General features: G+C 59.3%; 58 protein-coding genes and 3 pseudogenes. 36 read left to right on the top strand and 25 right to left on the bottom strand.

Going from position 1 to position 55,954, the window contains the following annotated elements:
- Positions 1-4: 4 nt before the first annotated feature.
- The gene (locus tag CH74_RS02360; RefSeq protein ID WP_048305863.1) at positions 5-496 is read right to left on the bottom strand and encodes a hypothetical protein; all 492 of its coding nucleotides are present in this window, start codon (positions 494-496) and stop codon (positions 5-7) included.
- Positions 497-569: 73 nt separating this feature from the next.
- On the bottom strand, positions 570-971 hold the full coding sequence (locus tag CH74_RS02355; RefSeq protein WP_367379074.1) for a hypothetical protein: 402 nt from the start codon (positions 969-971) through the stop codon (positions 570-572).
- Positions 972-1,195: 224 nt separating this feature from the next.
- Here CH74_RS02355 and CH74_RS02350 point away from each other — a divergent pair, with 224 nt between their 5' ends.
- Together CH74_RS02350 and CH74_RS02345 are read left to right on the top strand one after the other, a co-directional pair.
- On the top strand, positions 1,196-1,474 hold the full coding sequence (locus tag CH74_RS02350) for a DUF4235 domain-containing protein (protein WP_053070598.1): 279 nt from the start codon (positions 1,196-1,198) through the stop codon (positions 1,472-1,474).
- Between the two features lie 152 nt (positions 1,475-1,626).
- Complete coding sequence (locus CH74_RS02345; RefSeq protein WP_082140256.1) at positions 1,627-2,049, top strand: YkvA family protein; 423 nt, start codon at positions 1,627-1,629, stop codon at positions 2,047-2,049.
- A gap of 33 nt (positions 2,050-2,082) precedes the next feature.
- Here CH74_RS02345 and CH74_RS02340 read toward each other — a convergent pair whose 3' ends face one another.
- The 3 genes from CH74_RS02340 to CH74_RS02330 form a co-directional block, all read right to left on the bottom strand.
- Complete coding sequence (locus CH74_RS02340; protein ID WP_048305860.1) at positions 2,083-3,249, bottom strand: phosphoglycerate kinase; 1,167 nt, start codon at positions 3,247-3,249, stop codon at positions 2,083-2,085.
- Between the two features lie 64 nt (positions 3,250-3,313).
- Positions 3,314-4,333 (bottom strand): type I glyceraldehyde-3-phosphate dehydrogenase, encoded by a 1,020-nt coding sequence (locus CH74_RS02335; protein WP_048305859.1) that lies wholly within the window; start codon positions 4,331-4,333, stop codon positions 3,314-3,316.
- A 143-nt stretch (positions 4,334-4,476) separates the two neighbouring features.
- Entirely contained in the window at positions 4,477-5,454 is a 978-nt protein-coding gene (locus CH74_RS02330) for an MDR family oxidoreductase (protein ID WP_048305858.1), read from the bottom strand.
- 146 nt (positions 5,455-5,600) lie between these two features.
- Between CH74_RS02330 and CH74_RS02325 the strand changes: the two genes are divergently transcribed.
- Complete coding sequence (locus CH74_RS02325; protein WP_048305857.1) at positions 5,601-5,972, top strand: diacylglycerol kinase; 372 nt, start codon at positions 5,601-5,603, stop codon at positions 5,970-5,972.
- Here the strand turns inward: CH74_RS02325 and CH74_RS02320 are convergent.
- The 3 genes from CH74_RS02320 to CH74_RS02310 are packed head-to-tail and all read right to left on the bottom strand — an operon-like array spanning position 5,969 to position 8,687.
- Positions 5,969-6,586: an NTP transferase domain-containing protein gene (locus CH74_RS02320; RefSeq protein ID WP_048305856.1), complete on the bottom strand. Its 618-nt coding sequence runs from the start codon at positions 6,584-6,586 to the stop codon at positions 5,969-5,971. The two genes, CH74_RS02325 and CH74_RS02320, sit on opposite strands and share 4 nt — an antisense overlap.
- Positions 6,576-7,547, bottom strand: a complete 972-nt coding sequence (locus CH74_RS02315) for an XdhC family protein (RefSeq protein ID WP_048305855.1) — start codon at positions 7,545-7,547, stop codon at positions 6,576-6,578. The genes CH74_RS02320 and CH74_RS02315 overlap by 11 nt, the downstream gene beginning before the upstream one ends.
- A 60-nt stretch (positions 7,548-7,607) precedes the next feature.
- Positions 7,608-8,687 carry an alpha/beta fold hydrolase gene (locus CH74_RS02310; RefSeq protein WP_048305854.1) on the bottom strand — a complete coding sequence of 360 codons (1,080 nt, stop codon included), beginning with the start codon at positions 8,685-8,687 and terminating at the stop codon, positions 7,608-7,610.
- 139 nt (positions 8,688-8,826) lie between these two features.
- Between CH74_RS02310 and glnE the strand changes: the two genes are divergently transcribed.
- The 11 genes and pseudogenes from glnE to CH74_RS02255 all read left to right on the top strand — a co-directional run bounded on the left by glnE (position 8,827) and on the right by CH74_RS02255 (position 20,541).
- Positions 8,827-11,835: a bifunctional [glutamate--ammonia ligase]-adenylyl-L-tyrosine phosphorylase/[glutamate--ammonia-ligase] adenylyltransferase gene (gene glnE, locus CH74_RS02305; protein WP_048305891.1), complete on the top strand. Its 3,009-nt coding sequence runs from the start codon at positions 8,827-8,829 to the stop codon at positions 11,833-11,835.
- 82 nt (positions 11,836-11,917) lie between these two features.
- Positions 11,918-12,841, top strand: coding sequence for a branched-chain amino acid transaminase (locus tag CH74_RS02300; RefSeq protein ID WP_048305853.1), 924 nt, complete (start codon positions 11,918-11,920; stop codon positions 12,839-12,841).
- A 616-nt stretch (positions 12,842-13,457) separates the two neighbouring features.
- Positions 13,458-13,796, top strand: coding sequence for an urease subunit gamma (locus CH74_RS02295; protein WP_048305852.1), 339 nt, complete (start codon positions 13,458-13,460; stop codon positions 13,794-13,796).
- A gap of 64 nt (positions 13,797-13,860) precedes the next feature.
- Positions 13,861-14,226: an urease subunit beta gene (locus CH74_RS02290; RefSeq protein ID WP_048305851.1), complete on the top strand. Its 366-nt coding sequence runs from the start codon at positions 13,861-13,863 to the stop codon at positions 14,224-14,226.
- 2 nt (positions 14,227-14,228) lie between these two features.
- A pseudogene (gene ureC, locus CH74_RS02285) lies at positions 14,229-15,937 on the top strand (urease subunit alpha).
- A 91-nt stretch (positions 15,938-16,028) separates the two neighbouring features.
- Positions 16,029-16,631: a hypothetical protein gene (locus CH74_RS02280; RefSeq protein ID WP_053070597.1), complete on the top strand. Its 603-nt coding sequence runs from the start codon at positions 16,029-16,031 to the stop codon at positions 16,629-16,631.
- Positions 16,628-17,332: an urease accessory protein UreF gene (locus CH74_RS02275; RefSeq protein ID WP_048305850.1), complete on the top strand. Its 705-nt coding sequence runs from the start codon at positions 16,628-16,630 to the stop codon at positions 17,330-17,332. Before CH74_RS02280 ends, CH74_RS02275 begins: the two co-directional genes overlap by 4 nt.
- Before the next feature lie 11 nt (positions 17,333-17,343).
- A complete protein-coding gene (gene ureG, locus CH74_RS02270) occupies positions 17,344-17,964 on the top strand; it encodes an urease accessory protein UreG (RefSeq protein WP_048305849.1) in 621 nt (206 codons plus the stop codon).
- The gene (locus CH74_RS02265) at positions 17,942-18,868 is read left to right on the top strand and encodes an urease accessory protein UreD (RefSeq protein WP_156181313.1); all 927 of its coding nucleotides are present in this window, start codon (positions 17,942-17,944) and stop codon (positions 18,866-18,868) included. Before ureG ends, CH74_RS02265 begins: the two co-directional genes overlap by 23 nt.
- Before the next feature lie 70 nt (positions 18,869-18,938).
- A complete protein-coding gene (locus CH74_RS02260) occupies positions 18,939-19,532 on the top strand; it encodes a HupE/UreJ family protein (RefSeq protein WP_048305847.1) in 594 nt (197 codons plus the stop codon).
- Positions 19,533-19,716: 184 nt separating this feature from the next.
- Positions 19,717-20,541: a hypothetical protein gene (locus tag CH74_RS02255; protein WP_253272907.1), complete on the top strand. Its 825-nt coding sequence runs from the start codon at positions 19,717-19,719 to the stop codon at positions 20,539-20,541.
- 36 nt (positions 20,542-20,577) lie between these two features.
- Here CH74_RS02255 and CH74_RS02250 read toward each other — a convergent pair whose 3' ends face one another.
- The 6 genes and pseudogenes from CH74_RS02250 to pqqA form a co-directional block, all read right to left on the bottom strand.
- On the bottom strand, positions 20,578-23,082 hold the full coding sequence (locus tag CH74_RS02250) for an insulinase family protein (RefSeq protein WP_048305846.1): 2,505 nt from the start codon (positions 23,080-23,082) through the stop codon (positions 20,578-20,580).
- Positions 23,083-23,133: 51 nt separating this feature from the next.
- Positions 23,134-24,281: pseudogene (pqqE, locus tag CH74_RS02245) on the bottom strand (pyrroloquinoline quinone biosynthesis protein PqqE).
- Positions 24,274-24,549 carry a pyrroloquinoline quinone biosynthesis peptide chaperone PqqD gene (pqqD, locus tag CH74_RS02240; RefSeq protein WP_048305845.1) on the bottom strand — a complete coding sequence of 92 codons (276 nt, stop codon included), beginning with the start codon at positions 24,547-24,549 and terminating at the stop codon, positions 24,274-24,276. The pseudogene pqqE and the gene pqqD overlap by 8 nt, the downstream one beginning before the upstream one ends.
- Positions 24,546-25,357, bottom strand: a pseudogene (pqqC, locus tag CH74_RS02235) (pyrroloquinoline-quinone synthase PqqC). Before pqqC ends, pqqD begins: the two are co-directional and overlap by 4 nt.
- Before the next feature lie 117 nt (positions 25,358-25,474).
- Positions 25,475-26,404: a pyrroloquinoline quinone biosynthesis protein PqqB gene (gene pqqB, locus CH74_RS02230; protein ID WP_048305844.1), complete on the bottom strand. Its 930-nt coding sequence runs from the start codon at positions 26,402-26,404 to the stop codon at positions 25,475-25,477.
- A gap of 65 nt (positions 26,405-26,469) precedes the next feature.
- The gene (gene pqqA / locus CH74_RS18075) at positions 26,470-26,541 is read right to left on the bottom strand and encodes a pyrroloquinoline quinone precursor peptide PqqA (RefSeq protein ID WP_082140259.1); all 72 of its coding nucleotides are present in this window, start codon (positions 26,539-26,541) and stop codon (positions 26,470-26,472) included.
- Between the two features lie 377 nt (positions 26,542-26,918).
- Here pqqA and CH74_RS02225 point away from each other — a divergent pair, with 377 nt between their 5' ends.
- From CH74_RS02225 to CH74_RS19905, 9 genes are all read left to right on the top strand, one after another.
- Positions 26,919-28,745, top strand: coding sequence for a methanol/ethanol family PQQ-dependent dehydrogenase (locus CH74_RS02225; protein ID WP_048305843.1), 1,827 nt, complete (start codon positions 26,919-26,921; stop codon positions 28,743-28,745).
- A gap of 111 nt (positions 28,746-28,856) precedes the next feature.
- Positions 28,857-29,342, top strand: coding sequence for a cytochrome c (locus CH74_RS02220; RefSeq protein WP_216594691.1), 486 nt, complete (start codon positions 28,857-28,859; stop codon positions 29,340-29,342).
- A gap of 47 nt (positions 29,343-29,389) precedes the next feature.
- On the top strand, positions 29,390-30,241 hold the full coding sequence (locus CH74_RS02215; RefSeq protein ID WP_048305842.1) for a quinoprotein dehydrogenase-associated putative ABC transporter substrate-binding protein: 852 nt from the start codon (positions 29,390-29,392) through the stop codon (positions 30,239-30,241).
- Positions 30,242-30,304: 63 nt separating this feature from the next.
- On the top strand, positions 30,305-30,922 hold the full coding sequence (locus CH74_RS02210; protein WP_048305841.1) for a hypothetical protein: 618 nt from the start codon (positions 30,305-30,307) through the stop codon (positions 30,920-30,922).
- Between the two features lie 312 nt (positions 30,923-31,234).
- On the top strand, positions 31,235-32,248 hold the full coding sequence (locus CH74_RS02205; RefSeq protein WP_156181311.1) for an ABC transporter substrate-binding protein: 1,014 nt from the start codon (positions 31,235-31,237) through the stop codon (positions 32,246-32,248).
- Positions 32,236-33,243, top strand: coding sequence for a PQQ-dependent catabolism-associated beta-propeller protein (locus CH74_RS02200; RefSeq protein WP_082140255.1), 1,008 nt, complete (start codon positions 32,236-32,238; stop codon positions 33,241-33,243). Before CH74_RS02205 ends, CH74_RS02200 begins: the two co-directional genes overlap by 13 nt.
- Complete coding sequence (locus CH74_RS02195; RefSeq protein ID WP_253272906.1) at positions 33,240-34,034, top strand: ATP-binding cassette domain-containing protein; 795 nt, start codon at positions 33,240-33,242, stop codon at positions 34,032-34,034. Before CH74_RS02200 ends, CH74_RS02195 begins: the two co-directional genes overlap by 4 nt.
- Entirely contained in the window at positions 34,031-34,471 is a 441-nt protein-coding gene (locus CH74_RS19910; RefSeq protein ID WP_253272905.1) for an ABC transporter permease, read from the top strand. Before CH74_RS02195 ends, CH74_RS19910 begins: the two co-directional genes overlap by 4 nt.
- 17 nt (positions 34,472-34,488) lie before the next feature.
- Positions 34,489-34,842 (top strand): ABC transporter permease, encoded by a 354-nt coding sequence (locus CH74_RS19905; protein WP_253272904.1) that lies wholly within the window; start codon positions 34,489-34,491, stop codon positions 34,840-34,842.
- Positions 34,843-34,861: 19 nt separating this feature from the next.
- Here CH74_RS19905 and CH74_RS02185 read toward each other — a convergent pair whose 3' ends face one another.
- Complete coding sequence (locus CH74_RS02185) at positions 34,862-35,260, bottom strand: hypothetical protein (RefSeq protein WP_048305840.1); 399 nt, start codon at positions 35,258-35,260, stop codon at positions 34,862-34,864.
- Positions 35,261-35,428: 168 nt separating this feature from the next.
- Between CH74_RS02185 and CH74_RS02180 the strand changes: the two genes are divergently transcribed.
- Positions 35,429-36,259, top strand: coding sequence for an ion transporter (locus tag CH74_RS02180; protein ID WP_048305839.1), 831 nt, complete (start codon positions 35,429-35,431; stop codon positions 36,257-36,259).
- A 30-nt stretch (positions 36,260-36,289) separates the two neighbouring features.
- On the opposite strand, the gene CH74_RS02175 is transcribed toward CH74_RS02180, so the two are convergent.
- Both CH74_RS02175 and CH74_RS02170 read right to left on the bottom strand, forming a co-directional pair.
- Positions 36,290-36,670 carry a hypothetical protein gene (locus tag CH74_RS02175; RefSeq protein WP_048305838.1) on the bottom strand — a complete coding sequence of 127 codons (381 nt, stop codon included), beginning with the start codon at positions 36,668-36,670 and terminating at the stop codon, positions 36,290-36,292.
- Positions 36,663-37,133, bottom strand: a complete 471-nt coding sequence (locus CH74_RS02170) for a PepSY domain-containing protein (protein WP_048305837.1) — start codon at positions 37,131-37,133, stop codon at positions 36,663-36,665. The genes CH74_RS02175 and CH74_RS02170 overlap by 8 nt, the downstream gene beginning before the upstream one ends.
- 137 nt (positions 37,134-37,270) lie before the next feature.
- On the opposite strand from CH74_RS02170, the gene CH74_RS02165 reads away from it, so the two are divergent.
- The 4 genes from CH74_RS02165 to tal all read left to right on the top strand — a co-directional run bounded on the left by CH74_RS02165 (position 37,271) and on the right by tal (position 40,749).
- Positions 37,271-37,603, top strand: coding sequence for a PepSY domain-containing protein (locus CH74_RS02165; protein WP_048305836.1), 333 nt, complete (start codon positions 37,271-37,273; stop codon positions 37,601-37,603).
- 25 nt (positions 37,604-37,628) lie between these two features.
- Complete coding sequence (locus CH74_RS02160) at positions 37,629-38,300, top strand: response regulator transcription factor (RefSeq protein WP_048305835.1); 672 nt, start codon at positions 37,629-37,631, stop codon at positions 38,298-38,300.
- Positions 38,300-39,715 carry a HAMP domain-containing sensor histidine kinase gene (locus CH74_RS02155; RefSeq protein WP_156181309.1) on the top strand — a complete coding sequence of 472 codons (1,416 nt, stop codon included), beginning with the start codon at positions 38,300-38,302 and terminating at the stop codon, positions 39,713-39,715. Before CH74_RS02160 ends, CH74_RS02155 begins: the two co-directional genes overlap by 1 nt.
- 80 nt (positions 39,716-39,795) lie before the next feature.
- Positions 39,796-40,749 carry a transaldolase gene (tal, locus tag CH74_RS02150; protein ID WP_048305834.1) on the top strand — a complete coding sequence of 318 codons (954 nt, stop codon included), beginning with the start codon at positions 39,796-39,798 and terminating at the stop codon, positions 40,747-40,749.
- A gap of 184 nt (positions 40,750-40,933) precedes the next feature.
- On the opposite strand, the gene CH74_RS02145 is transcribed toward tal, so the two are convergent.
- Together CH74_RS02145 and CH74_RS02140 are read right to left on the bottom strand one after the other, a co-directional pair.
- Complete coding sequence (locus CH74_RS02145) at positions 40,934-41,959, bottom strand: LLM class flavin-dependent oxidoreductase (protein ID WP_048305833.1); 1,026 nt, start codon at positions 41,957-41,959, stop codon at positions 40,934-40,936.
- Between the two features lie 92 nt (positions 41,960-42,051).
- Positions 42,052-42,660, bottom strand: a complete 609-nt coding sequence (locus CH74_RS02140; RefSeq protein ID WP_048305832.1) for a YqaA family protein — start codon at positions 42,658-42,660, stop codon at positions 42,052-42,054.
- A gap of 114 nt (positions 42,661-42,774) precedes the next feature.
- On the opposite strand from CH74_RS02140, the gene CH74_RS02135 reads away from it, so the two are divergent.
- The 4 genes from CH74_RS02135 to CH74_RS02120 all read left to right on the top strand — a co-directional run bounded on the left by CH74_RS02135 (position 42,775) and on the right by CH74_RS02120 (position 47,130).
- Positions 42,775-44,409, top strand: a complete 1,635-nt coding sequence (locus tag CH74_RS02135) for a BCCT family transporter (protein WP_048305831.1) — start codon at positions 42,775-42,777, stop codon at positions 44,407-44,409.
- 61 nt (positions 44,410-44,470) lie between these two features.
- A complete protein-coding gene (locus CH74_RS18540) occupies positions 44,471-44,644 on the top strand; it encodes a hypothetical protein (RefSeq protein WP_156181307.1) in 174 nt (57 codons plus the stop codon).
- Between the two features lie 39 nt (positions 44,645-44,683).
- On the top strand, positions 44,684-45,451 hold the full coding sequence (hdhA, locus tag CH74_RS02125) for a 7-alpha-hydroxysteroid dehydrogenase (protein WP_048305829.1): 768 nt from the start codon (positions 44,684-44,686) through the stop codon (positions 45,449-45,451).
- Complete coding sequence (locus tag CH74_RS02120) at positions 45,448-47,130, top strand: serine hydrolase (RefSeq protein ID WP_156181305.1); 1,683 nt, start codon at positions 45,448-45,450, stop codon at positions 47,128-47,130. The genes hdhA and CH74_RS02120 overlap by 4 nt, the downstream gene beginning before the upstream one ends.
- A gap of 109 nt (positions 47,131-47,239) precedes the next feature.
- On the opposite strand, the gene CH74_RS02115 is transcribed toward CH74_RS02120, so the two are convergent.
- Both CH74_RS02115 and CH74_RS18070 read right to left on the bottom strand, forming a co-directional pair.
- Positions 47,240-47,617 (bottom strand): hypothetical protein, encoded by a 378-nt coding sequence (locus tag CH74_RS02115; RefSeq protein WP_048305828.1) that lies wholly within the window; start codon positions 47,615-47,617, stop codon positions 47,240-47,242.
- Positions 47,618-47,698: 81 nt separating this feature from the next.
- The gene (locus tag CH74_RS18070) at positions 47,699-47,866 is read right to left on the bottom strand and encodes a DUF1127 domain-containing protein (protein ID WP_082140254.1); all 168 of its coding nucleotides are present in this window, start codon (positions 47,864-47,866) and stop codon (positions 47,699-47,701) included.
- 167 nt (positions 47,867-48,033) lie between these two features.
- Here CH74_RS18070 and CH74_RS02105 point away from each other — a divergent pair, with 167 nt between their 5' ends.
- Positions 48,034-49,470 (top strand): PLP-dependent aminotransferase family protein, encoded by a 1,437-nt coding sequence (locus CH74_RS02105; protein ID WP_048305826.1) that lies wholly within the window; start codon positions 48,034-48,036, stop codon positions 49,468-49,470.
- A gap of 22 nt (positions 49,471-49,492) precedes the next feature.
- Here the strand turns inward: CH74_RS02105 and CH74_RS02100 are convergent, their stop codons facing one another.
- A complete protein-coding gene (locus tag CH74_RS02100; RefSeq protein WP_048305883.1) occupies positions 49,493-50,752 on the bottom strand; it encodes an MFS transporter in 1,260 nt (419 codons plus the stop codon).
- A 150-nt stretch (positions 50,753-50,902) separates the two neighbouring features.
- Between CH74_RS02100 and CH74_RS02095 the strand changes: the two genes are divergently transcribed.
- On the top strand, positions 50,903-51,598 hold the full coding sequence (locus CH74_RS02095) for an extensin family protein (RefSeq protein ID WP_048305825.1): 696 nt from the start codon (positions 50,903-50,905) through the stop codon (positions 51,596-51,598).
- An 85-nt stretch (positions 51,599-51,683) separates the two neighbouring features.
- Here CH74_RS02095 and CH74_RS02090 read toward each other — a convergent pair whose 3' ends face one another.
- The 3 genes from CH74_RS02090 to aguA form a co-directional block, all read right to left on the bottom strand.
- A complete protein-coding gene (locus CH74_RS02090; protein WP_048305824.1) occupies positions 51,684-52,295 on the bottom strand; it encodes a superoxide dismutase in 612 nt (203 codons plus the stop codon).
- Between the two features lie 224 nt (positions 52,296-52,519).
- Entirely contained in the window at positions 52,520-53,980 is a 1,461-nt protein-coding gene (locus CH74_RS02085) for a PQQ-binding-like beta-propeller repeat protein (protein WP_053070596.1), read from the bottom strand.
- A 135-nt stretch (positions 53,981-54,115) separates the two neighbouring features.
- The gene (gene aguA, locus CH74_RS02080; RefSeq protein WP_048305823.1) at positions 54,116-55,255 is read right to left on the bottom strand and encodes an agmatine deiminase; all 1,140 of its coding nucleotides are present in this window, start codon (positions 55,253-55,255) and stop codon (positions 54,116-54,118) included.
- 175 nt (positions 55,256-55,430) lie between these two features.
- Between aguA and CH74_RS02075 the strand changes: the two genes are divergently transcribed.
- Both CH74_RS02075 and CH74_RS02070 read left to right on the top strand, forming a co-directional pair.
- Entirely contained in the window at positions 55,431-55,745 is a 315-nt protein-coding gene (locus tag CH74_RS02075; RefSeq protein WP_048305822.1) for a hypothetical protein, read from the top strand.
- Between the two features lie 55 nt (positions 55,746-55,800).
- Positions 55,801-55,954 (top strand): helix-turn-helix domain-containing protein (locus tag CH74_RS02070; RefSeq protein ID WP_367379075.1); only part of this gene is annotated, 154 nt, incomplete at its 3' end.

Genomic DNA, 55,954 nt, shown 5'->3' with positions numbered 1-55,954 from the left:
CAACTTATTGGTCATTGGCTTCCTTGGCCTGAGTGCGCTCACCATGAGGCACTTTTTTGCCCTGTGGAGACACCAGAAACCATTTTCCTCCCAGGTGTTTGACGTCTTGACCCAGCGCATCGGTAGGTTGATTGTCGCCGCTGAAATAATATAGCGGCCAGCCGTCATAGGTAACCTGCCTGCTGCCGTCTTCACGCTCAATGGTGTCGAGTTTGCTTGAATCGATACCTTCACCCAGCTGAAGGTCACCTCGAACCGTATAGGGTGGCCAGGTATTCAAGCACTCATCCACGCAGGTGCTGGCATTTCCGGGTTCGTCTTGGGAGAACAGGTATAGGCTGCGTTTTTGCCGATCGGTAAGATAGCGCCCATAGGGGGCCTGCTCGTTGATCTGGAGCAGGGAGTCTTGTTCCGCGCTATGTACAAAGCCAGGAAGCAGCGTTGCTGCTCCAGCCAGTAACGCGGTCAACAGCATGGTCTTGTTTGCTTGGCGCATGTAACGATTCCTCGGTAAGACATACATTTACCTTAGTCCTATCCATGCGCTTTGCTAGCAATAAGGCGTTATCTCAACGAGAAAGCCGGCGAGAGTTGGCGGTGGTGCGGCGATGCAGCGGCTTCATCGCGCGACGGCTGGTGACCCACCAAGGCGCATACTGACCGGAAAACATATTGAGCATGGCCTTGTTCATTACAGTGGCGACTTCCATGCTGGCATCGAGCTTCTCGCTCACCATGCGCTGATTTTCTTTCATCATCTTCGGGCTGGTGGGCATTTGGGTATACCAAAGACTATTGCGCATGGCGATGGTGGAAAGAGAGGTTGTCCACAGTTCAAACGCCATCACACCAACCTTCCACACATCGAACATGGCGGCAGGAGTAAAAGGAACAAGCGAAGTAATATCGTTGGAGCGTGTCATAAAAGAGACCTGTCGGGGGTTGGAATCAGCATAGCGGAGGTAAAGCATTCTTACCTGCTTTGTTGCAGCGCAATATAACAGCTTTGCTGGTGCCATGCGAATAACAAAAGGGGTTTTGAAAGCGCTCAGCGTGACTTCTGAGTCATAAGTTAACTCATGCTATGTAGCTGTATTAAGGATAACGAGTCTTGTCACCCCTAGGGGGTGGATTTTGCATGGGTTCAAATACAATATTGAAACGAAACACGATTATCGTCGGTAAAGGAGCGCGTATGAAAAGTGAAACGATGTGGTCGCTGGTCAGCACCGGCGTGGCGGTGGTTGCCGGGGTCGCGGCACGCAACAGTGCGCGCAAGGCTTACGAGCACAAGATCGGCAAGCCGCCGCTGGATCCTTATGATCCCGATGTGAAATGGCGCCATGCGTTGCTATGGGGTGCCACTACCGGTGTCATGGTAGGTATGGCACGAATCATAGGTCGCCGGGCCGGCAGCGAAGCCATACGTCGTGCCCGCGGCTATCGTCATGCGCGTAAGCAGCTGGAGCGCTGATGATCCATTTGATTGGCCCTGCTAACCGGCCGGCCGCGTTTTGATCCGTTAAGGGCTATCTTATGAAGGATAGGGAACTGATTCAGGAAGAATCGGTTCAAAAGGAGCTGATTCAAGTAGGGCTGTTTTTAACAGTGCAATGAGAGGAGCCCATGGAACAGAAATTACTGACGCATGATGCCAAGTCGCGCAAGCACAAGCTTCCTGTGCTCGTGGATGAAGACAACGTGCAATACGATACTCTTGAGAACAAGTCGCAGTATTCCGATGAAGCCTTTTGGAACAAGGTATCGCGCTATGCCAAAAAGGCGGGAAAGACGACTCTTGAGCCCGGTCTGAAGCTTTACTACTCCGCCCAGGACCCGGACACGCCGGTATGGGCAAAAACCACCATTTACGGCGCGCTTGGCTACTTCATCTTTCCGCTGGATACCATTCCCGATGTGACACCTTTTGTCGGTTACACGGATGATGTCTCGGTGCTGGTCGGGGCCCTGGCCGTAGTGGCTGCTCACATCAAGAAAGAGCACACAAGCAAGGCTCGCGCCGTATTGAAGCGCTGGTTTGGGGAGTGATATTTGCCGGACCGCCAGGCCCGGCATGCGCCATTACTTCTTGGCGGCTTTTTCCAGTGCGGTGACGGCGGGTAGCTGCTTGCCTTCGACATATTCCAGGAAGGCGCCCCCCCCGGTGGAAATGTAGGATACCTGATCTTCGATACCGTACTTGTCGATCGCCGCCAGGGTGTCGCCACCGCCGGCAATGGAAAAGGCGCTGCTTGCAGCGATGGCTTTGGAGAGAGTCTCGGTGCCCTGACCGAACTGGTCGATCTCGAATACGCCGACGGGGCCATTCCACAAGATCGTGCCTGCCTCCTTGAGCAAGGAAGCAAAGTGCTCGGCGGTTGCCGGGCCAATATCCAGTATCATCTCGTCATCGGCAACCTGCTGCACCCCTTTGACCGTTGCCTCCGCATTTTCGGAGAATTCCTTGGCGACCACGACGTCCGTGGGCAAAGGGATATCGACTCTTTCCATTAACGCCGACGCCTGATCGACCAGGTCCGCCTCATGCAATGACTTGCCCACCTTGTAGCCTGCAGCGGCGATAAAGGTGTTGGCGATACCGCCCCCAACGATCAGCTGATCGCATTTCTCTGAAAGCGCATTGAGTACTTCAAGCTTGGTGGAAACCTTGGAGCCGCCGACGATGGCAATCATTGGCCGCTTGGGTTTAGCCAATGCCTTTTCCAGCGCCTCGAGTTCGCGCGCCAGCAGCGGACCAGCGCAGGCCTGGGGGGCGAAACGAGCCACGCCATGGGTGGAGGCCTGGGCGCGATGGGCGGTGCCGAACGCATCCATCACGAAAACATCGCACAGCTTGGCATAGGCCTTGGACAGCGCCTCATCGTCTTTTTTCTCGCCGGTGTTGAAGCGTACATTCTCCAGCAGCACGACCTCGCCTTCGGCCACCTCGACATTGCCCTTCAGATAGTTCTTCTCCAGACGCACCGGCTTGCCCAGCAGTTCACTCAGGTGATCCGCCACCGGCGCCAGCGAAAACTCATCGGCGGGTTCGCCCTCGGTAGGTCGGCCCAGATGACTCATCAGCAGCACCTTGGCGCCTGCATCCAGGGCCGCCTGAATGGTCGGCAAACAGGCACGAATACGGGCATCGCTGGTCACGCGTCCTTGCTTGACCGGCACGTTGAGATCCTCCCGGATCAGTACTCGCTTGCCTGCAAGGTTCAGCTCGGTCATCTTGTGCACGTTCATGGGGCAGCTTCCTCCTGGTGATTGCTCGTCGTGGTGAATAAATAACGGGTGAGCCGGTACGGCTTCAGTATGACTTCAAGGCGGCGATGCGCTCGGCAATATCGAGCATGCGATTGGCAAAGCCCCATTCGTTGTCGAACCAGCTCAGCATCTTGATCAGATGACCGCCGGCTACCCGGGTCTGAGTGGCATCCACGATACCCGAGCGCGGGTCGTGGTTGAAGTCAACGGAAGCCATGGGCTCTTCGGTATAGCCCAAAAGCCCTTTCAGACGGCTCTCGCTGGCTTCACGTAGCAAGGCGTTGACCTTTGATGCCGAGGTCTCGCTGCGCACGCAGATCGCCATGTCCATGGCGGAGACGTTGATTGTCGGTACCCGCATATGCAGGCACTCGAAGCGACCGGCAAGCGCCGGCATCAGACGCTCGATACCCCGAGCCAAGCCGGTATCCACGGGCACGATCGAATGCATGGCGGAGCGGGTCAGACGCAGGCTGGTCTTGTTATAGGCATCGATCACTGGCTGATCGTTCATCGCTGAATGGATGGTAGTAGTTACCCCATGTTCGATGCCCAGGGCCTCGTCGAGCACCGTGAGAATCGGAATCAGGCAGTTGGTGGTGCAAGAAGCCGCAGAGAGGATGCGCATCTCGGGCTGAAGGTCGTTTTCATTGATGCCGCCGACCAGGGTGAGATCCATATCGGCTTCCGCAGGCTGAGAAAACAGCAGCCGCTTGGCACCGGCATCGAGATGTTGCTGTGCGGTAGCGCGATCCTTGAAGCTGCCGGAGCACTCCACGACCAGGTCGATCTCCAGTTCACGCCAGGGCAGGTGCGCGGGATCAGGTTCGGAGACGACGCTGATGGATTGGCCATTGATGATGAGTCGTCCTTCCCGGGTATCGACCTCGCCCGGGAAGCGGCCATGAGTGGTGTCGTAGCGGGTCAGATAGGCGATGGTCTCCAGATCGGACAGCTCGTTGATCGCCACGACCTGCAGGTTGGCGTTGTTGCGCTCGATAAGGGCGCGCAATACACACTGACCGATGCGACCGTAGCCGTTGATGGCGATGCGAAGGGGCATGAGCGATGGCTCGACGAATCATGAATGAGCGGGCCACCATCTTAGCGCAACCCGGAACAATGTCATAAAGCGTCGTACTACAGCGTGGCTATCAAATAAAGCTCGCAAGTAAGACCAGTAAGTAAGACCCGCAAGCGTGGCTATCACCTCTGTTGAGGATTGATCAGCACCCGGCCATAGGTCTTGCCCGCCAGCATGGCCTCTGCCTGCTCCACCACCTGATCGAAACCGATTTCCTCGGTTTGCATGCGCGTGAAGAGATCTCTGGGCAGTGATGCCAGCCGCTGCCAGGCCGCCTGGCGCTGCTCGAAGGGCGCCATGACGCTTTCCACCCCAAGCAACGACACGCCTCGCAGAATGAACGGCATTACCGTTGTCGGCAGATCCGTGCCGCCGGCCAAGCCCACCGCCGCGACCCGGCCCTGATAGTTCATGCGGGCCAGTACGCCCGCCAGCATCTGACCGCCGACGGTATCCACGGCAGCGTCCCAACGGCCTTTTTCCAAAGGGCGGGTGTCGCCATCGAGCTCACTGCGTGGCACGATCTGACTGGCGCCGAGCTCTTCCAACCAATGATGCTGCTCCGCCTTGCCGGTGACGGCTTCCACGTCGTAGCCAAGCTGGGCCAGCATCTGCACTGCCCAGCTACCCACGCCGCCGGTAGCCCCGGTCACCAACACCTTGCCGCCCGCCGCGAGACCGGCCTGCTCGAGTTGAATCACACTGAGCATGGCGGTCAGGCCTGCAGTACCGAGCAGCATGGCGTCCCGGGTTGACAGGTCGTCGGGGCAGGGCACCAGCCAGTCCGCATCGACGTTCATGGTCTCTGCAAAGCCGCCCCAGTGGCGCTCGCCCACCCCCCAACCGGTAAGAATCACCTTGTCGCCGGCAGCATAGTGATCACTGCGTGATTCCCGCACGGTGCCGGCAAAATCGATGCCCGGTACGAAAGGGTAGTCCCGCACGATCTTGCCCTTGCCGGTCACGGCGAGCGCATCCTTGTAGTTCAGGTCCGAGTAGTCGATATCGACGCTGACCGAACGCTCGGGAAGATCATTGGCGTCGATCTCCTCGATCTGACAGCGAGGTTCTTGGTCTCTTAGCATTACGACGCGGGCCATGAGGTTCTCCTGCAATAGGGAAAGTATTCTTACAGGCTAGTTCGGCAGCGCTGGTAACGACAATCCTGGGGCTGAATTATATGGCCGAATTGAATGGCCAAATTAGATAGACTAGGCGCCCACATTCAATCGCATGGATCCGCAAGATGAAATCGAGCGCGACTGGCTGGCGCCATCTGGTGAACTCGACACGCTATTCCTTCATGGGCCTCAAGGCCGCCACCCTGCACGAAGCGGCTTTCCGTCAGGAGCTGGTGCTGTGCGCCGTATTCTTGCCCTTTGCTTTTTGGGTCGGGCAAACCCCTGTTGAGTGGATACTGCTGATCAGCAGCTGCTTTCTGGTGCTGATCGTCGAGCTGCTCAACAGCGCCGTGGAAACCGCCATCGACCGCATCGGCTCGGAGCATCACGTGCTATCCGGGCGGGCCAAGGACATCGGCTCCGCGGCGGTCATGCTGTCATTGATCATGGCCGGCGTGACCTGGGGGTTGCTGCTGTGGCAGCGGCTTGCCGGTTAGTTCAGGTCCAGCGGTACATCCACGTCGCGATGTATGCCCGGGTCGTCCACCTCGACGACCCTGCAGCTTGAAGCATGCTGCTTGAGTATCTCCCGGGCACCGGTGTCGCCGCTCAAAAGACTTAGCGCTGGCCAGAAGGTGCGGCCGAACAGCACCGGATGACCGGAGCGGCCCTTGTAGCGTGGCTCTTGATGACGGGGCAGTAGGATGCGCTCGGCTTGGGCATGATTTATTAACGTCCGGCAAGTATGCGGCGACACCCAGGGCATGTCCCCTAACATTACTGCGGCGGCGTCTGCATCACGAGCACTGGCCTGGATTTGCAGCACGGAGAACGCCGCACCCAGGCTAGTGCCCAGGCCGATATCGCTGTCTGGGGCGTGTATTACGCGCACATGGGGATCGAGGCCCAGCTCCCGGGGGTTGTCTTGCTGGCGTAGAACCACCCAGGTGGCCTCGAAGTTCGCCTTTGCCAGATCCAGAGTGGCCTGCAGCAGGGATCGACTGTTTCTAAGCCGGGCTCGGCGCTTGTCCCTGCCAAAGCGACGAGACAGCCCTGCGGCCATCACCAACGCGACGACACGCGGTTTGCTGCGGCCTTCCTCACAAGGCATCGCGTGCTCGCCCACGTTGAACTCGCAGAATATCCGCCATGACTGCCAAGGCGATCTCCGCTGGAGTCTTGCTACCCAGGGCCAGGCCGATGGGCATGCGAATACGAGCAATCTCCTCGTCGTTCAGCCCACCGGAGCGTTGCAGGCGCTCGGCGCGCTGTTCTGACGTACGCTGTGATCCCATCACGCCGATATAGAACGCCGGGGTGCGCACGGCTTCGATCATGGCCAGATCGTCGATACGCGGATCATGGGTCAAGGCCACTACAGCGGTGGCGGCATGGCTGGCCCCGGAGGCGATGAACAGCGACGGCAGCACCGCTTGAACCTCTACGCCGGGCACGTTGAACGTCGCACGAGCCTCGTCTCGCGGATCACAGACGATGACCTCGAACCCCAGGGTGCGGGCAAACTCGGCGCAGGCGGCAGAAACCGGGGAAATGCCCGCAATGATCAATCGCAGCGCCGGACCGATCCGTATCCGCACGCTGTCTGTATTCCGTTCCACCTGTGGCCCCTGGGCGTCGCCCTCGGCAAAGCTGATTCGACCGTCTTTGAGATTCACTTGGCGAATCAGTGCGCGCTGACCGAGCAGTGCTGCCTGCAGCACTTCAAGATGAATCAGGGTAGGAGGGCTGGGCTGCAGGCGCTCCACCAGCACCTCGAGACTGCCGCCGCAGGGCAGCGTTACTCGAGGATGATCGATACCGCCATCGCCATAGCGAACCAGCGTTACCGGCTTGTCGAAGGCGCCTTCCTGCAAACGCGCCAGAAAGTCTTCCTCGACACAGCCCCCGGAAAGAGAGCCGACATGTTCACCCTTGGCCCGGGCGACCAGGAGCGATCCGGGTTCCCGGGGCGAGGAGCCGAAGGTCGCCAGCACGGTACACAGCCACACCGGCTCGCCGGCGTTGGCCCAACGCAGAGCGAATTCGATTACTTGCAAATCCAGATGGTGCATGTACCGCTTTCTCCTTGATTTGTTTCTCGACTTGTCCTTAGTCATGAGACGAAAGCTGGATCATTCTGCTTTTTGCCAGGCACAGTTGCCGAAGAACTCCTTGTCTTTTACAGCGGTGTTGGCCACCAGCCGGGTCTCCCCGTCGCGACAAACCACTGAGTAGTCGCCGAGCCCGGCAATATCGGCAAGAACCTGATCCCAGTGACGATACTGAACCGTATGTCCCTGGCCCGGATAGACCGTGGCCCGGGCGATGTTCGGTAGCGCCGATTTCCATTTCTCTATATTTTCGACCGGTACCGTCTCGTCCTCTTTGCCCCAGTAAAGATAGGTGGGAGCGGTGATTCGTGAAGCGTCAACGACGGCATCTTCCGAGCAAGGGAGCCTGTATTCAACCGCCAGCGCGGACGGGTCACCCATCTGACCGTTGACATAAAACGATCGCGTTGCATCACCATAGGCCTCGGTTTGCCAGCCTGGAACCACCAGCACGGGTGAGCCGCGCACACCCCACCAGTCTTTTGGATGATGGGTATATTGGATCAGCTTTACCTTCGTCTCCTCAAACGACGCGCTGCACTCCGGCTCGTCTCGGGTCGGCAGAGTGGTGGTGACAGCGGCTGTTGCGTGAAGAGACAGCACCCGTTCAGGTACCGCAGCCGCCAGATGCGCGGCATAGGCACCGCCACCTGAAATCGCGACGATGGCGAATTTTCCGACATTCAGATGATCCAGAACCGCTAGTACCTCTTTTGTGTAGTCGGCATAGCCGCGATCGACATCTAGCGGCGACTCGCCAAATCCGTTGCGCTCGATGGAGATCATTCGTAGCCCCAGTGCCTGGCGGGTCGAGCGATTGAATTCGGTCAGCTGGAAGGCCGCAAGGCTGGTTCCTTGCCCGCCGATAAAGACCACTGGACGATCTTCAGCGCGGCCTTCATCGATATAATAGGTCGGTCGGCCTTCGACGTTAATGCTGTGCACTTCGGCGCCAATATGATCAAAGCCGCTTGTCAGCTCGATCGTGGCCGGGTCCTTGACAGGGGGCGCGCCGCCGCTTTCGCTCTGGGCATATCCCGGCACTGCGGCTCCCATCAGACAGGACGCAGCGACCAGCGTCGTTTTTTCGAAGATGTTCATCAATGATCCTTTTGGTTTCGATGAAAGGCAGCGCTATAAAAATACTCGGTTCTCTTCTGCCGTGGTACGCCCTTCGCTATGCTGGGACTATTCGAACTGCCTCTCCCACATTTCCATTTGTTATAGCGACGAGACTTTCATGGCACTGCCCGACGATTTTCTACCGCTGACGAACATTCCCGGCTCGCTGCGGGAGTCGTTAGGCAAGGCGAAAGAGCGTCTGGATGAGGCGCTGACCCAGGCAGATAATCTGGCCGAGCTCAAAAAGATGGAGCGCCCAAGCGATACCTGGCAGGCCTTGTCGCAAACTCGGCGAGAGCAGCTGGTCCGGGTGCTGGCCTGCTCGACCTTTGCGGGAGATACGCTGGCGCGATACCCCGACTGGCTGGCATTCCTGGAGGCGGAAGGGGAGCTCGACGCAGCGCTGGACGAGGCGGCGCTGACTCAAGTGCTCACCGACGCGCTCGATAGCGCAGAGGACGAGGCGCAGATGCAGGCGGCGCTGCGGCGCTTTCGCCGGGCCCGCATGCTGGGCATCATCTGGCGTGATCTCAATCCGCCAAGCGGCTATGGCATGTGGGATACCGCCGCCAGCGTCTCGCGCCTGGCAGAGATATGTCTCGAAGGCGCACTTGTCTGGCTCGAGGCGCATTTCGCGCCGCGTTGGGGGGTGCCGGCGCCGCGGGAGGATGGTTCGCCCCAGCGTCTGGTCGTGCTGGGCATGGGCAAGCTGGGAGCGGGGGAGCTCAATCTCTCTTCGGATATCGATCTGATTTTTGCCTTTCCCGAAAAGGGCACGACGCAGGAGGGCAAGCGCGAATACGATCATCAGGAGTATTTCACTCGGCTGGGTCAGAAGCTGATTGCTGCCCTGGATGCGATTACCGCGGACGGCTTCGTCTTTCGGGTCGACATGCGCCTGCGCCCGCTTGGCGAGGGCGGTCCGCTGGTGGGCAGTTTCAACATGATGACCAGCTACTATCAGGATCAGGGCCGGGAGTGGGAGCGCTACGCCATGCTCAAGGCTCGGCCGGTTGCTGGCGATCTGGATGCCGGGGCGGAACTGCTGGCCCGGTTGCGACCCTTCATCTATCGCCGCTATCTGGATTTCGGCGCCATCGAATCCTTGCGCGAGATGAAGGCCTTGATCAATCGGGAGGTGCGGCGCAAGGAGATTCAAGACAATATCAAGCTGGGGCCTGGCGGTATTCGTGAAGTGGAGTTCGTGGTGCAGGTCTTTCAGTTGATTCGCGGCGGTCGCGATACCGAACTGCAGGTGCCGTCATTGAGAACGGCGCTGCAGCGCCTGCCGGAGCTGGAACTGCTGCCTCAAGTGGTGGTTGATGAGCTTGGCGAGGACTATGTCTTCTTGCGCAACCTCGAACATGCCCTGCAGGCTCAGGAGGATCGTCAGACCCAGACGCTACCCGAGGATTCACTGAACCGGGAGCGGCTGGCCCTGGCCATGAGCCACCCGGAGCAATCCTATGATGATTGGACTGCTCTGGATGCGCAGCTCAGGGAAGTGCGGGAACGCATTCGGCGGCATTTCGATGCGGTGATTGCCGACCCGGAAGAGGAAGCCGAGACACCCGTCGATGCCAGCGATAGTGACGATGAGATCCCTTTAGATGAATGGCGTGCTGCCTGGCGCGGTGAGCTTACCCAGGAAGAGAGTCATCGGTTGTTCGAAGGGACGGGGTTCGCCGCGCCGGAAGAGGCTTTGCGGCGGCTGAAGACGTTGCGCCAGTCCCGGGCCGTGCAGGGCATGCAGCGTATCGGACAGGAGCGTCTGGAGGCGCTGATGCCCTTGCTGCTGGCCGCCATCACCGACAGCGAGGCACCGGACACGGCCCTTGAGCGCACCCTGCCATTGATCGAGGCAGTATTGCGGCGCACTGCCTATCTGGCCCTGCTGCGTGAAAACCCCGATGCACTCAAGCACTTGATAGCGCTATGCACGGCGAGCCCCTGGATTGCCGAACAGCTGGCGCGTCATCCGGTGCTGCTCGATGAGCTATTGTCGCCGGATACGCTCTACTCCCCTGCGGACAAGGCGCGCCTGACCGATGAGCTGCGCCAGACCCTGGGGCGGGTGCCAGAGGAGGACGAGGAGGCGCAGCTCGAGGCGCTGCGTATCTTCAAGCATGCCCAGGTGCTGCATGTAGCCGCCTCGGACATCGCTGGCGCTCGTACGCTGATGAAGGTCAGCGACTATCTGACCTTCATTGCCGAGGTGGTGCTGGAACAGGTGCTGAGGATGGCCTGGCGCCACCTGACCCGCAAGCATGGCCTGCCGCAGCATCGGGATGGCGGTCAGCATTCTGAGCCGAATTTTCTGATCGTGGGCTACGGCAAGCTGGGGGGAATCGAGCTTGGCTATGGCTCGGATCTGGATCTGGTGTTCATTCACGACGCGGCGACCCAGGGCACCACCGACGGCAAGCGCGCCATCGACAATGGCGTGTTTTTTACTCGACTGGGGCAACGCATCATTCATCTGTTGACCGCCATCACCCCTGCCGGCGCACTCTATGACGTGGATATGCGCCTGCGCCCTTCGGGCAACTCGGGGCTCTTGGTGACCAGTCTCGAATCCTTTGCGGATTATCAGCGTAATCACGCCTGGACCTGGGAGCATCAGGCATTGGTACGCGCCCGAGTCGTTGCCGGTAGTTCTGAGCTGGCCGAGCGCTTCAGCGCGGTGCGCCGCGAAGTGTTGGGTCGCGAACGTGATCCGGAGGCGCTACGCCAGGAAGTCGTCAAGATGCGCCACAAGATGCGCGAGCATCTTGGCAGTAGCGCCAAACAGCGCGAGCAGGGCAAGTTCGATCTCAAGCACGATGCCGGTGGCATGATCGATATCGAATTCCTGAGTCAGTACGCGGTGCTCCTGCATGGATTTCAAACCCCGGATCTCTTGGCCTGGAGCGACAATGTTCGTATTCTGGAAACACTGGAATCGAGCGGCTGCATGCCGGATGAAGATGCGCGTCGGCTGCGCGAGGCATATCTGGCCTATCGTCACATTGGCCATCGTAATGCGCTGACCAAGAGCGGCACGCGGGTCGAGGCATCGGATTACCAGGAGTATCGCCAAGTGGTGGAAACACTCTGGCAGCGCTGGCTCGAGCCGGAAACGATCTGATTATTTTTACCCGGGATGTCTGCAGATGTCAGGATAACTGCAGAGCATCTTGCGACACGTTGAAAAACGAAGGATGCGTATTATGTCGATGGCTGACCGCGACGGTCTGATCTGGTTCGATGGCGAAATGGTGCCCTGGCGCGATGCCAAGGTGCATGTGCTGACCCATACCTTGCATTACGGCATGGGCTGTTTCGAGGGTGTGCGTGCTTACGACACTGAGCGAGGCACGGCGATTTTTCGCCTTAAGGAGCACACCAATCGCCTGTTCGACTCCGCCAAGATTCTGGGCATGGAGATGCCCTTCAGCAAGGAACAGATCAATGACGCCAGTCGCGCGGTGGTGCGCGAGAACGAGCTCAAGGAAGCCTATCTGCGGCCGATGGTCTTTTTTGGCTCCGAAGGCATGGGACTGCGGGCGGACAATCTCAAGACTCACGTCATCGTCGCCGCCTGGGAGTGGCCCTCCTACATGGCGCCGGAAGCACGGGAAATGGGCATCAAGGTGCAGACCTCATCCTTCACCCGCCATCACGTCAATGTCGCGGTGACCCGAGCCAAGGCCAACGGGCAATACATCAACTCCATGATGGCCCTGGCGGAGGCCCAGCGGGGCGGTTATGACGAAGCGTTATTGCTCGACCCTCAAGGCTACGTGGCCGAGGGTTCTGGCGAAAACCTGTTCGTGGTCAAGGACGGCATCATCTATACCCCGATGCTGACATCCTGTTTGAACGGCATTACCCGCAACACCGTATTGCATATGGCAGAGAAGCTGGGGTATGAGCTGCGGGAGAAGCTGATTACCCGGGACGAGGTCTACATCTGTGATGAAGCCTTCTTCACCGGCACCGCCGCGGAGGTACTGCCGATTCGTGAACTCGATGGCCGAACCATCGGCGAAGGGCGTCGCGGGCCGATCACAGAGAAGATTCAGTCGATGTACTTCGATCTGGTCAGCGGCAAACAGACGCTTGACGCAGAATGGCTGACCCCGGTGGCTTGAAGCGCTGTCTTACAGACATGAGCACCCTCTATGCAGGGTGCTTTTTCACATGAAAAACGCGCAAAAAAATGGGCTGCAGGTGCAGCCCAAGGTACGCAGGGAATTGAAGACCGGTCGATTGATCTGATCTGCCTTTCGGTATTTAACCGATTGACACATCGGATGAATCAGACCTGAACGAGACATGTCTCGCTGTCTGAAAGATATAGTGCGAATATGATGCCAGATTTTTAATTTTGTATATAAAACAGTTATTTAAAAAAACGAGTATGGTGAGGTAAGTGTTTCCGATATGGGAAAAGGCAGAAATCGTGCGCAATGTGTTGCTTTTTGGAGACTATCGCACGGTGTTTTATAATTAATTTATAGATAACAGCAACTTATAGTGTCTTAAAATAGATACAACTAGGAAAAAGTTGTACTTTTTAAGCCTCGCCGGGCTTTCCATTACGAATCGTTCATTTCGCAGCAATGCGTCAACCTCTTCATTGACGAACCTCCGATCCTCTGCTTTTTTATAAAGCGTTGATGCTGACGCTGTCGAAGTAGCGATGATTCACAGCATTGTGCCGCCGTTTACATCCCATACGACTGGAACGCTTCGAAGGAACGAACGATGAACCTGTCCCCCAGGGAAACTGAAAAACTCCAGATCTTTGTTATTGCCGATCTTGCCCGCCGACGCCGCGATCGTGGGCTGCTGTTGAACTATGTGGAAGCGGTGGCGCTCATCTCCGAAGCCATTCTCGAAGGTGCCCGTGATGGCAAGGATGTTCCCGAGGTCACGGAACTCAGCAAGCAGGTGGTCAAGCCCGAAGAGGTCATGGAGGGCGTAGCGGAAATGATCGATGTGGTGCAAACCGAGGCTACCTTCACCGATGGTACGAAGCTGGTCACGGTACATGGCCCCATCGGTGGTATCGAAGGTCAGGTAGCGCTGAAATCTTCCCACTGACGCTATTACGCTTTTTCACCTGTAGCTATTCATTGCCACTGTTTTCAAAGACAAGGAATCGGCCATGAAAACCCCGTTCATTTTCGCCAGCGACCCGGTCGAACTCAACGAAGGGCGTCCGGTCACCAAGTTGACCGTCAAGAATACCGGCGACCGCCCGGTCCAGGTAGGCTCGCACTATCACTTCTTCGAAGCCAATCGCATGCTCGATTTCGATCGCGAAAAAGCCTGGGGCCAACGTATGAACGCCCCTTCCGCGGCAACGGTGCGCTTCGAACCCGGCGACGAGAAGGACATCGAGCTGGTGCCCTATGTAGGCAAACGCATCGCCATGGGCTTCGCCGGACTGGTCAACGGTCCGCTGGATGAGGATGGTGCCAAGGAAGCAGCGCTCAAAAAGGCGCAACAACAAGGATTCAAGGGAGCCTGACGATGCAGATCAAGCGTGAAAGCTATGGCGGCATGTTCGGCCCCACGGTGGGGGACAAGATTCGCTTGGCAGATACCAACCTGGTTATCGAGATCGAAAAGGATCTGCACTACGCCGGCGGTGACGAGCTCAAATACGGCGCTGGCAAAAGCATGCGCGACGGCATGGGCCAGAGTCAGCACACCAACGCCGAAGGGGCAGTGGATCTGGTGATCAATCACACCGTGGTGCTCGATCCCAGCTACGGCGTAATCAAGGCGGATATCGGCATCAAGGACGGGCGTATCGTCTGTTTGGGCAAGGCAGGCAACCCAGACATCATGGACAACGTGGATATCATCGTCGGCGCCGGCACCGAGGTCATCGACGGCTCGGAGTTTCTGGTGACCCCGGGGATGATCGACGCCCACGTGCACTACGTGGTCCCGGAGATGATTTGGCACGGTCTGGCCAACGGTGTGACGACTCTATTCGGCGGCGGTACCGGTCATGTTACCGGCTCCCGGGGCACCACCTGCACCCCGGGGCCTTGAAACATGCAGCGCATGCTGGAGGCCACGGACCAAATGCCGGTCAACATGGGCTTTTTCGCCAAAGCCAATACCAGCCGCGAAGCGGCCATCATCGAACAGCTCAAGGCCGGAGCCTGCGGCCTCAAACTTCATGAGGACTGGGGTACCACGCCCAACGCCATCGATACCTGTCTGCGAGTCAGCGACGATTTCGATGTGCAGACCATGATCCATACCGATACCCTCAACGAATCCGGGTTCGTGCAGGACACCATCGCCGCCATCAACGGGCGCACCATTCATACGTTTCATACCGAAGGCGCCGGAGGTGGCCATGCACCGGACATGCTGGCCATGGCGGGCATGAAAAACGTCCTACCGTCTTCCACTAATCCGACTCGGCCCTACAGCCACAACACCACCGCCGAGTCCCTGGGCATGATCGTCATGGCTCACCACTTGAAGCATTCCAATCCGGAAGACATCGCCATGGCGCAAAGTCGCATTCGCGCCGAGACCATGGCGGCGGAGGATGTGCTACACGATATTGGCGCGCTCTCCATCTACAGCTCCGATGCCTTGGCCATGGGCCGCATCGGCGAAACCTTTACCCGCCTAATTCAAACCGCCCACAAGATGAAGGCAGTGCGCGGCCAGTTGCCGGAGGATGCCCCAGGTAACGACAACTTCCGCCTGATGCGCTATCTGGCCAAGATGACTTTGAACCCGGCCATCGCCCAGGGGGTAGAGCACACCGTGGGCTCGCTCAAGCCCGGACGCATGGCAGATCTGGTGCTGTGGCCGATACGCTGGTTCGGCGTCAAGCCGACTACGGTGATCAAGGGTGGACTGATGAATTTCGGCCTGCACGGTGATCCGGGCGCTCCATTCCGCCTCCGGAACCGGTCAAGATGCGGCCCATGTTCGGCGCTCATGGCCTGGCCGCCGCACGAACGTCGGCGGTGTTTCTGTCCCAGGCCGCTAAGGACGAGGGTGTGCCGGAAGCGCTAGGACTCAGCAAGATGGCCATTGCCGTGGGCGACACCCGGCGGCTGGCCAAGAAAGACATGATGCTCAACGGCGAAACCCCCAAGGTCGAAGTGGACCCGGACACCTTTGAAGTGCGGGTGGACGGCGAGGTGGCTACGGCCCCGGCAGTAAAGGAGCTACCGCTGACTCAGCGCTATTTCCTCTTCTGAGTGATAAATATTGGCGTGTCCCAATCACTGCGCTGCGTTTGAGGCGCTCAATTTATTCAGCGCTTCTTGATGGAACAAAGGACTTGCAAGCATGCAACGGATTACGGATGTAATCGGCAACATCCACACGGATGAGAAGCTGGCGCAAAGCTTTCGTCAGTGGGGCACCGCCGGTCAGGTCGAGCGGGTACGCCTGGACATGTGGACGGCGCAGAAAAGCCGCCTGCGTGCGATAACGGATCAGGACACGACGCTGGGTATCACGCTTGCGCGAGATCAGGCGTTGGCAGATGGTGACGTGCTGCTGCTGGACGACACGGCCCGACGCATGATCCTCGTCGAGGTGGAGGGGCGTCAGGTCATGGTATGCGATATCAACAATCAGGAAGACGCCACCAGCACCATTGAGCTGGCGCTGGAGCTGGGGCATGCCCTGGGCAACCAGCACTGGCCGATCAAGGCCCATGGCCAGCGGGTCTATGTACCGGTGATCGCGGATATCAGCATCATGGAGGCCATGATGCGCGCGCGTAACCTGCCCGGGGTGCAGTGGCATTTCACCGAGGCCACGCCGGAAATGGGGCTGCCCGCCACGGCGCCAAGTCATGAGCATGTGGAAACCGAACAGGGCCATGAGCACACGCATGATCATGGCCATGCTCACCATCATCATGGCGCGGCGGGGACGGCGTGAGCGATCTCGAGCTGCCGGCCGCCGCCTATCTCGCCACCCTGCGCCTGGCGGATTCAGCGTTTCCCACCGGGCTCTATACCCAGTCCAATGCGCTGGAGGCCTATGCCATTTCAGGACGGGTGAAAAAGGCCGAAGACGTGCAGAATCTGCTCGAGGATCTGCTGAGAGAACAGCTTGCCACCTCGGATCTGATCGCCACTGCCTGGGCCTGGCAGGGGGCGTCACAAAACGACGGCGCGAAAGTGCGGGAGGCGGATGCGGCCCTGGAGGCAACAAAGCTATGTCGCGAGTTGCGGGAGAGCTCCAGGCGCAGCGGGGGGCGTCTGATCGCCCTGATGGCGGCGCAAACCCAGGATTTGCCGCTAGAAGCGCTGGCTAGCGAGGTGAGAGCCGGCCATACGCCGGGTCACAACTCCGCCATGACCGGGGCGGTCGGGGCGGTACTCGGTGTGCCCCTACAGGCCTTGCTGCTCATGGAGGCCAACGCCTTCGCCACCAGCTTCGTGAGTGCCGCCATGCGGCTGCTGCCTTTCGATCACGCCCAGGCTCAGGCGGTGCTTACGGCCTTGGCTCCGACCCTCGTCGAGCTCATTGACAGGATACCGCTCAAGCATTTGAGAGACATGCATTCCTTGAGCCCCCAGGCGGAGATCATGTCCATGCATCACGAGCGCGATCACGTCAGATTATTTGCCAGCTGAAGGAGACAGCGATGACACAACGCATTCCACGGATCGGAGTCGGCGGCCCGGTCGGCTCCGGCAAGACCAGTCTGATCGAGGCGCTGGTGCCCAAGCTGATAGCCCAGCGCATCAATCCTATCGTCATCACCAACGATATTGTCACCAAGGAAGATGCGGAGCATGTGCGGCGCACCCTGGAGGGCATTCTGCCCGCAGAGCGTATTGTTGGCGTGGAAACTGGTGCCTGTCCTCATACTGCCGTGCGGGAAGATCCGAGCATGAATCTGGTGGCCTGCGAGGAGTTGGAAAACCGCTTTCCCGATGCGGATCTATTGTTGATCGAGAGCGGCGGCGACAATCTGACCCTGACCTTCAGCCCGGCCCTGGCGGATTATTTCATCTTCGTCATCGATGTGGCCGCCGGGGACAAAATTCCGCGCAAACGCGGTCCTGGCACCGTGCGTTCGGACCTGCTGGTGATCAACAAGACCGATCTGGCGCCATACGTGAACGCGGATCTCGAGGTGATGCGCCGGGACAGCCTCACCGCCCGGGGTGAGCGGCCGTTTTTATTCACTAACTGCCACGCCGGTGAAGGCCTCGACGACATCATAGGAATCCTGCGCCGTGACGTCCTTTTCCTCGACTGAAATGCTCGACGAATGGCAGGCCGGTGCCGAGATGGCCGGGTTTGCCAGTACCGTGCCGCAGTTGGGTATCGGTCAAAGCGGCAAGAACGGTATGCTCAAGGCCACCTTCGAGCTGCACAAGCAGATCACCCGGCTGACTCAGGCCTATGCTCGACCGCCCATGTATGCCAATGGCGCCCTCTACCTGGACGAGCAATTGCCCGGCATGGCGTTTCTCTATCTCATGTCCGGCAGTGATGCGTTGGTACAAGGCGATCGGCTGGCGACTCTGGTAACCGTCAAGGAAGGGGCCCAGCTACACGTTACCAACACGTCTGCCACCAAGATTCACGGCATGCGTCATGACTACGCGGTGCAGCGCACCGAGCTGGCCCTCGAGTCCGGTGCCTTCGTCGAGTGGCTGCCGGAGCCTTTGATACCGCATCCCGGGGCGCGGCTATGGCAGCACACCCAGCTTGACGTGCATCCAGAGGCAACGCTCATTTTCGGAGACGTTCTCAGCGCCGGACGGCTGGCGCGAGGCGAGCGTTTCGAGTTCGAGATCATCAGCAGTCAGCTTCGAGCCCGCCGCGAATCCCGCACGCTTTTCGACGACAATCTCGTGCTGCAGCCGAGCCGCCAGCGAGTCGATGGCGCCGGGCTGTTTGGCAACTTCTCGGTGCAGGGCAGCCTGTATGTACTCACCCGGCAGATGCCTCCGGCTGTCTTGGCGGACGCCTTGCACGAGGCAGCTCAGCAGCCGGAGGTGCTGGCCGGTGCCAGCGTGCTGCCCGGCGAAGCAGGCGTGCTGGTGCGCATTCTAGGACCGCGGACCGCCGCGGTGCAGCAGGCCATGACCGCTGCCTGGCGCCATGCGCGTCAGGAACTGATGGGAGTTGGACTGCCGGATACGCGCAAGTATTAAACGAATCTGGAGACCGGGCCATTGGCCAGTCTTCTTTTCACCACCATGACCATCAAGGAAGGAGGACGTCATGTCCCATCACCGTTCACGTTGCATCGCTTTGAGTCTGGCGCCGCTGCTGCTGTTGGGCGCTGGCAGCGCTCTGGCGCATCCAGGGCATATCGGCCCGCATGCCGGGTTCCTGCAAGGCTTCTTGCACCCGCTGCTGGGGCTAGATCATCTACTGGCCATGCTGGCCGTGGGTGTCTGGGGCGTCATGCAGGGCGGGTATCAACGCCGCTTTACTCCGCTAATGGTGCTAGGGGGCATGTGGCTAGGAGCGGGGCTTGCCTGGGCCGGCATGAATCTTACCGGTGTCGAAACCGGCATTGCCTTGTCGGTACTGCTGGTAGGTATCCTCATTGCCACCTTTACCCACCTATCCAGAGCGCTGGGCACGATGCTGGTAGTCGGGTTCATGCTGTTCCACGGCGCTGCCCACGCCAGTGAACTCCCCGCGGGCGCTTCAGTGCTGATGTATTTGATCGGCTTTTCCGTTGCGACTCTAGGTATCGCCTACGGCGGCAAGGCGCTGGGCGGCTTTCTCAAGACGCGCAGCTCCCTGTGGAGCCGCGCCCTGGGTGGGGCGATCGCCTTTATCGGAGGGCTGTTCTTGTTGAGCTGAAACCTGTGCATTGGCCGGGGCACTGCGTCTCGGCCTCTTTCGTTCTGCGCTTCGTCTTTCTTATTCCTTGTCACAAGATAAAGACCCGTTGGTGTGACTGCGTTATTCTCACTGGCATTATTTCCTAATGGCAATTTGGGAAATCGCAGCCATCGGCGTTTAAAAGAACAAGGAACGTAGTCGCATGATCGAGTGGATATCACAGAACGCGAAGGTACTGACCTTCTTTACCAATCTTGGCGTTTTGCTCGTCTGGCTGGGGTACGCTCAGCTTTTGTATCTCGGTTTTAGTCGTCAGCGCCGTCCAAGATTGATCATCAACCGCGGCAAGAGAAAGGATATCGACGCTTTGTGCATCGTCAGCAACATGAGCGCCGAGTCGATCTTCATCGAGTACATCATCGCGGAGCTTGAAACCTCGGAAGGCACCATCACCATGGATGTCACCGATTTCGATCAGGAATACGAAGAGGGTGACGAAGAGAAGCAGCAGCATTCATCCTCTCTGGGCACGGTAAGAGAAAATACGCGCCAGGGGCCGCTTGGATCCGGAGATTTTCTTCACGTCGGTACCTTCTCTAATTTGCTCGAGCGGCTGGCGAGAGACGAAGGCATCAAGATGGACGGCCACCGCCCGCAAGGGGAGTTGACGTTCAAGCATCTGACCATTCGATTGATCGGGGTCTATGGCCCGGAAGACATGCCCATCGGCGCCGAGCGCAGCTTCGAGCTGTTCACTGATGAAGACTTTCGTTCGCTGACTCCGAACAGCTGGGATACCAAGCGACTGTCGTCTTTTCGCCAGCGTCGCAAGCTGCGCAAGATCATGCAGGAACTCAACGACAAGAATTTCTCTTCCTCGTCGAACCTGCGCCAGATCGACAGTGAAGAGGATGACTACAACAAAGACAGCCCTACTCAGAACGACGATGAACAGGGTGAGGATAAGGGCGAGCGCAGCCAAGAAGAGACCCGACAGGCGGCCGCCAAGGCCAGCCGTGAGGAGTGATTTGAGGCTGCTGGTTTTTTTAATCTTCAAAAGTGATCATGAAGAGCAGGTTCTTGGACGGTGGACCCACCACTGCCCAGCAAGCCTGCCTTCGACAAGATCCTGCGCCAGTCTCGTCAAGCGTTCACCGCTTAGCGCTGTCAATGCCGCCTGCTCTGTTTCCCAGGGCTTCCAATCTCCGCGTCTTCGCACCCCCTGCCAGGCTCGCATCAGCGCCTCCCCTGGCGTTTCGGGGCGGCTCCATCGGGTGCTCAAGGCGGTGCGTCGTCTGTCGAAAGTGGTACTGTCCAAACAGGCTAACGCCACACCCTGGGTCTTCAGGAAGGCATTCACCGTTTCGCATAGCGCTTCACTGCCAGCATGGGGAGATTGCACCACGTAGCCAAGCCGCGGCCAGCCATCCGGGGCCTCGCGATAGCGCACCGCCGCCACATAGCCGAGCTTCTGGCGCTGGCGCATTTCATGATGAAACGCCGCGTCGTGGCACTGGGCCAGCAGCTGAAACAGCGCTTGGCTGATGGGGCTGGCGTCCGGTGCGTCGATCTGCAGCATGACCGCCGCGTCATCGCCTTGAGGCGTAAGCCGGTGGATCGGCCAATCTTTGACGATGGTTGATCGGCTTGTCGTGGCGGCCGGTGATGACGTGGACGCGCAGATATCGACCTCAGATGCCAAGTTCGCAAAGACGTTTTCGCAAGACGCCAACAGCCGCTGACAGCCCGCCCGGGCCTCGGCGTCGCTCAACGTTCCCCCGGCCCAGACTAGCGTTCGTGCATCGTTTTTCTGCCGGACGGTGGGCTGGCTATCCAGAAGATTCAACAGCCGCTGAGCCAGCAACCCTTCGCTGGAAGTCGGCAACGGCGTGCTGATTCCGGCAGGCTGTCGAGATGGCCAAAGATGCAATGTCTGAACAAGGGCTGATTCCAGCCGCTCCGCATCGCCCGTTGCCATCAGCCAGTCGCCGCGCGTATCGCCCTCGAGCGTAAGCGCTATTCCGTGCGCTAGCGCAGCCTGACGCAAGGCCAGCGTATTTTGCCGCCAGCATGCCAGCCGCGCCGCCTGATGAGTGGCCGACGCCGGCCAGCCCAGGCACCAGAACGCATTTTTACAGACGGGTTCGCCATCCCACCATAGCGCAAGCTTTTCGTTGTCGAGGATCAAACCCGATGCGGCAAGGCTGTCGTCAGCAAGCAGAGCCCGGCGTGGAATCGATGGCGCCGATCGAGAAGGCAGGATTGTAGAGCGCCAGGCTGAGTCGAATACCAGCGGCGGGCGATGGCGCAGCCGGGTGCCTGTCTCAGGTATTGTGTCAGCTTGCGCCAAGTCAGGTAGCGCTTCCAGAATCCGACAGCACTTGGCCGTCAACATGGGCGCCAGCGTCTTGATTGCCTGGTCGTCCAGTGACGCATTCGCGTCCGATGTTTCCCCGGTCATCGAAAGCGTTCGCGCATCGACGGCCAGGCGCCGAGCCAGCGTCTTGGGCCAGGTATCGAGGTTGTGGATCAGCGAACCGGGTTGCCCTGAAGCGTCACCCATCGTCAGCCGGGTAGCGACATCCTCGACCCAGGCCTGGCAGGTGGCGATCAGGGAGTCACGCTGTCGATGTCCCGACGCACTCAACGTCAGGCTCAGCAATAGAAAGGGAGCACCGCCGTCCGCCACAAGACAAAGCGCCATATCGTGGATGGCATCATGCTGGGCAAGGGTAGTAGCGAGTGCGCCGTCTTTGAGTACCTGGACCAGCCGTTCACTGATCTGACGCTGGGCAGGTGTCAGTGGGTCCGGCAACGGCCAGATCAATTCCAGCAGGGGGTTGGCAGGCGGCTGATGCTTGAGCAGGGACCACTGTATCCAACCGGGTTCCGCCCAGGGCCAGGTTCGAGTAGGCGCGGTGCCGGTCTCGGCAGGAATCCCAGCGGCGGCTGCCGTTAGCAGATCGAGCTGCCGTGTCAGAGACTGAGGCCCCAGCATCACAAGACTCAGGCCCTCGGCGCGATAATGGCAGGCGTGAAAGTCGCGAAGCGCACAACGCAGTGCGGAGATGTCCGATCCCAGGCTCTGACGATTGCCATGATGACAGTCAAAGGCGGGATGGGACGCCTTGAAAAGACGCGACAGGGCGCGTTGGCGATGCAGCGCGGGATCATTCAGCCGCGCCTGATATTCCGCTTCGATCACCTCGACTTCCCGGGCAATGTGCGTCTCGCTCAGAAGAGGGTGCAGAACGATGTCGAGCAGCCGTTCGAGGCCTGCCTGCGACTCATCTGGCGGTAGGGTCAGGTGCACGTCCGTGGCGTACTCATCCGTATGGGCGTTGTACCGCCCGCCCTGATCATTCACCCAGGCAGCGAAATCCCCCGGCTCCGGGTGGCGAGACGAACCCAGGAACAGGGCATGTTCGAGCAGATGGGCAAGCCCTGGCAGGTTTTCAGGCTCATCGAGATAACCCACGCCGATGGCGCAGACCAGACGTACCTGCCGAGCGGTGGGCGCTTCAATAGCCTGCATGCGCAGGCCGTTGGCGAGCCGACGCTTCGCCATACGGCTTCCCGATGGCAGGCCCGGTACCTCGCCCCGATCAGTCACAGGGCGTCACTCGCGACAGAAAACCCGGGATTCGCGGACATTGCGTAGCGTCAGCTCATGAACTGAGCGCTGGTCCTGGGCGGCTTCTTCCCGAGCGGCTTCGATCAGATGATGATCCGGGGACAGATCGCACACCGGGTCCGTGGCGCTGGCATCTCCGGTGAGCAGGTAGGCCTGGCAGCGACAGCCGCCGAAATCCTTGTGGCGCTCGTCGCAGTCGCGACAGGGGGAGGGCATCCAGTCCTCGCCGCGATAGCGGTTGAACGCAGCGCTTTGATACCAGATCGTCTTGAGCGACTGCTTGCGTACCGTAGGAAACGTCATCGGCAGAATGCGCGCACTATGGCAAGGCAGCACCGCCCCGTCCGGGGCCACGGTCATGAAGATCGACCCCCAGCCCCCCATACAGGCCTTGGGGCGCTCGGCGTAGTAGTCCGGCACCACAAACAGCAGGCGCATGTCCTGGCCCCTGGCCGCGAGGCGCTTCCGCCAGCGGGCAGTGGTGGCCTCGGCAGCGTCCAGCTGTTCGCGGCTCGGCAACAGCCCGGCCCGATTGAGCTGCGCCCAGCCGTAGAGCTGGCAGTTGGCCAGCTCCACCGCGTCCGCGCCAAGCTCCGCGCACAGGGCGATGATGTCGTCGATCTGATCGATGTTGTGCCGATGCAGCACCACGTTGAGCACCATGGGGTAGCCCGCGGCCTTGACTGCCCTGGCCATGGCCAGCTTCTTGGCGTGAGCTTGGGTGAACCCGCCACCGCCGCGGCAACGTCCGCATCCGCCGCCTGCAAGCTGATCTGGATATGATCGAGGCCTGCCTCGCGCAGGGCGTCGATCCGGGCCTCATCAAGCCCCAGCCCGGAGGTGATCAGGTTGGTATAGAATCCCAGCCGGCGGGCCTCGGCTACCAGAGCTTCCAGATCCTTGCGCACCAAAGGCTCGCCGCCGGAAAACCCGAGCTGCACTGCCCCCATGGCCCGGGCCTGGCGCAGTACGTCGAACCACTCATCGGTGCTCAATTCGTCCTGCCGGGCGGCAAAGTCCAGCGGGTTGGAGCAGTAGGAGCACTGCAGCGGACAGCGGTAGGTCAGCTCTGCCAGCAGCCACAGCGGCGCGCCCTGACCGGCGGGTGGCGGAGTGGGCACGGGTTCAGTCATGACGAATCCAGCCCTGGTTGGCGGCGTCTTGCAGGAACTCTTCCACGTCCGCGCTCATCTCCTCTCGTGGCGCCTGGGGAAAGCGGCGCTGCAGTTCGTCGATCAGTGCCGTCACGTCCCGCTCGCCGTCGAGCAAGGTCAGGATGGCGCCGGCGCTCTCGTTGAGTTGCACCATCCCTTCAGGATAGAGCAGCACGTGGCGCTGCTGGGCTTCTTCCCACTGCAGACGCCAGCCCGGACGCAGACGGTAGACGGTGGTCGGGTTCATGCGAGCCCCCGATGATAGACGCGCTTGTCAGTGACCGTGTGATAGGGCGCTCGGTCGAGCTGATAGGCCAGGGTCATGGCGTCGAGCATGCTCCACAGCACGTCGAGCTTGAACTGCAGAATGTCCAGGGCGCGCTGCTGAGTTGCCTGGGTGGTGCAAAGCTCTAGCGCCAGTTCCAGGCCATGATCCACGTCGCGCCGGGCCTCTCCCAGGCGCTTGCGAAAATAGGCGTAGCCGCCGGATCGATCCAGGGGTAGTGGGTCGGCCAGGTGTCCAGGCGGCTGCGATGGGCCTGGGGCGCGAAGAGTTCTGTCAGCGACGAGATCGCCCCCTCGCGCCAGTCGGCGCGGCGCACGAAGTTGACATAGGCATCCACGGCGAAGCGCACCCCGGGCAGCACGTGCTCCTGGGACCATAGCGCCTCGCGACTCAATCCCACCGCCTCGCCAAGGGCCAGCCAGGCCTCGATGCCGCCGCCATCCTCGGCGTGGCCATCATGGTCCAGCAGCCGCTGAATCCAGCGCCGGCGAGCTGAGGCATCCGGACAGTTGGCCAGCAGCGCCGCGTCCTTGAGCGGGATGTTGATCTGATAGTAGAAACGATTGGCCACCCAGCCGCGAATCTGCTCCGGGGTTGCGCGGCCTTCGGCCATGTCCACCTGATAGGGGTGATGAATATGGTAGTAGTCGCCCTTGGCTAGCAGCGCCTCATGAAAGGCGTCGCGATCGAGTGCCTTGTCCGCTGTATCACCTGATGCGGCAAAAGGCGCGGCGAGGGGCGTGGCGAAAGGCGATGCATTCGATGGCATGAAAGCGGTCTCCTTGAAGTTTAAGCCATCCTTGGCATGGGTCGTACATTATGACGCTTACGCTGCACTTCAAGTTCATGTCTCTTGATTCAAAGGAGATGATTCAAGGGGCATGTTTCAAGGCTCGAAGCGCAGTCCATCAAAGGCAATCTCGATGTTGCGAGCATCGAGTTCTGCCCGCTCTCTCGATTTCTCGTCGAGAATCGGATTGGTGTTGTTGATATGAATCAGGATGCGTCGAGTGCTTTTGGGTAGACGCTCGAGTTCGCTCAGCAGCCCGTTTTCTCCAGACAGCGCCAGATGGCCCATGTCCTGCCCGGTAGCTTGGCCGACCCCGGCTCGTTGCAGCTCGTCGTCCTGCCATAGGGTGCCGTCCGCCAGCACGCAGTCGGCGCGCTTGAGCCAGCCGCGCAGCTCATCATCCGGCTTGCCCAGTCCCGGCGCATAGAACAGCGAGCGGCCGCTGCGGGTATCTTCGATGTACAGGCCGATGTTGTCCCCAGGCGTAGGGGAACCGCGCCGGGGTGAATAGGGCGGGGCATTGCTGTGCAGAGCGACCGCGGTGAAGGTCAGCCCCGGGCAGACCGGCACCGAGAAGGTCGCGGTGGCGTGGGCCGCATCCACTTGGATGGGCTGCCAGTGCAGCCCGCCCTGCCAGTGTTCCAGCATGGGAAAGAGCGGAAAGCCGGTGCTCAGATCCTGATGCACATTGGGGGTGCACCAGACATCCAACGGACAGCCTTCCCGCAGGGACAGCAAGCCGGAGGTATGATCGATTTGGCCATCCATGAGCAATACACCGCCGATGCCGCTATCCCGAGGCGTTCGTTTGGGATGCAGCTCGGGACTGGCACCGATCTGGGCGCGAATATCCGGAGATGCGTTGCACAGAAGCCAGCGCTCACCGTCGCTGCTGACGGCGATGGAGGACTGGGTGCGCGCCTGAGCCGTCAGGCTGCCATCGCGCAAGCCAAGACAGTTGCGGCAGTTACAGTTCCATTGTGGAAAGCCACCGCCTGCCGCCGAACCCAACACCAGAATCTGCATTAAATCCTCTCACGGGCAAAACAAAACGCTCCGATGATCGGAGCGTTTTCAATGACAAACTGAAATCAGCGATTGGCGATATAGAGGGTGACCTCGAAGCCAAGGCGCAGATCGATGTATGACGGCTTGGTCCACATGGTTGTTCTCCGATCATTGAGGGGTGGAGCTTACAACTGATGATTTTACACCTCTTCAGTAAAGCACTCTAGCCAATAGTTGCATTGCGACCTAGGTCTAATAGCCGCAATGCCGTATTCCAACGATTGCGCAGGTTTATCTCGTCGGACCTCAAAGCAGTTATAAAGCAACAGGTTGCTAGAGCGTGACGCAGCGTTGTCTCGATGATCAATTTCGTTGCCCTCTTTGAAAGGTTCGAAATACGCCTCGCTTCTCCTATGCAATCTCGCATCCTGTGCTAGACCTTATAAGGTGCTGCTGGAAAGTAATAACAACGACAAGCTTGCTGCGAGCAGGGAATAGCCCGTGGTGAGACCCCCACCCCGGAGATGACGTCATGCTAAAGGAGATGAAATATGTCATTGCGACCATAGGGCTCTTGGCCGCTACCACACTTCAAGCCAACGACAATCAGCTTGAATTACAGAACAACCCCGAGCTCTGGGCCACCCAGCTCGGCAACTATCAAGGCAATCGCTACAGCAAGCTCGACCAGATCAACCGCGACACCATCAACGACCTGCGCCCTCTGTGGCAATTCTCGACCGGAGTGCTGCGCGGTCATGAAGGTGGCCCGCTGTATGTTGGCGACGGTCGTCTGTATATCCACACCCCCTTCCCCAATAAGGTATTTGCCCTCGACCTGGAAGATCAGGGTCGTATCGTCTGGACCTATGAACCGGATCAGGATCCTCGGGTCATTCCCGTCATGTGTTGCGATACCGTCAATCGCGGTCTCGCCTATGCGGACGGTCGCCTGTTCCTGGGCCTAGCCAACAACACCCTGGTCGCTCTGGATTCGGAATCCGGCGAGCTGCTTTGGGAAGCCTCCAACGGCGATCATACCAAGGGTGAGAGCAATACCATGTCGCCGCTCGTGGTACACGACAAGGTCGTGATGGGTATCAGCGGAGGCGAGTTCGGGGTGCGCGGTCACATGACCGCCTACAACGTCGAGTCGGGAGAAAGAGTCTGGCGTGGATACTCCAACGGCCCCGACAGCGATGTACTGCTCGATCCGCAAAAGACCCTGATGATGGGCGAGCCCATCGGCGAGGCGGATCTGGGCGTAAGCACCTGGCCGGAAGGTGAATGGAAGCGCGGCGGTGGCGCGCCCTGGGGTTGGGTCACCTACGACCCTGAACTCGATCTGATCTACTACGGCTCCGGTAACCCAGGCAGCTGGAACCCGGAACAGCGCACCGTGGATGGCGAACCCGCGGACAACAAGTGGGCAATCACGGTATTTGCCCGGGATCCCAACACCGGCGAGGTGAAATGGGTTTATCAGAAGGTGCCTTTCGATGAGTGGGACTATGACGGTGTCAACGAGAACCAGCTGATCGATGTGGAGATCGACGGTAAACAGCGAAAAGGCCTGGCGATCATCGATCGTACCGGCTTCGGCTTCCTGCTCGATCGTGAAACCGGCGAGCTTCTTGTCGCCGAGAAATTTGCTCCGGAAACCAACTGGGCGAGCCACTATGACATGGACACTGGTCGGCCGGTGGTCAACGAGGAGTTCAGCACCTTCCGCCAGGGGGTCAACGTCAACACCACGGATATCTGTCCTACCGCCATGGGCGCCAAGAACATGCAGCCCAGCGCCTACTCCCCGGAGACCGGTCTGCTCTATGCCGGCATCAACCGCATCTGCATGAACTACGAGCCTTACGAGGCCGAGTACGTGGCGGGTCAACCCTATGTCGGCGCTACCCTCACCATGATGCCCGCACCGGTGCAGGACGAGGACAACAAGGGACGCATGGGCAGCTTCATCGCCTGGGACCCGGTCAAGGGTGAAGTCGTCTGGGAAACCAACGAGCGCTTCGCGGTCTGGAGCGGTGCCCTGGCCACGGCAGGCGGGCTGGCATTCTATGGCACTCTGGAAGGCCATGTGAAGGCGGTGAACATCGATACCGGTGAGGAGATGTGGAGCTTCAAGACACCCTCAGGAATCATCGGCAACATCAATACTTTCCAGCATCAGGGCAAGCAGTACCTGGGCGTGCTGTCCGGGGTCGGTGGCTGGGCGGGTATTGGTCTGGCGGCGGGTCTCGAAGATCCTGAGGAAGGGCTGGGAGCGGTCAGTGCCTTTGCCGCCCTCGAGGATTACACCGAGCTTGGTGGCGTGCTGACGGTGTTCGCCTTGCCGGACGCATGAGGCATGAACTCACTCACCGGCATGCTGGCTTGTTAGGCCGGTGAGTGAGTCATCCACTCGCGATGGCCGTTGCTCGGTGAGAAGACCGGTTTGTCGAAGGAGACTCACTGTATGGCTTTGAACAAGATGCCAAGACACTCTCTTGTCATAGGTGCCATAGGCGTCGTGCTGTTTTTCGGCATGACGAGCGTGTCAGCCGCGCCGGCGGCAAAAGAAGGCTCCGAACCCGGGGACTATACCGTTATCGATGGCAAGGTCGATCAGGGCACCTATGACGGTTACATCGCCTACACCCGCTCCTGCATGGCCTGCCATGGGCCGGATGGCCTGGGATCTTCCTTTGCGCCAAGCCTGATCAAACGCGCTCAGCAGCGTAGCTTTGACGAGTTCGCCAGGGTCATCGCCGGTGGGCTACAAATTCAACCGGGCAAGGTCATGCCGTCCTTTGCCGGTGACAGCTATGTCTTGAGCAACATCGAGAATATCTACAGTTATATGCAGGCTCGAGGGGCGGAAGAAGTGGGTCGTGGACGCCCCAAGGTGATCGAACAAGCCAAGGCCGACAAAACCGCTGAGAACAATAAAGAGTCGAAGTGATGTCAGCCAATGATCGTGGCTGAAAAATCGCTTCTTTGGAGGACGCCATGCAGGGAATCGGTCGTTTGCTGACGCCACTCATCCTCGGCACGCTATGGATAATGGCCAACGTGGCGAACGCCGATCTACCGGAGCGTGAGTCCCGGGAATATTTACGGGTGTGCGCCGACAGCAACAATCTGCCCTACACCAATCGCCGGGGCGAAGGGTTCGAGAACCGCATTGCCGAACTGATTGCCGAGGAGCTGGACGTTCCTCTGCGCTATGTGTATGCCCCCCAGGTCATGGGGTTCATACGCAATACCCTGGACGCCCGTCTTTGCGATCTGGTGATGGGAGTCGCCGCGGGCTACGGATTCGTCCAGAACACCATTCCCTACTATCGCTCCGTCTATGCCCTGGTGCTGCCGGAGACTTCGCGACTCGACGTGGCCAGTCTCGATGCACCCCAGCTTGCCGGCAGGCGGATTGGCGTGGTCTTCGAAACCCCGCCGACGGTTCCGCTGCGTCGCGCCAGCGCCCGTGTACGCAGCTACGCGCTGCAGACCGATACCCGGGTGAGAAGACCGGTCAAGGACGCGGTGAAGGACGTGGCCAATGGCGTCACCGAGGGCGCTGTGCTCTGGGGACCCATCGCGGGGCATTACGCCGGGCGACAACAGCCGCCGCTCAAGGTCATCCCGCTGGTGGATGATACCACCGAGGCGCCGCTGTCCTACCGCATCACCATGGGGGTGCGTCATGGCGAGAGCCATTGGCGAGACTGGCTCAACGACTTCATCCGGCGCCGCCAGGCGGACATCAACGCCATCCTGATCGACTATGACGTGCCGCTGCTCGACGAGCACGGTCGGCTCATCGACCCTGAGGCGATCTCGGAGGAGGCTGAGCGTGGCTGATCGACGCCCTGACATATCGGGGTTCTTTACCTCAAGGCTTTCCCCGTCAAGGTATCGGCGACGTTGCTGCTGATGATCTTGCTGGCGCCGCCTTCTATTGCCAACGCCCAGTACCCCGGCGCCGAACCCCTGGACTGGCCATGTGAGCAGCGCCTGATCCCTGTACTTGCCTGGGGCTCGCTCTGGGACGGTCCCTCGCCGGATGCACTGGAGCAGCAGTGGTGGGAGGATGAAGAAGTAGGCGCCGTGGTGAGGTATGCAACCGCCCGAGAGACCCCGCGGGATGCTGCCATCGCTCGGGTACGCCGTTTTGCCGAGAGTGTGGCAAGCGGGCAGCAGAGCGTAGATCAAAACCCGGAGCAGCGTCTGACACTGCTGTTTGCCGGTCTTTTCGAGCGCATCGATCGTGAACGCAGTCGCGTCATCGCGATAATACGCAGTGCCGCTCGTGCCCAGGTGGCAAGGCTGGATCGCATGTCGATGATGATCGACAGGCTTGAGGCACTAAACGCCTCGGAGACTGCCAGCGAAGACGCCATCGAACGCCTGCAGGAAGCGCTTTACTGGGAGCGGCAAACCTTTCGCATGCGCCAGCAGGCCCTGCCTGCGTTCTGCGAAAAACCCTATTTGCTGGAAGAGTCGTTGAGTCGGATGGTGAGAGATATTCGCTCGCAGATGTGAACCCGTTGCCAGGCGATCGCAGAGCGTGGAGGGATCTATGCCATGTCGTGTTGAGGACCATGTCAAAAGCCTTGCTGAAACGAGACGCAAGCGTCCTGTGATCGTCTGGAGCGCTCTACACCGGGGGCTTGGTTTACTGTTTTTGGTGATGTCTTTACTGGGCGCTTTTCAGGCTCAAGCCCAGAACCAGAACCAGAACCAGAACAGTGCCACCGTCACCATTGGCTATCTTGGGCTCGAACGGCCCGCTGCCCTGGAGCCCTTGTCGGTGCTCGATCCGGTGCTGGACGATGAGGGCGTTCAGGCGCGCGCCTGGCGATCGCTGATAACAATACCGCCGGACAGTTTCTGGGCCAGGAGTTCGTTCTCGTCGAGGCGATCGTTGCCTCTAAAGACGAGGTCCCTGAGGGCCTGCAGCGGCTTGTCGGGAAGGGCGCCGACTGGATCGTCAGCGGTCTGCCGCGAGAGGCGCTGAAGGTACTCATGGAAGACCCGGCCCTGGGCGATCGGCTGGTGTTCAACGCCGCCGCGCCGGACGATGCCCTGCGCGGTGAGGCGTGCCGGAAAAATCTTTTTCATACCACTCCCAGCCGGCGCATGCTGGCGGATGCCCTGGCCCAGTTTCTCGGCTACAAGCAGTGGACTCGCTGGGCGCTGGTGCATGGCAATACCGAGGAGGATCGTCTTCGCGTCGAGGCTCAGCGCGCTGCGGCCAAGCGTTTCGGTCATGACATCGTCGATGAGGCAACGTGGCCCTACGATCCCATGGCGCGCCGCGCCGAGGGCGGCTTTCACGCCATTCAGCGGGAAATCCCCGTGTTTGTGCAGGCATTCGCCGAGCACGACGTGCTGGTCATTGCCGACGAGAACGACTACTTCGGCGAATACTTTCCCTACCAGACCCGGCTGCCTCGTCCGGTGGCCGGCACTCAGGGACTGACGCCCACCGCCTGGCACCGGGCCCATGAATCCTGGGGCGCGGTGCAGCTGCAGCGGCGTTTCGAGGAGCAGGCAGGACGCTGGATGACGCCCCGGGATTTCGCCGCCTGGCTGGCGGTACGCTCTCTCGGGGAGGCGGCGGCCCGCACCGGCTCAGTGGAGTCCAAGGCACTGCGCGACTACATGACCGGCGAGGCGTTCGAGCTGGCCGGCTACCTGGGCCTGCCGGTGAGCTATCGCCCCTGGAACCATCAGCTGCGCCAACCCATTCTGGTCACCGGGCCGCGCATGGTGGTGTCTGTTTCCCCCCAGGAAGGCTATCTGCATCCGGTGTCACCGTTGGATACGTTAGGCGTCGATCAAGGAGAGTCCCAATGCCGTTTTTAGGAACAACAACAATTAAACGCACCGCTTCTAGCGCTACCCTGGCGGTTTTCCTGCTGCTGCCCACGGCGGTCCTGGCGGAGCGTATCTTTGTCTCCAATGAGAAGGACAACACCGTCTCGGTGATCGACGGCGAGACCTTGGAAGTCGTCGAGATCATCAACGTCGGGCGACGCCCCCGGGCCATGGCGTTCAGCAACGATGGCAGCGAGCTGTTCGTGGCGGTTGGAGACGACGAGGCCATCGACATGATCGACCTCGAGACATTGAAGGTGGTGCGCAGCCTGGCCTCCGGCGAGGACCCGGAGGTGATTCGCGTCGACCCCAACCAGCCCTACATCTATGTATCCAACGAGGACGACAATATCGTTTCGGTACTGGACTATCAGCAGCGCCGTCGCGCCACCCAGATTCCCGTGGGCGTCGAGCCCGAGGGGCTCGGGGTCAGCCCGGACGGCAAATGGCTGATCGCCACCTCCGAGACCTCGAACATGGCCCACATCATCGACCTTGAGTCCATGGAGGCGGTCTATCATCGTCTGGTGGGGGCGCGACCTCGCCATGTGGAGTTCACCGAGGATGGCAGCAAGGCCTGGGTCTCCGCGGAAATCGCCGGGAAAGTAGCAATCATCGACATGCAGGACACCTTTGATGTCGTCCACAGCATCGACTTCGAGGTGCAGGGGGTGCCCAAGGAAGCGGTGCAGGCCGTGGGCATGCAACTGACCTCGGATGGACGCTACGCCTTCGTCGCCCTGGGGCCTTCGAATCGGGTGGCGGTGGTGGATCAGCAAAGCTATGAAGTGCTCGACTATCTGCTGGTAGGTCAGCGGGTCTGGCATCTGGCGCTCAACGCGGACGAGAGCCGGCTGTTCACCACCAACGGCGTCAGCGGCGATGTCACGGTGATCGATGTCGAGGGCGATGTGGACGATTTCAAGGCGATCCGCTCCATCTCCGTGGGCCGCTTTCCCTGGGGAGCGATCGTCGAGCCGTGAGTCACGATGGCAGGGCGCCGCTGCAGGTTTCTCGAGCCTCGATCTACGAGGGCTCGGATGCGACTGCGTTGCAGGTACAGGATCTAAATTTCGGCTACAAGGGCAGTCCGGTGCTGGAAGCGGTGTCCTTTATCTTGAAGGCAGGGGAGTTCGCGGTGCTGCTAGGCCCCAATGGCGCGGGCAAGACGACGCTTTTTTCCCTGATCACCCGCTTGTACGACTATCGGCAGGGAAACATTCGCGTCGGGGAATTCGATCTGCAGCAACACCCTGATAGGGCTCATGCTCGAATGGGAGTGGTGTTCCAGCAGCCTACCCTGGATCTGGATCTTACGGTCAAACAGAATCTTGCGTACTTCGGCGCCTTGCATGGCATGGCGCCCAGGCTCGCTCGGCAGCGCGCCATGGAACAGCTTGCACGACTCGAGGTGCAGCAGAGCCTGAATTCCCGGGTACGCCATCTGTCCGGGGGGCAGCGTCGCCGAGTGGAGATTGCACGAGGGTTGCTGCACGAACCGCGCCTGCTGCTGCTTGACGAGCCCACGGTGGGGCTCGATATCGCCTCGCGCCGGGGGCTGGTCGAGCACGTTCATCGTTTGTGTCGTGAGCAGGGAGTGGCAGTGCTGTGGGCGACGCATCTCATCGACGAGGTCGATCCGAGTGATCGGGTGATCCTGCTGCATCGCGGTCGGGTACGTGCCCAGGGCAGCGTGACGGATATGCTGGTCCAGGCGGATGTCGCGACGCTGAGCAAGGCCTATGATCGTCTCGTTCAAGGTGTCCCGTCATGAACCTGGCCGCCTACGGCCACTGCCTGCGCGGGGTGGTGGGGCGCGAGCTGCTGCGCTTTTTGCACCAGCGCAGCCGCTTCGTGGCGGCATTGGTCAGGCCGCTGGTGTGGTTGTTCGTGTTCGCCGCGGGGTTTCGTATGGCCTTGGGTGTGGCCATGACCGAGCCCTATCAGACCTACGTTCTCTACGAGGTCTATATCGTGCCGGGGCTGGTGGGAATGATTCAGCTTTTCAACGGCATGCAGAGTTCGCTGTCCATGGTCTACGACCGGGAGATGGGCAGCATGCGAGTGCTGCTGGTCAGCCCTTTTCCTCGCGGATATCTGCTGATGTGCAAGCTGCTGGCGGGCACTCTGGTTTCCATCCTGCAAGTCTATGTATTCCTGGCGATCGCCTATGCATACGGCGTGCAGCGCCCTTACTTGGGTATGTGCTGATACTGCCGGCGCTCATTGTGACCGGCTTTCTGGTGGGGGCGCTTGGCATGCTGCTGTCGAGCGCCGTGCGTCAGCTGGAGAACTTCGCCGGCATCATGAACTTCGTGATCTTCCCGATGTTCTTTCTGTCCTCGGCGCTTTATCCGCTATGGCGCCTACAGGAGGGCAGCGAGCTGATCTATCGAATCGCCTTGTTCAATCCTTTCACCCATGCGGTGGAGATGATTCGCTTCGCGCTATACGAACAGTTCAACATTGAAGCGACGCTGATCGTGCTGGCGACCACTCTGGTACTGCTTTGGCTTGCAATGATTGCCTACAGCCCGGCCAAGGGCATGATGACCCGCCGGGGTGGGCCGGGCGGGGAGTAGTGCGGGTTCGGAAAAGAGCTCAAAAACAGCGCAGATCGGCTTCTGCCTGGGCACTACGAAAGGCTCGCAGACGATCCTGCATGCTGCGTTCGGTGCGAAACAGCATGCCTGCCTCTCCTCGCTGCTCCTGCATGCTCAAGATGGTTTTGACCGCTTCATATGCCTCGTAAGGCATCAACTCCGCGATGACATCGATGCTGCAGGAACATTTCTGCATGGTCAGGTAGCTTTGATCGTTGGCGGCCATGCAGCCAAGTACGTAATCCACCCGCTCTTCGGTGGAGTATTCCTGAAGATGACTCTGAGATGCTTTCTCGGCATTGGCCGGCAGCGCCGCGAAAGCGCACGAACTCAGCAGGGCCAGAAACAAAAGGCATCGTGGGTGTTGAAAGCAGGCGATGATCTTATGATTGTGCATACGCCACCTCGGTCGTGATCACTGCAAGAAAAAACTGCATTCATCCACTTCCAAGTATGGCACCTTCGAGAGGTTTGCATCATCGAAGCAAGAAATTCGCGTCTTTTCTTGCCGAGAGCCATGACGTAAGGTTCTGCCCTGGTATCTCAATCAAAGCCCATCGTTTTCATGAAAGATCACATTACGCCTTTCCAGCTCGTGCTGCTGGTGCTCTCCTTCTATGTGCTGGGCGCCTTGATTGCCGATCTATTCTTTAACTTGTCGCCGGAAATGAGCCGGCTCCTCAACTATCTTGATATTGTCGTCTGCATATTCTTCTTTCTCGATTTCAGTATTCGCTTCTACGCGGCACCGAACAAGCGGCGTTTCATGCGCTGGGGCTGGATTGATCTGCTGGCGAGTATCCCGGCGGGGCTGTTCATGGCGGGGCGGCTGGTGCGTATCGTGCAGATTCTGCGTGTGCTGCGGGCGATCAAGTCGATGCGTATGCTATGGCGGCTGATGTTTCGCAATCGCGCCAAGGGCATTTTTGCCTCTGCCGCCACCACCACGCTGCTGCTGGTGGCCTTCGGTTCCATGACCATTCTGCTAGTGGAAAGCCCTAATCCGGACAGCCCCATCGATACGGCGGAAGAGGCCCTGTGGTGGGCTTTCGTGACGGTCACCACCGTAGGCTACGGCGACTATTATCCAATCACCACGCTCGGGCGTGTGGTTGCAGTGCTTTTGATGATTTGCGGGGTTGGCTTGTTCGGTAGCTTCGCGGCCTATGTCGGGTCGCTGTTCATCGACGATCAAAGCGACGAGGACGAACGCCAGCACCAGGCGAGTCGGCGCATGATACGCCATGTCTATCAGGAGATGGGGGAGCTGCACGCGGAAATACGCGCCATGCGAGAAGAGATCAGGGAGCTGCGTACGCTACGTCTGGATCAGGATGTTGGCCTGCAAGGTGGCTCGTCGGCATCCTCGAGGGATACAAAGGATACCGACACCTAGTCACCTGACTTTTTATTAACTAGCATCGATTCACTGCTTGATCCGGTAATCGCCTTCCAGCACCTGCTGTTCGCGATGAGAGCGTTGATGTTCAGGTTGGGCAGAGCCTGTGCCAATGTCCTGAGCCTGATCGGCCCGCATCTGCTCCATGCGCTTTTTCATGCGATGGCGCACCAGCGGCAGCATGAGCCAGCCAATCAGCAGAAAAAACAGGCCGAACAGGGTGCCTACGACCATCACTACCCCGAACATCAGCCAGGTCAGGATCAGCTTGAATCCGTTGCTCTTGGAACCATTGCTTGTGGAGCCGCTGGCATCCGCGGTAGGGCGCGCCTGACGCGCCCGTGCCTGCCATTGACGTGCTGCCTGCCAGGCAGCGTTGTCCGAACGGTTGTTGCTCGATTCAGTCATTCTCTACTCCGGTGACCGAGAAGTCATTGCCATCCAAGCGCATTTCGACTTCCTGGTTCTGTGTGTCGTAACCCTCGATCTCGATGCTTGCGTCCCTATCGACCTCGAACTTCTCGAATCGTTGCAAATCCGAATCAAAAGCATTGTTCAACGCCTGACGAACCTCGTCGCCACTCAGCGCCCAGTCCGGCACTTGATCCTTATGGCGCTTTTCTTCGATCAGGCTGCCATCCTCCACGGTCATCTCCACCTCAAGCTGCCAGCCATCCTTGCCCCAGCCCTCGAGTTCGAGCCGATCGCCATCGTCCATCGAGATCTCTTCATAGTGAGTGAAGCCGTACTCATCCGCCTTGTCGAGCAGCGACTCGAGCTGTGAGCGCTCCACCTGGCCGTCATCCGCCCACACCGGTGAAGTGAAGCCGATCAGCGCAACGGGGACCATGAGAAGTGGTAAGGTTTTCATATCGTATTCTCCATGCTTTTGGTTTCAGTCATTTACCGGACAAATACCGGATGAGCTCACTCTAGGCCAATCAACCTTGCACGGGGCTGAAGAGTTGGTTCATCGTTCGTTCATGTTGTTCTTGGCAAGCTTTACCCATGCGAATTCTTTATCTTGTGCTGCCTTTATTGACGGCGTTGATATGGCTTGCCGACACGTTGCCCGCCGGGGCGAACGATGATTGGCGCGGCCTGCATGATGAGGTGCAGAGTGGGCGTTTGGTCGCGCTTTCCTCGGTACTCGACTGGCTGGAAGCGCATTATCTTGGCGAAGTATTAGAGGTCGAGGTGGAGCGGGACGATGGCAGGATAGGTTACGAGGTGGAGATGCTTGGCCCCCAAGGGCAGCTGGTGGAGTTCGAGTTCGATGCTACCAACGGCGAGCTGATCGGCATCGAAGGGGTCAATATCGACGCCATGCAGCGGCAATGAAGAAGCGGTCGCAAAAGGGGAGGCAATGAAAGTACTGCTGATAGAAGACGACCATGCCTTGGCTCAGGCATTGAGTGAAGCACTGCGAGATGCGGGATTGATCGTCGAGACGGCGCCGAACGGCAGCGAAGGCGATTTCCTGGTGCGCACCGAGCGCTATGATGCGGTAGTACTCGATCTGGGGCTGCCGGACGGGGATGGTACCCGCTGGCTTTCTCAGTGGCGCGACGACGGCCTGGATCTGCCGGTACTCATCTTGACCGCCCGCGAACGCTGGTCCGACAAGGCCGCAGGCTTCTCCGCCGGTGCGGATGACTATGTCACCAAGCCCTTCGAGACCGGTGAGGTGCTGTTTCGCCTGCGGGCGCTGGTGCGGCGCAGCCACGGCCATTCTCATCCAGTGCTGAGTAGCGGCGCACTGACTTTCGACACCCACAGCGGCAGCGTCACCCTGGCCGGGCGGCCGATCAATCTGACAGCCCAGGAAGCGCGTTTGCTGGCCTATCTCATGCATGCCGCGCCGCGCACCGTCAGCCGCAGTGAGCTTTCCGAGCACGTCTACGATCGTGACCATGAACCGGATTCCAACGTCATCGATGTGCAGATCAGCCGGCTGCGACGCAAGCTCGGCAGCGAGCGTATCGAAACCCTGCGAGGTCAGGGCTATCGCCTGGTGGCCATCGAGACACCGGCCTAATGCGAGCCATACTCGGCCCGGTTGTGCATTGGAGCCTGCGGCGACGGCTGATGGTGGCGTCTTTGGTGCTGGTGCTATTGGTGCTGCCCCTGGCAGGGGTAGGGCTTGCCTACAATTTTCGCGATGCAGTCACCGGGTCGTTCGATCAGCGCTTGTCATCGCTATTGCAGGTCATCCTGGTGCGGCTCGAACAGGATCCGATCAGTCGCCGGCTCGATGAATCCCTGGATCTGGGCGATCCGCGTTTTTCAAGAGTGTTCTCCGGCTGGTACTGGCAGGTGACCGATACTCGCGATACGACCTTGGTTTCCCGCTCGCTGTGGGATCAACGACTTCCAGTGATTCAAGCGCAAGGTGAGACGCTGCGCAACGCTCAGGGCCCCCGGGGAGAGCCACTTCGCATAGCCGAGCGCGATGTGCGTTTGCCGGGCTATCCTCACCGCCTGCACGTTAGCGTGGCGGCCTCCCGTGAGGAGTTGAACGCGGAGGTGGCCCGCTTCGAGTGGCTGTTGGGGCTGTCGCTTCTGACGTTAGGAGGACTGCTGCTGGTCGGGCTGGCCCTGCAGATTCATTGGGGGCTGGCACCACTGCGACGTCTGCATACCAATCTGCGTGCCATCGAAAGTGGCGAGCGCAAGCGGCTGGAGACGCATCTGCCCGGTGAACTCCGGGAACTGGCTCAGGCCATGAACGAAGTGCTCGAACGGGACGAGCGAATGCTTACCCGAAGCCGCGATGCGGCAGGCAACCTGGCTCATGCCTTGAAGACTCCGGTCAGCGTGCTCAAGACCCTGGCGGATCGCCTTCCCGAGACGCCACGACAGCAAGTGCGGGGAGAAGTGGCCCGAATCGATACGGCGGTACGTCATCATCTGTCCCGGGCCTCCGCTGCAGGAAGCGCGCTTCTGAGCGGCCGCGTCGGGCTGAAAGCGACCATCGCGCCGGTGGTCGAGGGGCTGGCACGCCTGGCGGAGCGCCGGGGCATCCTGTTTGAGCAGAACATCGACGAGGCGTTCAATGTGCGCATGGACCCTCAGGATTTGCAGGAGCTGGTGGGTAATCTGCTGGAAAACGCCCTGCGCTGGGCTGAAACATGGGTGGCTCTGAAAACGCAGGCAGCGAATGACGGTCTATGGCTGAGCATCGATGACGATGGCCCGGGCATGAATCCGCAGCAGCGGGAACGAGCGCTAAAGCGCGGCGCTCGGCTCGATGAACGACACCTCGAGGCTGATCCTGGCTTTGATCAGAGCCCCGATACCGGCTTTGATTCAAGCCCCAGCGCCGGCTCTGGGCTGGGGCTTGCTATCGTCGAGGATCTGGTCGCGCTCTATGGCGGGCAGCTGCAGCTGGAAGAGTCCACTCTTGGCGGTCTATGCGTCCGGGTCTGGCTGCCGAGCAAGATATCGCGCTGACGATTGGACACGAAGTTGCGTTACCATGCGCATCATCCCTTCAGCAATTTTTCTATATACGCCTGTCAAAGGAGTTCTTCATGTCCAGCCAACTGGATGCTCTCAAACAACACTCGATGGTGGTGGCCGATACCGGTGATCTGGACGCCATTCGCCGCTACGAGCCTCAGGATGCCACCACTAACCCGTCGCTGATCTTGAAGGCCTTCGATCTGCCCGGCCACCAGGCGCTGATTGACGAGACCCTGGCAAAGGTAAAAGGCGATACAAGCGATACCCAGGCGCGGATCGATCAGGCGGTGGATCGTCTGTCGGTGGCCATTGGCAGCGAGATCGCCGGCATCGTGCCGGGACGGGTTTCCACTGAAGTAGCCGCAAAGCTCTCTTTTGATAAGGACACCAGCATCGCCAAGGCCCACCAGCTGATCGAGCTCTACGATCAACACGGCATCAAACCCGAGCGGGTGCTGATCAAGCTAGCCTCGACCTGGGAAGGCATTCGCGTTGCGGAGACGCTGGAACGCGAAGGCATTCAATGCAATCTCACGCTGCTGTTCAGCGACGCCCAGGCCCGGGCCTGCTTCGATGCCGGTGTGCATTTGATCTCGCCCTTCGTGGGCCGCGTCACCGACTGGTACAAGAAAGAGACCGGCAAGGAGTACGCGCCGGAAGACGACCCCGGTGTCCAGTTCGTACGCAATGTCTGCCGGGTGGCCAGCAACTACCGTTATGACACCGTGGTCATGGGGGCGAGCTTTCGCACCACCGGGCAGATCCTGGCCCTGGCGGGCTGTAATCGCCTGACCATCTCACCGGCGCTGCTCGAGGAGTTGGCCGGTAGCAAAGGCAATGTAGAGCGCAAGATCAGCGATGTGGGGGAGGCCAGCGAGCGCCTGACGCCCCTGAGCGAAGCCGAATTCCGCTGGGGCCATAACGAAGACACCATGGCCAACGACAAGCTGGCGGAAGGCATTCGCCGCTTTGCCGCGGATCAGAACGAACTCGAGCAGCGTATTCAGGCGCGTTTGGATTAAGGATTCCTGATCCCCTGCTTTTCCAGCGTCTTCGACGCTGAACTGCAGGGGGCAGGACATAAAGCGGTACGCAGATTCCGACGCCCGGCATAGGGCTCGATGCACCTATCGCTCGCTGAAGCGATCTCCTACAGATGGTTGATACCGCAGGGTTTTGTAGGAGATCGATTTATCGGGCGATGGATCAAACCGAATCCACATGAAACGTTGAAGAGCCGTTTTTCCACACATCGGCCAAAATCTCGAAGGAGCGCTTGCGGTCCACCTGACGATAGACGTCCGTTGCGATCATCAGCTCGTTCGCCTGGGTCTGTTCCAGAAAACGCTCCAGGCCTTCCCGCACCCTGTCCGGGCCGCCGATCACTGCAGCCCCCATGTTCTGGCTGACCATGGCCCGCTCCTGAGGCGACCAATCCAGGCTTTCCGTCGGCGGCAGTGCGCGAGTGCTGCGTCCGCGAATCAGGTTGAGAAACTTCTGCTGGGCGGTGGAGGCAAGATAAGTCGCCTGGGCATCGTTGTCCGCAGCGATCACCGGCATACCTACCATGGCATAGGGCTCGTCGAGCACATGGGAAGGTTGGAACTGTTCGCGATACAGGCGCAGTGCCTCGAATAGATAGCCCGGGGCGAACTGGGCAGCGAAAGCGAAGGGCAAGCCTAGCCGTGCAGCCAGCTGGGCGCTGTAACCGCTCGAGCCCAGCAGCCAGATCGGCACATGAGTACTCTGGCCAGGATTGGCCCGCACTCGTTGGTCCGGCAAGGGATCGCCTAGATAGCGGCGCAGTTCATCAAGCTGGTCCGGGAAGTCGCTTACCCCAGAGCGCGGGTCCCGGCGCATGGCCGCCATGGTCGCGCCATCCGAGCCCGGTGCACGCCCCAACCCAAGATCGATGCGTCCCGGGTAGAGGGTTTCCAGGGTGCCGAACTGCTCGGCAATCACCAGGGGCGGATGATTGGGCAGCATGACGCCGCCGGAGCCGACGCGAATATGCTGGGTGGCACCGGCCACATGCCCGATCAATACCGCCGTGGCGGCGCTGGCGATGCCGTCGATGTTGTGGTGCTCGGCAAGCCAGTAGCGGTTGAAGCCGAGGCGTTCCACATGCTGGGCTAGCTCGACGGTATCGGCAAAGGTTTCACCGACGCTGCCGTTTTTGCGAATGGGCGCTAGATCCAGTACGGAAAGTGGGATATTGGCGAGCTGATTCATTGAGCCTCCCGAAAGGGTGAGGGCGCTAATTTGTTAGCGCCCTTATTATTCTCTTTTCTGGGGGCGTCGATATCGGATTGCAAGGCTGAGGCTTATATGAAGTAGTCCTTGAACTGCCAGACAAGCCAGGCCAGGAGTATCAGCAGCAAAAGCACACCCACCTTGCGGGAATGCTTTTTCCAGATCCGCATGGCGGCATCACCGAATATTTGTACCAGCAGCGCCAGACCAAAGTAGCGCACGCCCCGCGCCATAAAGGCCGCCGCCAGAAACAGCAGGAAGGGATAGTGGCCGGCACCGGCCACCAGCATGGCAATCTGAAAGGGCACCGGCGTGATGCCGATGGCCAGAATCGCCAGGAAGCCCTGCTCCTCGAAACGAGTCTGGAAGCTGTCGTAAGCCTGCTGGCCGCCGAAGAACGAGATCAGCGTGTCTCCCCATTGATCCATCGCCAGACTGCCTAGCCAAAAACCAATAGTGGCCGCCACCAGATTGCCTGCCAGGGCAACGGCAGCGATACGCCACTTTTTGTCCGGATGAGACAGCATCCAGGGAATGATGATGATTTCGATGGGAATGGGGATCAGCAGGGTTTCTAGCATCGAGGCCAGAAACAGCAGCCAATAAGCATGGTTCGACCGGGCCAGCCGATCGAGCCAGGCGGTAGAAGAGGCAAATGAGGTGAAGGAAGGTAAAGGCATGCGGCGACTGTGTAAGTAGATGATAGAAAGGTTTGCTGCCGGGTGTATTAGAGTGCTGTGATCTATAAGCTATCGCAGCAATAGTCTATACGGTATTTCGCCCAAGGAAGAAATATGGCCAGTTTTGGACGTCAACGCGTCTTTATTATCTCTGCTTTGATTATCGTTGCCCTAGTGGCAGTCGGTGCGGCCTTTCCGACTCAGTTCGGTACTGCCGCAAGCTCCGCGCTAGGGATTATCGGTCGTTATTTCGGCTGGTTCTATCTGTTCTCGGTGTTCGGCTTCGTGCTGTTTCTGTTCGCACTTGCCTTCAGCAAGTACGGCAAGATCCGCCTCGGGCCCCAGGATAGCACGCCCACGTACAGTTTCTTTTCCTGGATCAGCATGCTGCTGGCCGCCGGGTTCGGAGTGGGGCTGGTGTTTTATGGCATGGCGGAACCCATGACCCATTATCTGAATCCGCCCTATGGCGATGTTGCGCCAGAAACCGCCGCTTCCGCCCGCTACGCCATTCAATATAGCTTCTTCAACTGGGGCATTCATCAGTGGGCGGCATTCTCCATCGTCGGGCTGATCATTGCCTATTTCCAGTTTCGCAAGGGCCAGGCGGGGCTGGTTTCCTCGGTGCTCTCATCCGTGACTGCCAAGCGCCCCAAGGCAAGAAAATTGGCGCCGGCGTTGGATATCTTCGCGGTGGTGGCTACGGTCATGGGGGTGGCTACCTCGGTTGGCCTGGCGGTACTGCAAATCAACGGCGGCCTGCATGCGGTTTTTGGCGTCGAGGAAAGCGCGCTTTGGAAGTTCATCATCATGGGGGCGATGTTCGTTTGCTACATGCTATCGACCTGGTCCGGGTTGGATAAAGGCATCAAGCGCCTGTCCAACATCAATTTGACCCTGTGCTTCGTGCTCATGTTCTACGTGCTGTTCACCGGGCCCACCCTTGCCATTCTCGAGACCATCACGACGGGGATTGGCGACTATTTGCAGAACTTCATCGTCATGAGCCTGCGCACTACGCCCTACAGCGACAATACCTGGGCCAACGATTGGACGATCTTCTACTGGGCCTGGGTCATCGCCTGGTCGCCTTTCGTCGGCACTTTTGTGGCACGTGTTTCTCGCGGCCGTACCATCAAGGAGTACGTGTTCGGCGTGCTGGTGGTGCCACCTTTGCTGGCCTGTCTGTGGATCGGCATTTTCGGTGGCGCGGCAATTCATCTGGAGATGTCCGGCGACGTCGGTCTGGCCGCCGCCACGAATGAGAACATCACCGTGGCGCTGTTTCAGATGTTCGATCTGATGCCCTTTTCCGAGGTGCTGTCCGTGGTGGCCTTGTGCTTAATCTTCATCTTTCTGGTCACTTCCGCGGATTCCGCCACTTACATTGTGGCGCAGATGACCGACGGCGGTTCAATCAATCCACCGCTTTACAAGCGCGTGGCCTGGGGCGTGCTCATTGCCGCCATCTGTCTGACCCTGATCATCGCCGGTGGCCTCAAGGGGTTGCAGTCCGCAGCGGTGCTCTCGGCGCTGCCGTTCACCTTCATCATCTACGTCATGATCGTTGTGTTGATCAAGGAGCTGCGCGCCGATCGCCGCGCCATGCTCACCGCGCTCTATCGGCGTCATGGCGAGACCCCGGTGGGGGCGGATGCGTTTGAAGCGGAACAGATGGCGGATGAGGATCGCTATCGCCGAGCGCCGGATGTGGTCAATCGGCGGATCAACCCGCGCACCGCCAGATAGGAGTGATGTTCAATCGATGGTGCTAAGCTAATACAGTCAAGGCTGAGTACCGGACGATGTCATGTCTTCATCCAAAAGGTCTTCATTCAACAGATCTTCCAGCTCTTCCCGGCGCGGGGCAACACGACGCTCCGCGCCGGGAAGCGATCGCTGGCTCAATCGCTTGCTCGATATTGCCGTGGCCTCTGCCCTGCTGGTGGGCAGTGCGGCGCTGTTGATCAGCCAGTTCCAGTGACCCCTTCCCACTCTCATTTCATTGAAAAGGAGATTTCATATGTACGATCCGCAACACTTTCGACTCGACGATCAAGTGGTGCTGATCACCGGCGCTGGGGCCGGTATCGGCCAAGGGATTGCCGAGACGTTTGCCGGCGCCGGGGCCGCAGTGCTGGTCAGCGATTTGGACGCGGAGGCCGCCAGCGCGGTAGCTGAGGGAATTACTCGGCAAGGCGGTCAGGCAGCGAGCACGGCTTGCGATATTACCAAGCAAGAGGATCTCGAGCGGGTGGTGAACGAGGCCGTGGAGCGCTTTGGCAAGCTCACCATCCTGGTCAACAACGCCGGGGGCGGCGGGCCCAAGCCTTTTGATATGCCCATGGAAGACATGCGCCTGGCCTTCGAGCTGAACGTGTTTTCGGTGTTCCGGCTTTGTCAGCTCGCCGCCCCTCATATGGAGGCGGCAGGGGGCGGAGCGATTTTGAACATCTCGTCCATGGCCGCGGAGAACAAGAACGAGCGCATGGCCTCCTACAGCTCATCCAAGGCCGCGGAAAGCCATCTGACCCGCAACATTGCCTTCGATCTCGGGCCCAAGAAGGTGCGCATCAATGCCATCGCACCAGGCGCTACCCGCACCGACGCACTGAAATCCGTACTGACAGACGAGATCGAGGAAAAGATGCTGGCTCATACTCCGATCAAGCGCCTGGGCGAACCCGAGGACATTGCCAACGCAGCGCTTTTTCTATGCTCACCGGCGGCTAGTTGGATCAGCGGTCAGATACTGACCGTGTCCGGCGGTGGCGTTCAGGAACTCGAATGAAGACAACAACGATGAAGACATTGATGGTAGCGGCGGTTGCCGCATCTGTAGCGCTGGTTGCGCCCGCCGCCATGGCGCAGGAGTCGACACAATCCCAGGAGGCGCCGCCCCTGTCGGCCCAGGCCTCGAACCCCGAAACCCTGGGCTGGATGCAGGGCTTTCCACCCCCGGCGGACAAGACGATTCGCTTCACCGATCCGGATTATTTCGCCTTTCCCAAGCTGCGCTGGACGGCCTGTCATTTTCGCGAACTGATGCCGACCACCGGCGTGCGCAGCGGCGCCGAGGGCCAAAGCGGCTTGCCTTACTCACTCGATCCCGCCATCGATGCGGTGACGTTCACGCCCCTTGGCGGCGATGACCCCATGACCTGGGATGAGGCATTCGATGCCAACTACACCGACGGCCTGCTGGTGCTGCATCATGGCCGGGTCGTCTATGAGCGCTATGACGGCTGCATGAACGAGACCACGCTGCACGGCGCCATGTCCGTCACCAAGAGCCTGACCGGGCTGCTGGGCGAGACCCTGATCGCCGAGGGTACGCTGGATGAAACGGCCCTGGTGGGCGACCTGATTCCTGAGCTTGAAGACAGCGCCTTTGGCGATGCCACGGTGCGCCAGGTGCTGGAAATGACCACCGCCCTGGACTACTCCGAAGATTATGCCGACCCAGAGGCAGAGGTATGGACCTACGCTCAGGCCGGCAGCCCGCTACCCAAACCCGAGGGCTATGAGGGCCCGCGCAGCTACTTCGAGTTTCTTCAGACCGTGGAGAAGAAGGGCACTCACGGCGAGGCGTTTGGCTACAAGACCGTCAACGCGGATGCGCTCGGCTGGCTGATCGCCCGGACGACCGGCAGGACCGTATCGGATTATCTGGCGGACAGGATCTGGACCCGAATCGGCGCCGAGCGCGAGGCGTTTTACACGGTGGACTCCATCGGCACCCCTTTCGCCGGAGGCGGGTTCAATTCGACCCTGCGGGATCTGGGTCGATTCGGTCAGCTGGTGCTGGATGAAGGACGCTGGCAGGGCGAGCAGATCATTCCATCTGATGCCATCGAACGCATCCGGGAAGGCGGCGACAAAGACGCCTTTGCCAAGGCTGGCTACGATACGCTGAAGGGTTGGAGCTATCGCGGCATGTGGTGGGTAAGTCACGACGATCACGACGCCTTTGCCGCCCGCGGAGTTCATGGCCAGACTGTCTGGATCGATCCTACGGCGGACATGGTCATCGTGCGTTTCGCCTCGAACCCGAAGGCCGCGAACGCGGCCAACGACCCCACCTCGCTTCCTGCCTATCGCGCCGTGGCGGAGTATTTGATGAAACAGGAAAACGCACCGCAGCTGGTTGGGCCTGAATGGATGATCGAGGATATAGCAGGTCGTGGTGTGATCGACATGAGTCCGGCCAGTCTGCAGTTTCTACCGGAAGGCCGCTTGGCGGGTAATGCCAGCTGCAATCGTTTGATGGGCAGTTACGAGAACACGAAAGAGGAGCTGTCGATCGCGCTTGCAGGCACCACCCGGATGGCCTGCCCGGAGGCGCTAATGAATCAGGAGCGCCGACTACTGGACATGTTGCCCAAGATCACTCGCCATTCCATCGACGACATCGGCGCGTTGATTCTAGAAACTTCCGCTGGGGAAACGATCACCGCTCGGCGGCAGTAAAACTCCCGCATCGCATACTGGCGACAGGCCTGCCGCCAGTATGCGTATTGGTCTCAAACCGGCGAACTGCTGGTATAGCCCAGACCAAGATGGAATACCCGAGCGAAGATCAGGTGCCTACCCCCCAGGCGGCATTGACGATAAAGCCGATCGGGAAGACCGCGAGGCTGAAGCCACGCCCTTTCAGCGGGAAAACGATAATCATGGCCACCAGGGTCAAAGCGATACCGCCGAACAACAGCGCCTTCCACCACTGCCCTTCGACGACATTGAAGTGGTTGAACAACCACAGCATGAGAACGCCCCAGAGCCCGCCCCAAAAACTGGCCGAGAACCAGGCCGGCACACCGAACGGTGGCGTCGGAGAGGCGTTGTAGGGCGCTGAGGGAATGACGCCAAAGGCATGCAGCAGTCCGGCCGCCGCCTGATGAAAGCAGATCACCGCCAGAAAACCGGCGATGAAGGCAAGAGCGATGAAACGCGCCATAAAAACTCCACAAATAGTATGTCGTAGGTTTGGAGCCTCAGTATGGGGCAAGATCAAGGAATCTGCATTCGCCTCGATCGATCACTCTTTCCAGAAAGGCTTGCGGCCTTCGCGAACCGCGTCGACTCGGGACAGACCGATGTCCTTGAGCTGGTGCAGATCAAGCTCGAGCAGCTGTCGTCGGGAATATCGACGACGCTGATATTCACGCAGCCTGGCAAAGCATCGACTGATGCGCATTAAGAGCATGACGTCTCTCCTGTTGGCGGGTTTCATCAACAGGTTGCGCCTCTCATCAAATGCAATACAGATTCAGGAAAATATAAAAAAAGGATACAGATAAGAAATAAAGCCGGTTGTATGGTGTTTGATACGCTAATCTGTACCGGTAACGCGAACAGGGAGCGCTATCTGTTATGAATCGCTATGAACAAGTGGCGGTTGTCCTGCGCGAGCGGATGGAGCACGGCATCTATCGCGTCGGGGACCGCCTGCCCTCGATCAGGGCGCTGTGCCGTGAGTTCGAGGTCAGTGTCTCCACGGTGCAAACCGCCTATGGCCGATTGGAAGACGCGGCATTAGTCGAGGCGCGCCCCAAGTCTGGTTACTACGTGCTGCCGCGTCAGACACCGACGGTGTTACCGGCGCCGACTCGACCCGCTCAGCGACCGCTAGAAGTGTCCCAATGGGACCAGGTATTGGATCTTGTGGCCGCGCCCGGAAGCGATGAAATATTGATGCTGGGCAATGGCATTCCCGATCTCGAAAGCCCCACGCTCAACCCGCTGAAGCGTGCGCTGGCCGGCCTGCATCGCCGTAGCGGCCGCCATGGGCTCAACTACGATACGCTGATTGGCAGCCTTGAGCTGCGCCACGAAATTACGCGTCTGGCAACGGCTTCCGGCTGTCTGCTGCACCCAGACGACGTGCTGATCACCACCGGCTGCCAGGAGGCATTGTCGATCGCCATTCGCACGCTGGCCTCACCAGGAGAGGTCGTCGCCGTGGACTCGCCGAGCTTCTACGGCACCATGCAGATATTGAAGGCCCTGGGCCTCAAGGCACTGGAAATCCCCACGGACCCCTGTACCGGCATCAGCCTCGAAGCGTTGGAGCTTGCCCTGGAGCAGTGGCCGATTCGTGCTATTCAGGTCACGCCGACCTGCAACAATCCGCTCGGCTATACCATGCCGGCGTCGCGCAAGCGCGCCCTGGTAGCCTTGGCCCAGCGCTTCGACGTGGCGATCATCGAGGATGATATCTACGGCGACCTGGCCTTCACTACGCCACGACCCAAGACACTCAAGGCCTTCGATGACGATGGCCGGGTGCTGCTGTGCAGTTCGTTTTCCAAGACCCTGACGCCGGGATTGCGGGTCGGCTGGATCGCGCCGGGACGCTATCGGGATCAGGTAATGCACATGAAGTACGTTTCGACCGGCGCCTCGGCGACCCTGCCGCAGCTGGCGGTGGCGGAGTTCATCGCCAAAGGCCATTACGCGCATCACCTGCGTGAGATGATCCGCCAGTACCAGCGTCACCGCGACATTCTGCTTGGCTGGGTCGAACAGCATTTTCCTGCGGGCACTGGCGTAAGCTATCCCCAAGGGGGGTTTCTGCTGTGGCTGGAGCTGCCAGGAGACGTCGATTGCGTACGCCTCAACGAGCGGCTGGCAGTGTCGAACATTCGGATCGCGCCGGGATCGCTGTTCTCCGCCTCAGGCAAGTATCGCCACTGTCTGCGGCTCAACTACGCCTTATCCTTGACGCCAACGGTTGCCGTGGCAGTACGCAAGGTAGGCGAGACGGTCACGCAGATGATGGCGGAGGCCGAGACGACGACAGTGACGTGAATCGTTGCAATAGTCTTGACGCCTAGGCAGCCGTAGCATCATCGAAGCGGTCCACTTGGCGCAGCGGCTTGAAAGCGCTCATCCAGATAGCCACCACCGCCAGGGTGCCGACACCGCCGATCACCGCCGCCGGCACTGCACCGAACCAGGCCGCGGTGGTGCCGGCACGGAATTCACCGAGTTCGTTGCTCGAGCCGATGAACAGCATGTTGACGGCGTTGACCCGGCCTCGCATCTCGTCCGGCGTGGCGAGCTGGATCAGGGTCATGCGGATGTTCACGCTGATCATGTCCGCGGCGCCGGCAATAAGCAGCGCGACAAACGACACCCAGAATACCGTCGATAGTGCGAACACCAGGTTGGCGACACCAAAGATTGCCACCGCCGTGAACATCACCAGGCCCACATGACGCTTGATGCTGTGCAGGCCCAGGTAGAGCCCCATCAACAGCGCGCCGACGGCAATGGCGCTGCGCAGCGCGCCCAATCCTTGGGGGCCGACCTGCAGAATTTCCTGAGCATAGATAGGCAGCAAGGCGATGACACCCCCCAGCAGCACGGCGAATAGATCCAAGGAGATGACCCCTAGAATAATAGGCTTGGCACGGATATAACCGATGCCAGCGGTAAAGCGTTTCCAGGCGGTCGATTCCATCTGCGTGAAGGTTTGTTTATAAAGCACAGGAACGCGGATCAGCAGTAGCAAGGCCAGCAGGAAATAGCCCAGACACACCGCGTAGGCCAAGCTGCCACCGTAGGCGTACAGGATGCCGCCTAGAAGCGGTCCGCCGATCACCGCGATCTTCATGATCGAGCTGTTCAGGGCAATCGCCTTGGCCAGCTGATCGCGGGGCACGATTTGAGGCAGCAGGCTTTGCAGGGTAGGGCCGGTGAAGGCCCGGGCACAGCCGAACAGCGCCAGGACCGCGTAATACCACGTTACTTGAGCTGTCGAAGAAAGGGACAGCCCCAGCAGCAGTGCGCTGCACAGCGCCTGCAGCGCCCAGCTCAATTGAAGAATGCGCTTACGATCAAAGCGATCCACCAGATCCCCGGCGGGCAGTAACAGGACAACCATGGGCAGAAACTGCGCCAGGCCGACATAGGCCAATGCCAACGGGTCCTTGGTGATGGCATAGACTTGCCAGGCGACCACCACCGCCTGTATCTGCATGGCAAATACCGCCGCCAGGCGTGAAACCAGAAAGGAAAGAAAGCCGGGCTGGCGATAGACAGGGGCGTCGTCGGGTTCGTCTAGTGAAGATGATGTAGCGGAAGTCATGAAAATGCCGATGAACAAGTGGGGGAGTAATTCTAGACCCGCGAAAAAGATGGGTCATCTAGGCTAATGACTATTTGGCTAACAGAATTGCCACTTCTGACATTCGATGCTTCAACTGAGATACGCTGACACGCTTTTTGTTGGAATACCATGCGCACTAACTTTCTGATTCTGCTCTCGATCATCATTGGCATCGGCTTTGACAAGCAGTGGTGGACGATCCCGCCAGAGTGGGTGCCCTGGCAGCCGCTACAGGTTGCCGATCCACTGACGCCGGTGACTCAATGGAAGCTTTCGCGACTCGAGAGTGATCGCGATGGTTGCCTGGCGGCGTTGAAAACCGCGCCAGACGGTAGCCTACGCTACACGCCCCTTGCGGATTACACTCCGGTTGCCGGCTGTCCGCTGACCAACGTGGTCCGGGTTCAGCGCGGCGAGGCATCGTTCAATCGCAGCTTCGTGGCGGCTTGCCCGTTGGCGTTGAGCTGGACGCTTTATGAACGACACCGGCTACAGCCCTTGGCGCAAGAGCTGTTCGGTCAGCCGATTTCTCAGGTACAGCACTACGGCAGCTTCGCCTGTCGCAATATCTACAATCGCAAGAATGCTCGGCGCAGCGAACACGCTAGTGCGTCAGCATTGGATGTGGCGGCGTTTCGGCTCGAGAATGGTCAGCGTATCGAGGTATTGAAGGATTGGGGAAACGAAGGGAAGGCAGGCATCTTTTTAAAGCGTGCCCAAAAAGGGGCCTGTGGTCTGTTCGGTACGGTACTGGGGCCGGATTACAACGCCGCCCATGCCAATCATTTTCATCTAGGTATGCGCGGGATGAACGTCTGCCGATAGTGCTGGCCGTCGTCCAGAAAGGCGAAGGGGAAATCAGGTAAGAAAAAGCAAGGCCGGGAACCAGAGACGATTCCCGGCCTGGAAATCAGCTGACAGCCGCCTGATAGCGACGCTCAACTTCGGACCAGTCGACCACCTTGTAGAAGGCTTCGATATAATCCGGACGCTTGTTCTGATACTTCAGATAGTAGGCGTGCTCCCAGACATCCAGCCCCAGTACCGGGGTGTTGCCATGCATCAGGGGGCTGTCCTGGTTCAGAGTGTTTTCCACCACCAGCTTCTTTTGCGGTGTGACGCTCAGCCAAGCCCAGCCACTACCGAAACGACTCACCGCCGCCTTGGTAAAGCTTTCCTTGAACGCATCGAAGCCACCCAGTTCGTCATCGATGGCCTTTGCTACCTGACCCTCGGGCTTTCCGCTACCCTGAGCCGACATCATCTTCCAGAACATCGAATGGTTGGCATGCCCGCCGCCATTGTTGATCACCGCCTGGCGCTTGTCCTCCGGCACCTGGTCAATGTTGGCCATCAGTTCATCGACGGGCTTGTCTTCAAGACCAGTGCCTTCGAGGGCAGCGTTGAGGTTGTTGACGTAGGTCTGATGATGCCGCGAATGGTGGATTTCCATGGTCATCGCATCGATGTTGGGCTCCAACGCATCGTAGGCATAGGGTAATTCGGGCAATGAATGTGGCATGAGAAAAGACCTCCAAGTCTAGGTTTCAATCAAGGTTCCAGCTTATTTTCGCTTTCGTCACCGCAACTACCATCGGCGACAATCTGGGTCGTCGCCACGCTACAGGACTCGCTGTAACAACGCCAGTCGTCGCATCCGACCGACCTTATAACCCTTGTCGGTCAGACTAGTAGCGATGACCCGAGTTCGCCAGTACCCGGCGAGCGCGCGACACAACATTGGTTTCACGCCGACTTGCGGATGGCTCTGATCAGGAGTATCACGAGCATCATGATGAGCAAAAACCCCAGCAAAGGCAGAGCGTACACGTAGATGACGAAGGGCACCAAGTTGCTGTTTTGCCCGGCGGTGTCATTTGCCCTAATGATCTCCTCGGTTGGCACGGCGTAGACGTTGGTATCCTGACTTGCAACGATCAGATTGTCGTTGACAAGAATAGGCCCGGACGGAGCCAGAGTCCCGCCTAGCATCTTCCTGCCCAGCAAGTCCCCCGATTCGGTGTCAAAACCGTAGACTAACCCTTTCGCGTCGGTAAAGTAGACAACATCGCCATCAGCGACCGGTGGCGCCTTGTTGACGTGGCTCTCGTACTCCCAAAGCTGTTCGCCATTTTCTGCATCGAAAGCGTAAAATTTCTTGGTAATGGGACTGCCGACAAAAAGCTTGCCATTGTAGAGCATGGGAGCGCCGGACTTGTTGTTGAATACCATGGCGCCTTTACCCAAGGATCTTTCCCAGACAATATCGCCACTGTTCGTATCCAGGGCATAAAGATCGTGCTGAGAGCGTTTGTAAGGTTTCCTGCCGACGAGCCTGCCAACGGATAGTCTCAGAATCTGCTCATAGGTCTTGCCCACCCCGTCCGCATCGAAGACCTCCTTCAATGACAGGAACTCGTCTGCCACCTTGACGCCGGTGGTGTAGACCAGGCCGCTGTCCGAGACTATTGGAGGAACATCGTCCAGTCCCGTCGTCACGTTCTCGATCAAGGTAGCCCACTTTATTTCTCTTGTTCCGAGGTTCACGGCCTGAAAAGCATAGGGCCGTGAGCCACCCACGTATAAAATGCCGTCCTTGATGACCGGAGACGACATGCTGACGATGCTGCCCAGATTCAGCGACCACTTTAGGGCGCCGTCATCTGGTGCAAGACCGTACAGATGCCGATCGCCGGTGGTCACATAGACAGTGTCGTCGTGAAAGGCGGGGGTGGGCATCACCTCGCCGTCCGTCTCGAAATTCCACGCGATCTCTCCGGTCTCTGGGTCCAGGCTCAGCACGCCGCTCTCGTCGGTACCGCGTATCTGCTCGTCTTGGTAGAACCGATTGCCGTAGCCCACGAACAATTGGTCATCGGCGTAGATCATTTCCGAATGCACCCAGTTGGGTGCCCGGTTTTTCCACAGCCGCTCGCCGCTCTCCAGATTGAAGGCTTGCAGATTGCCCGAGTCGTGATTGCCGATGTAAATCCTGTTGCCCACCACCACCGGCGTGGAGCGCACTTCGTTGTCGGTGGTAAACACGGAGGCAATGCCTGAAAGCGCATCGTTCGTCACGACCGGGTTGTTCTTAGGATTGAGTCGGTACTGGGGCCAGGTCTTGCTGTCCTCGGTAACGGCGACAGCAGAGTAGGCAGGGGGCCATGAAGTGATGATCAGGCACACAAAGAGAGTCAGTCTTTTCAAGAAGTTTTCCGGCTTTTGTTGGTTATGGCACCAAGGTTATCATCCTTGTTCTTAGCTATCGGCTGAGGGGGTTTCCATGGCGCGTACCAGATTTAGGATGCTTGAACGTCAAAACTACTCATAAGAATAGTCGAACTACACTGAAGTGCCGCCCCTATATTTAATGAGGTGGCTTCTGGGCTGCTGCTGGGTAATGCAGTGGACATTGCCACCCCCCAGTAGAATTTCGCGGGCCGGCACGCCGAGGACGCGCCTGTTAGGAAAGAGAGCTTCGAGGATGGTCTTGGCTTTATCGTCATGAGCAGGATCGAGCAGCGGCATGACGACGACCGAGTTGCCGATGTAGAAATTGACGTAGGAGCCGGCCATGCGATCGCCGGGCTGGCGGGGCTTCGAGCCACTCAAACGATCGACGCCGCTGGCTTCCGTTGCTGCGATGGTGAGCGGCCCGGGCTGGGGCAATAAATGAACCTCGAGGCGGCGTCCCTTGGCATCTGTTGCGCCTTCCAGAATCTCCCGTGCTTCCTGGCAAATGCCATGCTGCGGATCGTTTACATCATCGGTCCAGGTCAGTGCCACTTCACCCGGGGCGATGAAGCAGCACAGGTTGTCGACGTGACCATTGGTCTCGTCCTGATAACAGCCCCGGGGCAGCCAGATGATCTTGCTCACCCCGAGAAAGTCGCAAAGCAGGCGTTCGATATCCGCCTTGCTCCACTCCGGGTTGCGATTGGGGTTGAGCAGGCACTCCTCGGTGGTGATCAACGTGCCTTCCCCATCCACATGGATCGCCCCGCCTTCCAGCACCAGCGGCGAGATGAAGCGCTCGATTCCCAGCATCTCGGCGATCTTGCCGCGAATGCGCCGATCCTTGTCCCAAGGGAAATAGAGCCCGCCATTCAAACCGCCCCAGGCATTGAACTCCCAATCCACCATCGCCAGACGGCCATCCGTATGAGTGAGAAAGGTCGGACCGACGTCTCGCATCCAGGCATCGTTGCTGGAGAGTTCCACCACGCGAATATGAGCAGGCAAATGGTAGCGGGCGTTCTCGTACTGATCGTCGTTGACCCCGACGAATACCGTCTCGCTCTCGGCGATGGCACTGGCGACAGCCACAAAGGACTCCTGCGCCGGCTTGGCGCCATAGCGCCAGTTGTCAGGCCGTTGAGGCCAGAGCATCCAGCAAGCATCGTGGGGCGCGAACTCCGCTGGCATGGCAAAGCCGAGTTCGGCAGGCGTCGGGGTGCGGTCTGAAAGGTTGTTATTGGTCATGGCGATCGCGAGACTGTCGAGTGGTGTTTCAGCTTTACACACTGCCGCCGAAGGCGCCATGGTACGTTTTATTCAACATCTGGAGGAAGCCAGCCGCGAGGCGTTTGAGTAGTGCCTCCTTGTCCCTGACCGCTATCAATCTTGCAAAACTACGTCATTGACGTATATTGCTATCATGCTTACCATCATCGAAACGCCTACATTTGAAGCGGACGCCAGAAAAATCTGGACCGAGGAGGAGCGAAGCGCTTTCTTTGCTTGGCTGGCAGCCAATCCTGAAATTGGCGATCCCATCCCAGGTAGCGGTGGGTGCAGAAAGGTTCGTTGGTCGGTAGCGGGTTCAGGAAAGCGTGGTGGGGTGCGAGTCATTTACTTCACTAAGCTGGCAAATGGTGAGATATGGTTGTTGGTGATCTACAAAAAAGCCGTTAGGGACAACATACCCGCGCATATCCTGAAGTCGATTCGTGAGGTATTGGAAGATGAGTAACGAGATTTTGAGTGCCGAGGAGCTTGGCGACAAGCTCCTCCAATCTGTCAAAGAGATGAAAGCGGGTAAAGCCGCACGAACCAGTCGCGTAGAGCCTAATGAGGTGGCAGAAGCACGGAGTAGAACCGGCCTGACTCAAATAGAGTTTGCCGAAGTGCTGCATATTTCTGCACGCACGTTGCAGGAATGGGAACAAGGTCGGCGTAAGC

Origin of the sequence: Halomonas sp. PR-M31, from assembly GCF_001039575.1 — a bacterium.
Classification (GTDB): domain Bacteria; phylum Pseudomonadota; class Gammaproteobacteria; order Pseudomonadales; family Halomonadaceae; genus Modicisalibacter.
Note: the sequence above shows the minus strand (reverse complement) of the source record. Positions and strands in the feature narration are given on the sequence as shown.

Coding starts and splice junctions, on each gene's coding strand:
- CH74_RS02115 (WP_048305828.1), bottom strand. CDS start 47,617: ATGGCGCGTTTCATCGCTCTTGCCTTCATCGCCGGTTTTCTGGCGGTG.
- CH74_RS19910 (WP_253272905.1), top strand. CDS start 34,031: ATGAACCTGGCCGCCTACGGCCACTGCCTGCGCGGGGTGGTGGGGCGC.
- CH74_RS02295 (WP_048305852.1), top strand. CDS start 13,458: ATGAACCTGTCCCCCAGGGAAACTGAAAAACTCCAGATCTTTGTTATT.
- CH74_RS02165 (WP_048305836.1), top strand. CDS start 37,271: ATGCGAATTCTTTATCTTGTGCTGCCTTTATTGACGGCGTTGATATGG.
- pqqB (WP_048305844.1), bottom strand. CDS start 26,404: ATGCAGATTCTGGTGTTGGGTTCGGCGGCAGGCGGTGGCTTTCCACAA.
- CH74_RS02170 (WP_048305837.1), bottom strand. CDS start 37,133: ATGAAAACCTTACCACTTCTCATGGTCCCCGTTGCGCTGATCGGCTTC.
- CH74_RS02325 (WP_048305857.1), top strand. CDS start 5,601: ATGAAATCGAGCGCGACTGGCTGGCGCCATCTGGTGAACTCGACACGC.
- CH74_RS02300 (WP_048305853.1), top strand. CDS start 11,918: ATGTCGATGGCTGACCGCGACGGTCTGATCTGGTTCGATGGCGAAATG.
- CH74_RS02135 (WP_048305831.1), top strand. CDS start 42,775: ATGGCCAGTTTTGGACGTCAACGCGTCTTTATTATCTCTGCTTTGATT.
- CH74_RS02310 (WP_048305854.1), bottom strand. CDS start 8,687: ATGAACATCTTCGAAAAAACGACGCTGGTCGCTGCGTCCTGTCTGATG.
- CH74_RS02095 (WP_048305825.1), top strand. CDS start 50,903: ATGCGCACTAACTTTCTGATTCTGCTCTCGATCATCATTGGCATCGGC.
- CH74_RS02105 (WP_048305826.1), top strand. CDS start 48,034: ATGAATCGCTATGAACAAGTGGCGGTTGTCCTGCGCGAGCGGATGGAG.
- CH74_RS02330 (WP_048305858.1), bottom strand. CDS start 5,454: ATGGCCCGCGTCGTAATGCTAAGAGACCAAGAACCTCGCTGTCAGATC.
- CH74_RS02145 (WP_048305833.1), bottom strand. CDS start 41,959: ATGAATCAGCTCGCCAATATCCCACTTTCCGTACTGGATCTAGCGCCC.
- CH74_RS02315 (WP_048305855.1), bottom strand. CDS start 7,547: ATGCACCATCTGGATTTGCAAGTAATCGAATTCGCTCTGCGTTGGGCC.
- CH74_RS02140 (WP_048305832.1), bottom strand. CDS start 42,660: ATGCCTTTACCTTCCTTCACCTCATTTGCCTCTTCTACCGCCTGGCTC.
- CH74_RS02345 (WP_082140256.1), top strand. CDS start 1,627: ATGGAACAGAAATTACTGACGCATGATGCCAAGTCGCGCAAGCACAAG.
- CH74_RS02155 (WP_156181309.1), top strand. CDS start 38,300: ATGCGAGCCATACTCGGCCCGGTTGTGCATTGGAGCCTGCGGCGACGG.
- aguA (WP_048305823.1), bottom strand. CDS start 55,255: ATGACCAATAACAACCTTTCAGACCGCACCCCGACGCCTGCCGAACTC.
- CH74_RS02075 (WP_048305822.1), top strand. CDS start 55,431: ATGCTTACCATCATCGAAACGCCTACATTTGAAGCGGACGCCAGAAAA.
- CH74_RS02160 (WP_048305835.1), top strand. CDS start 37,629: ATGAAAGTACTGCTGATAGAAGACGACCATGCCTTGGCTCAGGCATTG.
- CH74_RS02120 (WP_156181305.1), top strand. CDS start 45,448: ATGAAGACAACAACGATGAAGACATTGATGGTAGCGGCGGTTGCCGCA.
- CH74_RS02220 (WP_216594691.1), top strand. CDS start 28,857: ATGGCTTTGAACAAGATGCCAAGACACTCTCTTGTCATAGGTGCCATA.
- tal (WP_048305834.1), top strand. CDS start 39,796: ATGTCCAGCCAACTGGATGCTCTCAAACAACACTCGATGGTGGTGGCC.
- CH74_RS02260 (WP_048305847.1), top strand. CDS start 18,939: ATGTCCCATCACCGTTCACGTTGCATCGCTTTGAGTCTGGCGCCGCTG.
- CH74_RS02225 (WP_048305843.1), top strand. CDS start 26,919: ATGCTAAAGGAGATGAAATATGTCATTGCGACCATAGGGCTCTTGGCC.
- CH74_RS02350 (WP_053070598.1), top strand. CDS start 1,196: ATGAAAAGTGAAACGATGTGGTCGCTGGTCAGCACCGGCGTGGCGGTG.
- CH74_RS02175 (WP_048305838.1), bottom strand. CDS start 36,670: ATGACTGAATCGAGCAACAACCGTTCGGACAACGCTGCCTGGCAGGCA.
- CH74_RS02340 (WP_048305860.1), bottom strand. CDS start 3,249: ATGAACGTGCACAAGATGACCGAGCTGAACCTTGCAGGCAAGCGAGTA.
- CH74_RS02100 (WP_048305883.1), bottom strand. CDS start 50,752: ATGACTTCCGCTACATCATCTTCACTAGACGAACCCGACGACGCCCCT.
- pqqD (WP_048305845.1), bottom strand. CDS start 24,549: ATGAACCCGACCACCGTCTACCGTCTGCGTCCGGGCTGGCGTCTGCAG.
- CH74_RS02250 (WP_048305846.1), bottom strand. CDS start 23,082: ATGGCGAAGCGTCGGCTCGCCAACGGCCTGCGCATGCAGGCTATTGAA.
- CH74_RS02200 (WP_082140255.1), top strand. CDS start 32,236: ATGCCGTTTTTAGGAACAACAACAATTAAACGCACCGCTTCTAGCGCT.
- CH74_RS02180 (WP_048305839.1), top strand. CDS start 35,429: ATGAAAGATCACATTACGCCTTTCCAGCTCGTGCTGCTGGTGCTCTCC.
- CH74_RS02215 (WP_048305842.1), top strand. CDS start 29,390: ATGCAGGGAATCGGTCGTTTGCTGACGCCACTCATCCTCGGCACGCTA.
- CH74_RS18070 (WP_082140254.1), bottom strand. CDS start 47,866: ATGCTCTTAATGCGCATCAGTCGATGCTTTGCCAGGCTGCGTGAATAT.
- CH74_RS02335 (WP_048305859.1), bottom strand. CDS start 4,333: ATGCCCCTTCGCATCGCCATCAACGGCTACGGTCGCATCGGTCAGTGT.
- CH74_RS02090 (WP_048305824.1), bottom strand. CDS start 52,295: ATGCCACATTCATTGCCCGAATTACCCTATGCCTACGATGCGTTGGAG.
- CH74_RS02255 (WP_253272907.1), top strand. CDS start 19,717: ATGATCGAGTGGATATCACAGAACGCGAAGGTACTGACCTTCTTTACC.
- CH74_RS02185 (WP_048305840.1), bottom strand. CDS start 35,260: ATGCACAATCATAAGATCATCGCCTGCTTTCAACACCCACGATGCCTT.
- CH74_RS02280 (WP_053070597.1), top strand. CDS start 16,029: ATGCAACGGATTACGGATGTAATCGGCAACATCCACACGGATGAGAAG.
- CH74_RS02320 (WP_048305856.1), bottom strand. CDS start 6,586: ATGCCTTGTGAGGAAGGCCGCAGCAAACCGCGTGTCGTCGCGTTGGTG.
- CH74_RS02360 (WP_048305863.1), bottom strand. CDS start 496: ATGCGCCAAGCAAACAAGACCATGCTGTTGACCGCGTTACTGGCTGGA.
- glnE (WP_048305891.1), top strand. CDS start 8,827: ATGGCACTGCCCGACGATTTTCTACCGCTGACGAACATTCCCGGCTCG.
- CH74_RS18540 (WP_156181307.1), top strand. CDS start 44,471: ATGTCTTCATCCAAAAGGTCTTCATTCAACAGATCTTCCAGCTCTTCC.
- hdhA (WP_048305829.1), top strand. CDS start 44,684: ATGTACGATCCGCAACACTTTCGACTCGACGATCAAGTGGTGCTGATC.
- CH74_RS02355 (WP_367379074.1), bottom strand. CDS start 971: ATGCTTTACCTCCGCTATGCTGATTCCAACCCCCGACAGGTCTCTTTT.
- CH74_RS02290 (WP_048305851.1), top strand. CDS start 13,861: ATGAAAACCCCGTTCATTTTCGCCAGCGACCCGGTCGAACTCAACGAA.
- ureG (WP_048305849.1), top strand. CDS start 17,344: ATGACACAACGCATTCCACGGATCGGAGTCGGCGGCCCGGTCGGCTCC.